Source organism: Mesorhizobium sp. Root695, from assembly GCF_001428185.1.
GTDB lineage: Bacteria > Pseudomonadota > Alphaproteobacteria > Rhizobiales > Rhizobiaceae > Mesorhizobium.
Genome location: NZ_LMHO01000034.1, coordinates 226,166 through 280,982, shown reverse-complemented (window position 1 = coordinate 280,982; position 54,817 = coordinate 226,166). Strand labels below are relative to the sequence as shown.

At 63.5% G+C, this 54,817-nt stretch carries 59 protein-coding genes (2 of these 59 cut by a window edge); 28 read left to right on the top strand and 31 right to left on the bottom strand.

Annotated features, from left to right (window positions below; genetic code table 11):
* The 5 genes from ffh to ASD99_RS24835 all read right to left on the bottom strand — a co-directional run.
* Window positions 1–1,154: the 5' portion of a signal recognition particle protein gene (ffh, locus tag ASD99_RS24855; RefSeq protein ID WP_056585657.1), read on the bottom strand. Its footprint begins 445 nt before the window's first position; the window shows 1,154 of its 1,599 coding nt (coding positions 1–1,154); its start codon is at window positions 1,152–1,154; its stop codon lies off the left edge, out of view.
* A 275-nt stretch (window positions 1,155–1,429) separates the two neighbouring features.
* Complete coding sequence (locus ASD99_RS24850) at window positions 1,430–2,392, bottom strand: CPBP family intramembrane glutamic endopeptidase (protein ID WP_057145212.1); 963 nt, start codon at window positions 2,390–2,392, stop codon at window positions 1,430–1,432.
* Between the two features lie 178 nt (window positions 2,393–2,570).
* Window positions 2,571–3,176, bottom strand: coding sequence for a DUF1236 domain-containing protein (locus ASD99_RS24845; RefSeq protein ID WP_057145211.1), 606 nt, complete (start codon window positions 3,174–3,176; stop codon window positions 2,571–2,573).
* A gap of 63 nt (window positions 3,177–3,239) precedes the next feature.
* Window positions 3,240–4,337, bottom strand: coding sequence for a putative zinc-binding metallopeptidase (locus tag ASD99_RS24840; RefSeq protein WP_057145210.1), 1,098 nt, complete (start codon window positions 4,335–4,337; stop codon window positions 3,240–3,242).
* An 86-nt stretch (window positions 4,338–4,423) separates the two neighbouring features.
* Window positions 4,424–5,671 (bottom strand): flavin monoamine oxidase family protein, encoded by a 1,248-nt coding sequence (locus tag ASD99_RS24835; protein WP_057145250.1) that lies wholly within the window; start codon window positions 5,669–5,671, stop codon window positions 4,424–4,426.
* Window positions 5,672–5,811: 140 nt separating this feature from the next.
* Between ASD99_RS24835 and ASD99_RS24830 the strand changes: the two genes are divergently transcribed.
* Window positions 5,812–6,609 (top strand): lytic transglycosylase domain-containing protein, encoded by a 798-nt coding sequence (locus ASD99_RS24830; protein WP_056585666.1) that lies wholly within the window; start codon window positions 5,812–5,814, stop codon window positions 6,607–6,609.
* 139 nt (window positions 6,610–6,748) lie between these two features.
* Here ASD99_RS24830 and ASD99_RS24825 read toward each other — a convergent pair whose 3' ends face one another.
* From ASD99_RS24825 to ASD99_RS24820, 3 genes are read right to left on the bottom strand one after another with little or no spacing between them, the layout of a single operon-like run.
* Window positions 6,749–7,132: a hypothetical protein gene (locus ASD99_RS24825; RefSeq protein ID WP_244497887.1), complete on the bottom strand. Its 384-nt coding sequence runs from the start codon at window positions 7,130–7,132 to the stop codon at window positions 6,749–6,751.
* Between the two features lie 10 nt (window positions 7,133–7,142).
* Window positions 7,143–7,277 (bottom strand): hypothetical protein, encoded by a 135-nt coding sequence (locus tag ASD99_RS35225; protein ID WP_274533723.1) that lies wholly within the window; start codon window positions 7,275–7,277, stop codon window positions 7,143–7,145.
* Between the two features lie 5 nt (window positions 7,278–7,282).
* Window positions 7,283–8,506, bottom strand: a complete 1,224-nt coding sequence (locus ASD99_RS24820; protein WP_056585670.1) for an argininosuccinate synthase — start codon at window positions 8,504–8,506, stop codon at window positions 7,283–7,285.
* A gap of 258 nt (window positions 8,507–8,764) precedes the next feature.
* Here ASD99_RS24820 and ASD99_RS24815 point away from each other — a divergent pair, with 258 nt between their 5' ends.
* Window positions 8,765–9,406, top strand: coding sequence for a LysE family translocator (locus tag ASD99_RS24815; RefSeq protein WP_057145209.1), 642 nt, complete (start codon window positions 8,765–8,767; stop codon window positions 9,404–9,406).
* 5 nt (window positions 9,407–9,411) lie between these two features.
* Here the strand turns inward: ASD99_RS24815 and ASD99_RS24810 are convergent, their stop codons facing one another.
* The 6 genes from ASD99_RS24810 to ASD99_RS24785 form a co-directional block, all read right to left on the bottom strand.
* Window positions 9,412–9,891 carry a hypothetical protein gene (locus tag ASD99_RS24810; RefSeq protein WP_057145208.1) on the bottom strand — a complete coding sequence of 160 codons (480 nt, stop codon included), beginning with the start codon at window positions 9,889–9,891 and terminating at the stop codon, window positions 9,412–9,414.
* Entirely contained in the window at window positions 9,888–10,343 is a 456-nt protein-coding gene (locus ASD99_RS24805; protein WP_057145207.1) for a hypothetical protein, read from the bottom strand. Before ASD99_RS24805 ends, ASD99_RS24810 begins: the two co-directional genes overlap by 4 nt.
* Entirely contained in the window at window positions 10,340–11,575 is a 1,236-nt protein-coding gene (rlmN, locus tag ASD99_RS24800; protein WP_056585676.1) for a 23S rRNA (adenine(2503)-C(2))-methyltransferase RlmN, read from the bottom strand. Before rlmN ends, ASD99_RS24805 begins: the two co-directional genes overlap by 4 nt.
* Before the next feature lie 192 nt (window positions 11,576–11,767).
* On the bottom strand, window positions 11,768–12,271 hold the full coding sequence (locus tag ASD99_RS24795; protein ID WP_056585679.1) for an invasion associated locus B family protein: 504 nt from the start codon (window positions 12,269–12,271) through the stop codon (window positions 11,768–11,770).
* A 268-nt stretch (window positions 12,272–12,539) separates the two neighbouring features.
* Window positions 12,540–12,902 (bottom strand): YkvA family protein, encoded by a 363-nt coding sequence (locus ASD99_RS24790; RefSeq protein ID WP_056585682.1) that lies wholly within the window; start codon window positions 12,900–12,902, stop codon window positions 12,540–12,542.
* 148 nt (window positions 12,903–13,050) lie between these two features.
* Window positions 13,051–13,347: a 4a-hydroxytetrahydrobiopterin dehydratase gene (locus ASD99_RS24785; protein WP_082583413.1), complete on the bottom strand. Its 297-nt coding sequence runs from the start codon at window positions 13,345–13,347 to the stop codon at window positions 13,051–13,053.
* 107 nt (window positions 13,348–13,454) lie between these two features.
* Between ASD99_RS24785 and ASD99_RS32740 the strand changes: the two genes are divergently transcribed.
* Window positions 13,455–13,973 (top strand): low molecular weight protein-tyrosine-phosphatase, encoded by a 519-nt coding sequence (locus tag ASD99_RS32740; RefSeq protein ID WP_056586794.1) that lies wholly within the window; start codon window positions 13,455–13,457, stop codon window positions 13,971–13,973.
* Here ASD99_RS32740 and thpR read toward each other — a convergent pair.
* Both thpR and ASD99_RS24770 read right to left on the bottom strand, forming a co-directional pair.
* On the bottom strand, window positions 13,877–14,473 hold the full coding sequence (gene thpR, locus ASD99_RS24775) for an RNA 2',3'-cyclic phosphodiesterase (protein WP_056585685.1): 597 nt from the start codon (window positions 14,471–14,473) through the stop codon (window positions 13,877–13,879). The genes ASD99_RS32740 and thpR overlap by 97 nt on opposite strands.
* Before the next feature lie 128 nt (window positions 14,474–14,601).
* Complete coding sequence (locus ASD99_RS24770) at window positions 14,602–15,246, bottom strand: arylesterase (protein ID WP_056585688.1); 645 nt, start codon at window positions 15,244–15,246, stop codon at window positions 14,602–14,604.
* An 89-nt stretch (window positions 15,247–15,335) separates the two neighbouring features.
* On the opposite strand from ASD99_RS24770, the gene ASD99_RS24765 reads away from it, so the two are divergent.
* The 4 genes from ASD99_RS24765 (at window position 15,336) to ASD99_RS24750 (ending at window position 20,286) form a co-directional block, all read left to right on the top strand.
* On the top strand, window positions 15,336–16,031 hold the full coding sequence (locus ASD99_RS24765) for an ABC transporter ATP-binding protein (protein ID WP_057145204.1): 696 nt from the start codon (window positions 15,336–15,338) through the stop codon (window positions 16,029–16,031).
* The gene (locus ASD99_RS24760; RefSeq protein WP_056585692.1) at window positions 16,031–18,580 is read left to right on the top strand and encodes an ABC transporter permease; all 2,550 of its coding nucleotides are present in this window, start codon (window positions 16,031–16,033) and stop codon (window positions 18,578–18,580) included. The genes ASD99_RS24765 and ASD99_RS24760 overlap by 1 nt, the downstream gene beginning before the upstream one ends.
* A 239-nt stretch (window positions 18,581–18,819) precedes the next feature.
* Window positions 18,820–19,599, top strand: coding sequence for a Bax inhibitor-1/YccA family protein (locus tag ASD99_RS24755; RefSeq protein ID WP_056585694.1), 780 nt, complete (start codon window positions 18,820–18,822; stop codon window positions 19,597–19,599).
* A gap of 108 nt (window positions 19,600–19,707) precedes the next feature.
* Window positions 19,708–20,286: a GNAT family N-acetyltransferase gene (locus ASD99_RS24750; protein ID WP_056585696.1), complete on the top strand. Its 579-nt coding sequence runs from the start codon at window positions 19,708–19,710 to the stop codon at window positions 20,284–20,286.
* A 125-nt stretch (window positions 20,287–20,411) separates the two neighbouring features.
* On the opposite strand, the gene ASD99_RS24745 is transcribed toward ASD99_RS24750, so the two are convergent.
* Window positions 20,412–20,798 (bottom strand): DUF2794 domain-containing protein, encoded by a 387-nt coding sequence (locus ASD99_RS24745; protein WP_056585698.1) that lies wholly within the window; start codon window positions 20,796–20,798, stop codon window positions 20,412–20,414.
* A gap of 442 nt (window positions 20,799–21,240) precedes the next feature.
* Window positions 21,241–22,011 (bottom strand): DUF1223 domain-containing protein, encoded by a 771-nt coding sequence (locus tag ASD99_RS24740; protein WP_056585700.1) that lies wholly within the window; start codon window positions 22,009–22,011, stop codon window positions 21,241–21,243.
* 174 nt (window positions 22,012–22,185) lie between these two features.
* Here ASD99_RS24740 and ASD99_RS24735 point away from each other — a divergent pair, with 174 nt between their 5' ends.
* Window positions 22,186–22,857 (top strand): ceramidase domain-containing protein, encoded by a 672-nt coding sequence (locus tag ASD99_RS24735; protein ID WP_057145203.1) that lies wholly within the window; start codon window positions 22,186–22,188, stop codon window positions 22,855–22,857.
* 66 nt (window positions 22,858–22,923) lie between these two features.
* Here ASD99_RS24735 and acnA read toward each other — a convergent pair whose 3' ends face one another.
* Entirely contained in the window at window positions 22,924–25,614 is a 2,691-nt protein-coding gene (gene acnA, locus ASD99_RS24730; protein ID WP_056585704.1) for an aconitate hydratase AcnA, read from the bottom strand.
* Between the two features lie 281 nt (window positions 25,615–25,895).
* On the opposite strand from acnA, the gene ccmA reads away from it, so the two are divergent.
* The 4 genes from ccmA to ASD99_RS24710 all read left to right on the top strand — a co-directional run bounded on the left by ccmA (window position 25,896) and on the right by ASD99_RS24710 (window position 28,066).
* Entirely contained in the window at window positions 25,896–26,525 is a 630-nt protein-coding gene (gene ccmA, locus ASD99_RS24725; RefSeq protein WP_057145202.1) for a heme ABC exporter ATP-binding protein CcmA, read from the top strand.
* The gene (gene ccmB / locus ASD99_RS24720) at window positions 26,525–27,190 is read left to right on the top strand and encodes a heme exporter protein CcmB (RefSeq protein WP_056585709.1); all 666 of its coding nucleotides are present in this window, start codon (window positions 26,525–26,527) and stop codon (window positions 27,188–27,190) included. Before ccmA ends, ccmB begins: the two co-directional genes overlap by 1 nt.
* Before the next feature lie 133 nt (window positions 27,191–27,323).
* Complete coding sequence (gene ccmD, locus ASD99_RS24715) at window positions 27,324–27,491, top strand: heme exporter protein CcmD (RefSeq protein WP_056585711.1); 168 nt, start codon at window positions 27,324–27,326, stop codon at window positions 27,489–27,491.
* Complete coding sequence (locus ASD99_RS24710; RefSeq protein WP_056585713.1) at window positions 27,488–28,066, top strand: DsbE family thiol:disulfide interchange protein; 579 nt, start codon at window positions 27,488–27,490, stop codon at window positions 28,064–28,066. The genes ccmD and ASD99_RS24710 overlap by 4 nt, the downstream gene beginning before the upstream one ends.
* A gap of 110 nt (window positions 28,067–28,176) precedes the next feature.
* Here the strand turns inward: ASD99_RS24710 and ASD99_RS34165 are convergent, their stop codons facing one another.
* Complete coding sequence (locus tag ASD99_RS34165; RefSeq protein WP_081738754.1) at window positions 28,177–28,344, bottom strand: hypothetical protein; 168 nt, start codon at window positions 28,342–28,344, stop codon at window positions 28,177–28,179.
* Window positions 28,345–28,618: 274 nt separating this feature from the next.
* Between ASD99_RS34165 and ASD99_RS24705 the strand changes: the two genes are divergently transcribed.
* Window positions 28,619–29,539, top strand: coding sequence for an SMP-30/gluconolactonase/LRE family protein (locus tag ASD99_RS24705; RefSeq protein WP_057145201.1), 921 nt, complete (start codon window positions 28,619–28,621; stop codon window positions 29,537–29,539).
* 72 nt (window positions 29,540–29,611) lie between these two features.
* Window positions 29,612–29,818 (top strand): tautomerase family protein, encoded by a 207-nt coding sequence (locus tag ASD99_RS24700; RefSeq protein ID WP_013892236.1) that lies wholly within the window; start codon window positions 29,612–29,614, stop codon window positions 29,816–29,818.
* A gap of 56 nt (window positions 29,819–29,874) precedes the next feature.
* On the opposite strand, the gene ASD99_RS24695 is transcribed toward ASD99_RS24700, so the two are convergent.
* The 9 genes from ASD99_RS24695 to ASD99_RS24660 form a co-directional block, all read right to left on the bottom strand.
* A complete protein-coding gene (locus tag ASD99_RS24695; protein WP_057145200.1) occupies window positions 29,875–30,405 on the bottom strand; it encodes an NADPH-dependent FMN reductase in 531 nt (176 codons plus the stop codon).
* A 39-nt stretch (window positions 30,406–30,444) separates the two neighbouring features.
* Entirely contained in the window at window positions 30,445–31,065 is a 621-nt protein-coding gene (locus tag ASD99_RS24690; protein WP_057145199.1) for a pyridoxamine 5'-phosphate oxidase family protein, read from the bottom strand.
* An 18-nt stretch (window positions 31,066–31,083) separates the two neighbouring features.
* Window positions 31,084–31,758 carry a septation protein A gene (locus tag ASD99_RS24685; protein ID WP_056585721.1) on the bottom strand — a complete coding sequence of 225 codons (675 nt, stop codon included), beginning with the start codon at window positions 31,756–31,758 and terminating at the stop codon, window positions 31,084–31,086.
* Between the two features lie 61 nt (window positions 31,759–31,819).
* Window positions 31,820–33,727, bottom strand: coding sequence for a signal recognition particle-docking protein FtsY (ftsY, locus tag ASD99_RS24680; RefSeq protein WP_057145198.1), 1,908 nt, complete (start codon window positions 33,725–33,727; stop codon window positions 31,820–31,822).
* Between the two features lie 11 nt (window positions 33,728–33,738).
* Window positions 33,739–35,052: a tRNA (N(6)-L-threonylcarbamoyladenosine(37)-C(2))-methylthiotransferase MtaB gene (mtaB, locus tag ASD99_RS24675; RefSeq protein WP_057145249.1), complete on the bottom strand. Its 1,314-nt coding sequence runs from the start codon at window positions 35,050–35,052 to the stop codon at window positions 33,739–33,741.
* Complete coding sequence (dapF, locus tag ASD99_RS24670; RefSeq protein WP_056585727.1) at window positions 35,052–35,936, bottom strand: diaminopimelate epimerase; 885 nt, start codon at window positions 35,934–35,936, stop codon at window positions 35,052–35,054. The genes mtaB and dapF overlap by 1 nt, the downstream gene beginning before the upstream one ends.
* Before the next feature lie 95 nt (window positions 35,937–36,031).
* Window positions 36,032–36,193, bottom strand: a complete 162-nt coding sequence (locus ASD99_RS32730; RefSeq protein ID WP_082525393.1) for a DUF1328 family protein — start codon at window positions 36,191–36,193, stop codon at window positions 36,032–36,034.
* A gap of 97 nt (window positions 36,194–36,290) precedes the next feature.
* Complete coding sequence (locus tag ASD99_RS24665; RefSeq protein WP_057145197.1) at window positions 36,291–36,857, bottom strand: hypothetical protein; 567 nt, start codon at window positions 36,855–36,857, stop codon at window positions 36,291–36,293.
* Window positions 36,858–36,929: 72 nt separating this feature from the next.
* Window positions 36,930–37,949, bottom strand: a complete 1,020-nt coding sequence (locus ASD99_RS24660; protein ID WP_082525394.1) for an MBL fold metallo-hydrolase — start codon at window positions 37,947–37,949, stop codon at window positions 36,930–36,932.
* Window positions 37,950–38,231: 282 nt separating this feature from the next.
* Between ASD99_RS24660 and ASD99_RS24655 the strand changes: the two genes are divergently transcribed.
* The 13 genes from ASD99_RS24655 to ASD99_RS35345 all read left to right on the top strand — a co-directional run bounded on the left by ASD99_RS24655 (window position 38,232) and on the right by ASD99_RS35345 (window position 52,584).
* A complete protein-coding gene (locus ASD99_RS24655) occupies window positions 38,232–38,771 on the top strand; it encodes a protease inhibitor Inh/omp19 family protein (RefSeq protein ID WP_056585733.1) in 540 nt (179 codons plus the stop codon).
* A gap of 85 nt (window positions 38,772–38,856) precedes the next feature.
* The gene (gene zapE / locus ASD99_RS24650) at window positions 38,857–40,056 is read left to right on the top strand and encodes a cell division protein ZapE (RefSeq protein WP_057145196.1); all 1,200 of its coding nucleotides are present in this window, start codon (window positions 38,857–38,859) and stop codon (window positions 40,054–40,056) included.
* A gap of 430 nt (window positions 40,057–40,486) precedes the next feature.
* Window positions 40,487–41,455: a malate dehydrogenase gene (gene mdh, locus ASD99_RS24645; protein ID WP_056585738.1), complete on the top strand. Its 969-nt coding sequence runs from the start codon at window positions 40,487–40,489 to the stop codon at window positions 41,453–41,455.
* Window positions 41,456–41,471: 16 nt separating this feature from the next.
* Window positions 41,472–42,665 (top strand): ADP-forming succinate--CoA ligase subunit beta, encoded by a 1,194-nt coding sequence (sucC, locus tag ASD99_RS24640; RefSeq protein WP_057145195.1) that lies wholly within the window; start codon window positions 41,472–41,474, stop codon window positions 42,663–42,665.
* A 4-nt stretch (window positions 42,666–42,669) separates the two neighbouring features.
* On the top strand, window positions 42,670–43,041 hold the full coding sequence (locus ASD99_RS24635) for a cupin domain-containing protein (protein WP_057145194.1): 372 nt from the start codon (window positions 42,670–42,672) through the stop codon (window positions 43,039–43,041).
* Between the two features lie 50 nt (window positions 43,042–43,091).
* Complete coding sequence (gene sucD, locus ASD99_RS24630) at window positions 43,092–43,994, top strand: succinate--CoA ligase subunit alpha (protein ID WP_057145193.1); 903 nt, start codon at window positions 43,092–43,094, stop codon at window positions 43,992–43,994.
* A gap of 126 nt (window positions 43,995–44,120) precedes the next feature.
* A complete protein-coding gene (locus ASD99_RS24625) occupies window positions 44,121–47,108 on the top strand; it encodes a 2-oxoglutarate dehydrogenase E1 component (RefSeq protein WP_056585746.1) in 2,988 nt (995 codons plus the stop codon).
* Window positions 47,109–47,157: 49 nt separating this feature from the next.
* A complete protein-coding gene (gene odhB / locus ASD99_RS24620; RefSeq protein ID WP_057145192.1) occupies window positions 47,158–48,444 on the top strand; it encodes a 2-oxoglutarate dehydrogenase complex dihydrolipoyllysine-residue succinyltransferase in 1,287 nt (428 codons plus the stop codon).
* 58 nt (window positions 48,445–48,502) lie between these two features.
* Window positions 48,503–49,021, top strand: coding sequence for a hypothetical protein (locus ASD99_RS24615; protein ID WP_057145191.1), 519 nt, complete (start codon window positions 48,503–48,505; stop codon window positions 49,019–49,021).
* On the top strand, window positions 49,018–49,773 hold the full coding sequence (locus tag ASD99_RS24610; RefSeq protein WP_057145190.1) for an SDR family oxidoreductase: 756 nt from the start codon (window positions 49,018–49,020) through the stop codon (window positions 49,771–49,773). Before ASD99_RS24615 ends, ASD99_RS24610 begins: the two co-directional genes overlap by 4 nt.
* Before the next feature lie 60 nt (window positions 49,774–49,833).
* Window positions 49,834–51,264 carry a dihydrolipoyl dehydrogenase gene (gene lpdA, locus ASD99_RS24605; protein WP_156389072.1) on the top strand — a complete coding sequence of 477 codons (1,431 nt, stop codon included), beginning with the start codon at window positions 49,834–49,836 and terminating at the stop codon, window positions 51,262–51,264.
* A gap of 616 nt (window positions 51,265–51,880) precedes the next feature.
* Window positions 51,881–52,306, top strand: a complete 426-nt coding sequence (locus ASD99_RS35350; RefSeq protein WP_320410785.1) for a hypothetical protein — start codon at window positions 51,881–51,883, stop codon at window positions 52,304–52,306.
* Window positions 52,307–52,326: 20 nt separating this feature from the next.
* A complete protein-coding gene (locus ASD99_RS35345) occupies window positions 52,327–52,584 on the top strand; it encodes a DUF2867 domain-containing protein (RefSeq protein ID WP_320410784.1) in 258 nt (85 codons plus the stop codon).
* Between the two features lie 10 nt (window positions 52,585–52,594).
* Here ASD99_RS35345 and ASD99_RS24595 read toward each other — a convergent pair whose 3' ends face one another.
* Window positions 52,595–53,665 carry a TraB/GumN family protein gene (locus tag ASD99_RS24595; RefSeq protein ID WP_057145189.1) on the bottom strand — a complete coding sequence of 357 codons (1,071 nt, stop codon included), beginning with the start codon at window positions 53,663–53,665 and terminating at the stop codon, window positions 52,595–52,597.
* A gap of 61 nt (window positions 53,666–53,726) precedes the next feature.
* Complete coding sequence (locus ASD99_RS24590) at window positions 53,727–54,665, bottom strand: tyrosine recombinase XerC (protein WP_057145188.1); 939 nt, start codon at window positions 54,663–54,665, stop codon at window positions 53,727–53,729.
* A gap of 129 nt (window positions 54,666–54,794) precedes the next feature.
* Between ASD99_RS24590 and rimM the strand changes: the two genes are divergently transcribed.
* Window positions 54,795–54,817: the beginning of a ribosome maturation factor RimM gene (gene rimM / locus ASD99_RS24585; RefSeq protein ID WP_056585762.1), read on the top strand. 577 nt of this gene lie beyond the right edge of the window; the window shows 23 of its 600 coding nt (coding positions 1–23); its start codon is at window positions 54,795–54,797; its stop codon lies beyond the right edge, outside the window.

Genomic DNA, 54,817 nt, shown 5'->3' with positions numbered 1-54,817 from the left:
TTGGTCATCGACGAGATGATGGCGAGCTGGCGGCCGAACATCTTGTCGTCGAGACCGGCGGCGGCCATCTGGTCCTTCATCTTGCCCATGCCGGGCATCATGCCCATGATGCCGCCCATGCCGCCCATCTTCGACATCTGCTGAAGCTGGCTGGCGAGGTCGTTCAGGTCGAACTTGCCCGACTGCATCTTCTTGGCCATCGCCGCCGCCTGTTCGGCGTCGATGTTTTCTGCAGCCTTTTCGACGAGCGAGACAATGTCGCCCATGCCAAGGATGCGGTCGGCGATGCGCTTGGGATGGAATTCCTCCAGCCCGTCCATCTTCTCGCCGGTGCCGATCAGCTTGATCGGCTTGCCGGTGACGGCGCGCATCGAAAGCGCGGCACCACCGCGGCCGTCGCCGTCCATGCGGGTCAGAACGAGACCGGTGATGCCGACGCGCTCGTCGAAGCTCTTGGCCAGGTTGACGGCGTCCTGGCCGGTCAGCGAATCGGCGACCAGCAGGATTTCGTGTGGGCTCGATACCTTCTTGATGTCGGCCATCTCGACCATCAGCGGCTCGTCGATATGGGTACGGCCGGCGGTGTCGAGGATGACGACGTCGTGGCCGCCGAGCTTGGCCGCCTGCACGGCGCGGCGCGCGATGTCGACCGGCGACTGGCCGTCGACGATCGGCAGCGTGGCGACCTTGACCTGTTCGCCGAGCTGGCGCAGCTGCTCCTGCGCGGCCGGGCGGCGCGTGTCGAGCGAGGCCATCAGAACCTTCTTGTTCTGACGCTCGGAAAGGCGCTTGGCGATCTTGGCCGAAGTGGTCGTCTTGCCGGAGCCCTGCAGGCCGACCATCATGATGACGACCGGGGCCGGGGCATTGAGATCGATGGCGACGCCTTCGGCGCCGAGCATCTCGACCAGTTCGTCATGGACGATCTTGACGACCATCTGGCCGGGCTTGATCGACTTGACCACGGCGGCGCCGACGGCCTTCTCGCGCACCTTGTCGGTGAACGAGCGCACCACTTCCAGCGCTACGTCTGCCTCGAGCAGCGCACGGCGCACCTCGCGCAGCGCCGCCGAGACATCAGCCTCGGACAGGGCACCGCGGCCGGTCAGGCCGTTCAGGATGGAGCCAAGGCGCTCCTGAAGCGATTCAAACATCGATCTTCCTTCAATCTCGGTTCATTCGACCCGAGAGGTAATGCGTTCGCGCCAAGTGTCCAAGCAAAAGCCCAAAACCAGAACGCACCCGGGGGCGCTCAGCGCTGCCGGGTGTTGGCCTCCAGGATCGATTTACAGCACTCCACCTCAAAGAGGTTTCGGCGTCCTGGTCGGCTTGCTCGGAGGGATACTCGTCGCGGAATTCGGGGCGTGTAGACAGGAAATCGGCCGCAGAGTCAAGACGAGGCCCATGTTGGGCCGTCTCCAGGCTGCATTCAGCCCGTGCTCGACTGGTCGGGCAACTCGGCGGCAACCCTGAGCGGCGAACGCGGATGCAAAAGCAGCACGATCGTCAGCAAGCTGCAGGCGATGCCGATAAAGGCGATGAGAACGGCATCATATGTCGTCCAGCCCGGCCCTTCGAGCGGCCTGGCGGTGAACAGAGCGAAGGAATTGTAGCTTTGCTGATGCGAGATCAGGAGAAACCCGGTCAGATTGTTGCCGAGATGAGCACCCAGGGCGGCGCCAAGATTGCCGGTGGCATAGACCACAAGCGTCAGCAGCAGCGCAAAAGCGGCGATCGAGGCGAGCACGCAGGCGTTGATGGCGGGCGCCGCGCTTGCACTCCAATGCAGCGAGGTGAACAACAGGGCCGGCAACAGCGCCCAGATGAACGGGCTCCTGAACCGGTTGGCCAGGCCGCGCAGCAGATAGCCGCGAAACAGCACCTCTTCCGACGAGGTCTGCAACAAAGTGAGCGCGGCGATCGGGATCAGGAACAGCAGCCAGGACGACAGGCTGATCGGGCCGCGCGCGATCTGTGGCTGCAAGAGATAGAGCAGGATCTCGGATATGAGCGAGGTGATCAGCACCGCGATCAGCCCCTTGAGGAAGTCCGACCGCGAAATACGACGGCTGTTGCCGATCAGCGCCGACAGCTTCTCGCCATGCACCCAGCGCATCGCGACCCACAGGCCGATCCAGATACCGGCAAAAGAGACGAGCGCGGTGAGGATGCCGATGGGCGAAGCTAGGAAGCCCTGCATCACTCCCTCGGGCGGCGGACCCGCTGGTGCCTGCCAGGCGAAGAAGACATAGGTGCCGCCGAACAGCACGGCCGCGGTCGTGGCGGCCCAGAACAGGACCACGATCGCCGTTCCGAGGAAAAGGCGCGGCAAGGTCGTCCTGGCGTTCGGTGACTGCCGGTAGCGCTCGAATGCGGCCGAATCGATCGTCACGCTGGCCCCTTTGCCGAATCCTTCAGCTGTTGATCTAGCCGATGGTCCGGAAAATCGGAATCGATTTTCACAAAGGATTCATGCCCACGCCCAGGATGCGCGGTGCCGCAGGACCGACCGCCTGCCAAGTCACCAGGCGGTCGCTGCTCTCGCGGCGGCCGCCTGTGCTAAATTTACGTTAGCGCACGACGTACATGATGCGCCGCGTCTGCGGATCGATCAGCGCCGGCTGGCCGTTCACATAGACATAGCGGTAGTTGTAGTCCGGAATTTCGCTCAGCTCGACGGTGTCGGGCAGGGTCGCGCCGGTCACCACCTCGCCGTCGAGATAGACGGGGTCGAGGCGATGCGTGTCGACATAGGTTCTGATTTCGGGCGGCGGTGGCGGAAAGGCGTCCTCCATCGGCTCGCCGGCAACGATCGCGCCGGTATAGTCGGTTGAGTAGTTAGCGATGTCCTCCGGCGGCGAGACGACCGCGATGCTGGAACCGTGCGGCCGCTGCGTCAGCACCACCCGGGTGCCGCTGAAATCAGCCGTCACATAATCGGAATAGACCCAACCCTGGCCGCCGGCCTCGGCGATGGTGCACCATTTGCTGTTTTCGATGCAGCCATTGAGCGTCGCCGACTGGCCGGCGGCAAGCACGCCGATGACAGGATATTGTGGGCCCGGCCCGGCGCGGACGTTGAGATCGGTGACGGCGGAGACGGCGGTGTCGGCAAACGCGGCGCCCGACATCACGGTCAGCATTCCGGCGACCGCCGGAAACAATAGGGATTTCATGGTTTCTCTCCGTTTTCTTGGTCCCTCGCCAGCGAAAACGGGTCAGTAACGTATGCGTTCCCGCTAAAACGCCCGCGCCAACTCACGATTTGTTCCCCGTTCTTTCGGCAAACCGGTCAGAAGTTCGTGAACGAAGGCCAATTTCCGCGCGGTGACGTCCGAAATGACAAAGGGGTAGAGGTCGGGCAGGCCCATGCAGCGGTTGATCGAATTGGAGGCTTCAGACAGCACCAGCCAGCGGGCAACGATCGTTTCGAAAGGCTCGGGCGCGGTCGCCGGCTCCGAGGGTGCGGCCTGCGCCCCGCCGCCGGTGTCGCCCCGCGGCAAGTCGTTGGCCTCCACCGTCTCCAGCCGGCCGAGCGGAAAGTTCAACGCGTGGACCATTTCCAGCGTGTCGGTGATGTGCAGGTGGTGCGCCCAGGTCTCGGCCCAGTCCTCCCACGGATGCGCGGTGGCATAGGCCGAGATGTGGCCTTGCTGCCAGTCGGGCGCGGCACCATTGGCGTAATAGGTCTTCAGCGCCTGCTCGTAGTCGGCGCGATCGTCGCCGAATAGCGCGCGGAAAGCCTCCAGCCTTCGCGGATCGTCACGGATCAGGCGGTCCCAGTAGTAATGGCCGAGCTCATGGCGGAAATGGCCGAGCAAGGTGCGATAGTTCTCGCCCATCTCGACGCGCCGCTTCTCGCGCTCCGCCGAGTCGGCCTCGGCGACGTTGAGCGTGATCAGGCCATTGTCGTGGCCGGTCAGGATGCGCTCGCCGCCGGGGCCGCCGCCGATCGGATCGGCGAGGAAGTCGAAGGCCAGGCCGATCTCGTCGGCAGGGCTCTGCTTGGGCGCCACCGGCAGCCCGAAGGCGAGCAGCGAATAGATGGCCCGCTTCTTCGCCGCCTCGACGCGGATCCAGCGGCGGCGGTTGCCGTCGACGGAGAGGTCAGGAATCAGCTGGTTCAGCACGCAGGCGCGGCAAAAAACCTGCCCCGGCTCGGCCATCCAGTTGCAGGCGCATTCGTCGGCATTGGTGCACTGGAAGATGCCGTCGGCGCCCGCCAGCGCAAAGCGGGCGTGCTCGGGATCGTAGAGCACGAGGCTCCTGCAGTTCAGGCACTGGGCGTTCTCGAAATAGATGCGGTGGCTGCAATGCGGGCAGTCGAAGAGTTTCATGTCGGTCTCTAACCTTCAGAGCCAGCATATGTGGGGCGGCACGTGCCCAACGCCAACCGCCCACCGCGTTTGCGCATTTCTCGAAGCTATTTCGCCGCCAGCTGGGCGACGACCTGTCTCGCCACCGCTTCGCCGGACAGTCGCGCGCCGCCGCAGGTCTGGATCAGTGGGCCGGCCAGGTGCTCGCCAGCAAAGAAGATCTTGTCGGCCACAGGCTGCATCAGGGCCGCACGCGCCTGCGAACGGCCGGGGCGGGCGGCCGCATAGGCGCCGCGCACGAAGCGCTCGCCGCCCCAGTTGGTCATCATGGCGCGCCCGACATGCTTGCGCGTATCGCCGCCGAAGATGCCGCACAGCCGATCGACGACGAAGTCGATGCCGGCCGCCTCGCCGGCCGCCGACATCTCCCAGGCGAAATCGCCGCCGACGAAACCAACCATCAGGTCGAGGTCGAATGGGAAACAGAGGAAATAGATGTCGTGCCGGGCCATCCGCTCGATCAGCAGATCGTCGAAGGGCTGCAACCCAAGCCTTGTGCCGGATATTTCGACCGGCAGTTTGGTCAGCATGCCCATCGGCAGGTCGAAGAACGCGCCGAAATGCGTGTCCGGCAGGACCGGCGAAAACGCGATCTCCTCGAAGGCGAGCACCGCCGGCGAAGCGGTGACGATCACCGCTCTGGCGCGGATGGTGCCGCGATCGGTGACGCACGCCACGCCTGGCACGTCCCAAAGGATCTTGCGCACCGGCGTCGACAGTTCGACCGGCACCCCGGCGCCGAAACGCGCGACCAGGGTGCCAAAGCCCTCCTTGCTGAAATAATTCGGGTCGAGATCGGCCGCGGCCTGAAAGTCGCGGATCGAAATCTCGTCCTCGTCGGCGCCGAAATCCATCGGGCCGGCGAAGGTGGCCGCCGCACGTGGCGCGTGGCCCTTGGCGAGCAGCGCCGACAGGCGATCATCACCACCGTCCTTCACCTCATGCCTGGCGAGCAGTTCGAACAACCGCGCGTCGGCGGCCTTCATCTCGGCTTCTTCCGCTTCGCTCGCCTTGCGCTCGCGATAATAGAGATGGTCGACATTCATGTCGTGATGATGCAGCGCCCAGCCAGCCGCCTGAGCTTCAGGAAAATACGGGTTGCGGTCGGAGGCATGCAGCCAGGCGCAGCCGATGTCGAAGGGCACGCCGAAATGCTGGTCGCTGGTCCAGGCACGGCCGCCGATGCGGTCCATCGCTTCGAGCAGGGTGAAGGAGAGGCCCGCCGCCTGCAAGGTCCTGGCCGCAGCGAGACCGGCCGAGCCGGCGCCGATGATGACGACGTCAACGTCTTGCATGGAGTCCCCTGCCACAATAATCACTTGATCGTAGGCAAATTCCACGGCATTCGCCAGCATTGCAGCAGCGACAGTGACAAGTGCGCGTTTCGCTGGCAAGTTCGTAATTGGGACGTGATTCAGGCAACCAGGAGAAAGACATGGCATTTCTTGCCAAGGGAAAGATGTTTGCAGCGACCGTGGTGGCGGTGCTTGCGCTGGTGACGGGCGCGCAGGCGGCGGCCAGCTGCGGCAAGACCGGCGCCGGCTTCGAGGCCTGGAAGCAGGATTTTGCCGCGCAGGCCCAGTCTGAAGGTGTAGGCCCCAAGGGTCTGGCCGCTCTGGCTGGGGCGAACTACGCGACAAAGACGATCTCCGTCGACCGCGGCATTCACAAGGCCTTCAGCGGCTCGGTGGATGATTTCATGAAGCGCCGTGGCGGGGCCGCGATCATTTCCAAGGGCCGGTCGCTGAAGAAGTCGAACGCGGCACTGTTCGCCAAGATCGAAGCGAACTACGGCGTGTCGCCGGGTGTGTTGCTCGCCATCTGGGGCATGGAAACCGGCTTCGGTTCCGCCATGGGCAACCAGAATACGGTCTCAGCCATTCTGACGCTTGCCTATGATTGCCGCCGCCCGGGATTCTTTTACCCGCATGCCATTGCAGCCCTGAAGCTGGTCGACCGCGGGGCGTTGACAGCCTCGTCGGTCGGGGCCGCGCATGGCGAGATTGGCCACACGCAGTTCCTGCCCGGAAATGTCTTGAAATATGGCGTCGGCGGCGGAAACCTGCGCGACAAGGGCACTGCGTTGGCTTCCACCGCCAACTTCCTCAAGGGGCATGGCTGGCGTGCGGGTGCGAGCGCCAGCGCGAATATGGGCGCAATTGCCGGCTGGAATTCCGCGAGCGTCTATCAGCAGGCCATCGCCCGCATCGCCACCGCGATCGACGGCGACTGATAGAAATCTCCAGACTATTCGACGGGAAGCCCGGCCATGCGCCGGGCTTTTTGTTGATGTCCTGAAAGCGGCGCGGATGCAGGGTTTTGGTTTTAGATGAGCAAGACTTGCCTCGCGCCAAGCTGTGCGAGGCCCCGTCTCAATTTACGGTCACATTGAGTGCATAGGAGCAGCCGGCCACCGTCTTGCCCGGATGTAAATCAACAGTTGTGACGTTGAGCGCTATGCGCGTTTCGATCTTAATGCCGTTGGCGTCCTCGGTGCTTTCGACGACGGCTTTCTCGCCCAGGAATTTCTCCGCAGTCGACACCGTTGGAACTATTCCCAATTCATGCCCCAGATCCGGTGCCGAAATCCCGTCAAGGACCGCCATCGGCCCGGTCGCGGTAAAGACGATCGAGCTTGCTTCGCGCCCGAAGGTACGAACCGGCTCCGGCAAGTCGTACTGCTTGAGAAAGAGGTTGCCGGACGTGGCTTCCTTCCAACCGAGCTTTTCCAGCGCAACCGGGCCGTCGCTGATCAAGAAGGCAAAATTATTGGTAGGCGGAGACGCTTGCCTTGCACTCGATCAGCGCGGCAAGGTCGAGAGAGGCGGGGTCGAACTCCTGGCCGGCCGTAGGCGTCGCCAGAAGAACCAGCGGCGCCAGGCAGCGACCGAGACCGCGCATCCGCGTTACTTGTTGCGGTTGCGCGCGGCCAGTGTCCTCAGCCTCAGCGCGTTGAGGCGGATGAAGCCGGCGGCGTCCTTCTGGTCGTAGGCGCCACGGTCGTCCTCGAAGGTGACCAGCGCGTCGGAATAGAGCGTCTTCTTCGACTTGCGGCCGGTGACGATGACGTTGCCCTTGTAGAGCTTCAGCCGCACCGTGCCCTCGACGTCTTCCTGGCTCTTGTCGATCATCGCCTGCAGCATCAGGCGCTCGGGCGCGAACCAGAAGCCGTTGTAGATCAGCTCGGCGTAGCGCGGCATGAACTCGTCCTTGAGGTGGGCGGCACCGCGGTCGAGCGTGATCGATTCGATCGCGCGGTGCGCGGCGATCAGGATGGTGCCGCCGGGCGTCTCGTAGACGCCGCGCGATTTCATGCCGACGAAGCGGTTCTCGACCAGGTCGAGCCGGCCGATGCCATTGTCGCGGCCGAGATCGTTGAGTGCCGCCAGCATGGTTGCCGGCGACAGTCTCTTGCCGTTGAGCGCGATCGGATCGCCCTTGAGGAAATCGATCTCGATCTCGGTGACGGTATCAGGCGCATCCATCGGCGAAACGGTGCGCTGGTGGACGAATTCCGGCGGCTCGCTCCACGGGTCTTCCAGCACCTTGCCCTCGGAGGACGAATGCAGAAGGTTGGCATCGACCGAGAACGGCGCGTCGCCCTTCTTGTCCTTCGGCACCGGGATCTGGTGCTGCTCGGCGAAATTGATCAGGTCGGTACGCGACTTGAACGACCAGTCGCGCCACGGCGCGATGACCTTGATGTCGGGGTTCAGCGCGTAAGCCGAAAGCTCGAAGCGAACCTGGTCGTTGCCCTTGCCGGTGGCGCCATGCGCAATCGCGTCGGCGCCCGTCTCCTTGGCGATCTCGACCAGATGCTTGGAGATCAGCGGCCGCGCGATCGAGGTGCCGAGCAGATAGGTGCCTTCATAGACGGCATTGGCACGGAACATCGGGAAGACGAAGTCGGAAACGAATTCCTCGCGCACGTCAACGACGCGGATGTCCTTGATGCCCATCATCTCCGCCTTGCGGCGCGCCGGCTCGAGTTCGCCGCCCTGGCCGAGATCGGCGGTGAAGGTCACGACTTCGGCGCCGAGCTCGGTCTGCAGCCATTTCAGGATGATGGATGTGTCGAGGCCGCCGGAATAGGCGAGCACGACTTTCTTGACGTCTTTGGCCTTGGACATTTCTGCTCCGTCGATGGCGGACGCCCCAGCCGAGGCGTCACGGATTGTCGGAGGGCCTTTTAGCAGGAACAGCAAAGCGAGCAAGCACGCGCGCGTGCAAGGCTTCTGGTCCAGCGCATGGCGAGCGGCGATTGCGGCGGTGGCCGCCCGCTGACGCCCTGGTTTGCGTGCCTGCTGGATCGACCATCGGATCGCTCCTGCGTCTGGCACCGTCGCGACGCATCCTGTATAGGCGCCTGCAATCCGCCGGGGCCGCCCATGTCGTTCATTCCAGACACCACCACGCTGATCCAGTTCGCCATCGCCACAATTATCCTGGCGATCACGCCCGGGCCGGACATGACCTTGTTCGTCTCGCGCACGCTGAGCCAGGGCCGCGCCACCGGCTTTGCCTCGATGGCCGGCGCGCTGTGCGGCACGCTGATCCACACCACGCTGGTGGTGGTCGGTGTCTCGGCGCTGATCGTCGCTTCGCCGATGGCCTTCTTCGTGCTGAAGATCTTTGGCGCCGGCTATCTCGTCTTCCTGGCCTGGCAGGCGATCGCCAGGGGCTCGGCCTTTTCGCCGGAGAAGAAAACCGGCCCCGAAATTTCGCTGTTGCGCAGCTGGGCGGCGGGGCTCGGCGTCAATCTGCTCAACCCGAAGATCATCCTGTTCTTCATGACCTTCCTGCCGCAGTTCGTGTCCGCGCATGATCCGAGCGCACCGGGAAAGCTGTTTTTCCTTGGGCTCATGTTCATCGTGCTGTCGATTCCAGTGACCGTGCCGATGGTGCTGGCGGCGGAAAAGTTCTCTGCGGCGATGAAGGCCAGCCCACGCGTCACGCGGGTGGTCGACTATCTCTTTGCCGGCGTGTTCTCCGCCTTCGCGCTCAAGATCCTGACCGCGCAGGCGAAGTAGGGGCGTCATCCTGTTCGGCCATCATCTTCGGATCCTGGCTCGCCCTGCCACCAGCTTCCGGCCCAGCGCCCGGCGCTGAGCCAGTAGAAGATGCCGCCGACCATGCCGCCGCCGATCACCGCCATGATGGCGCTGGTGTCCCTGACCGCGAAGGTCGTGTCACCATTGTGGTCGACAAGGCCGAGGAAGACGGCCGCAACCACCGCGCCTGCCAGCGCATAGAACAGCCAGTCGCGCCGGCCGAGGATTTCGGCAAGCAGGATGACGACGGAAGCCGGCATCAGGGCGAAATAAGCGACGAACAGGGCGACGAAGGGAATTGAGAAATACAGGGAAGCCGTCGCTGTCGGATGCGCGTGCTCCGGCGCGTAGCCAAGTGACGCCAGGAACAGGACGTTGAGGAAGGCGCTCGCCGCCAGCGAGGCGACGGCATAGCCGAACAGGATAACAGTGAAACGGACGAGGTAGCCGACGAGACGGGTCATCCCAAATCCCGGCCCAAATCCCGGCGCATGCCAGACCTGCGCCCTGCCAGAAGCCAGTAGACCGAACCGGCGGCAATGCCGGCCGTGGCCAGAAAACCGAGAAAGCCCGGGTTGAAAACAAAGCTGCCTGCCGAGCGCGGCATGGATACGCCAAAGGCGATAGACGTGATCGCACCCGTGGCGGCAAAGTAGAACCATCCCCGAAGCAAAAACCGTTCGGCGACAAAGAGTGCGGGGCCGACGATCAACAGCGCGCCGACCATCACGGTCAACACGGCGAGCGGGAAAGAACCCAGCCAGTCGAAGGCGAAAATGATGGACCAGTTGCCGTCTTCCAGACCTTCCAGAAGAGCGATCAGCAGCACGGGGACCAGGATCGAGGTCAGCACGGCGGCGACATAGCCTACTGCCATCATGGCGAGGCGCTTCAGCCAGGCGACGAGGCGGCTCACGCCTCGCCGTGCCCCGCAATCATCATCGCTTCAAGGGCCAGCCTGTCGACCTTGCGCATGCGCTCGGAATCCGACTTGAGCTGGCCGCAGGCGGCCAGGATGTCGCGGCCGCGCGGCGTGCGGATCGGCGAGGCATAGCCGGCATTGTTGATGTAGTCGGCGAATTTCTCGATCGTCTCCCAGTCCGAGCACTGGTAGTTGGTGCCTGGCCATGGGTTGAACGGGATCAGGTTGATCTTCGCCGGAATGCCCTTGAGCAGCTTGATCAGCCCCTTGGCGTCCTCGATGGAATCGTTGACGTCCTTCAGCATCACATATTCGAAGGTGATGCGCTTGGCGTTCGACAGGCCGGGATAGGCGCGGCAGGCGGCGATCAGCTCCTTGAGCGGATACTTCTTGTTGATCGGCACCAGCAAGTCGCGCAGATCGTCATTGGTTGCATGCAGCGAGATCGCCAGCATGACGCCGATCTCCTCGCCGGTGCGGAAGATCTCCGGCACGACGCCGGAGGTCGACAGCGTGATGCGCCGCTTCGACAAGGAAAGACCATCGCCGTCGGAGGCGATCAGCAGCGCCTTCTTCACGGCCTCGAAATTGTAGAGCGGCTCGCCCATGCCCATCATGACGATGTTGGAGACCTTGCGGCCTTCGGCTGGCACGATGGCGCCGTCGGGCGTGTCGCGGTCTGGGAAATCGCCGAGCCGGTCGCGGGCGGTGAGCAACTGGGCGAGGATTTCCTCGGCCGTCAGGTTGCGGACCAGCTTCTGCGTGCCGGTGTGGCAGAACGAGCAGGTCAGCGTGCAGCCGACCTGCGAGGAGATGCACAGCGTGCCGCGGCCTTCCTCGGGAATGTAGACGGTTTCGATCTCGACGGGCCGGCCGGCGCCGCGCGGCGGAAAACGGAACAGCCATTTGCGCGTGCCGTCGGAGGAGATCTGCTCCTCTACGATCTCCGGCCTGGCGACGGTGAAATGCTTGTCGAGTTCGGCGCGCAGGTCCTTGGAGATGTTGAACATGCCGGCGAAGTCGGAGACGCCGCGCACATACATCCAGTGCCAGAGTTGCTGGGCGCGCATCTTGGCCTGGCGCTCGGGTACGGTGCCTGATGCAACCAGAGCCTCGGCGAGTTCGACCCGCGTCAGGCCGATCAGCGACGGCTTTTCGGGCTGTGCCGCGCGGGCGCGCAACGCGTCACGGGCGCCGTCAATGGTGAGGTCGAATGAAAGGGTCATGGTTGCACTGATATAAGCGGTTTGCGGCTGATTTCACGCATCGTGCCGGAAAGGAAGCGCGGCGCATAGCACAGGTTGAGGGCAGAGTCATGCGGAGTGCGGTGACGCAGCCTCGTCAGAGATCCAACAACAGACCCAAAAACAGAAGGCCGGGCTTTGCGGCCCGGCCTGTTCCTCAAAACGAAGCTTCGCCTATTTGCACTTGGCGATCGATGTCAGCGCCGCCGAGATGCCCTTCAGCGAGAAGACATAGCTGGTCGGGTTGCCGCGACCGGACTTCGCCGTCACCTTCATGTCGGTGCCGGTCTTCATGGCGGCGATCAGCACCGGCTCCTCGGCGGCGTTCTCGACCCAGGCGGACTTGCCGCGCGTGAACATCGAGAAGGTCTTCTTGTCGATGGTGACAGTGGCCTTCGAGCCTTCCTGGAAATTGTAGCCGGCGATGAATTGCGGCTCATAGGACACTTGCTGGCCGGGCCGCTGGCTGACGAAGAAGAACATGTCGCCATGGTCGAGCGTCGGCGGCTGCTTGTCGGTCGGCACGGTCAGGACATAGCAGACCTTGCCGCCCGATGCCTGGTAGCTGTAGGTGCCCCAGGCATTGTGCTGGCCGATCTTGGTCGCCGACTGCGCCAGTGCCGGCGCTGCCACGGCCACCAGGACCAGGCTCGAAACTAGTGCAATCAATCCGCGCATCGCTTTTCCCGTATTCCAACTGGTGCGGAGGCAGGCCGGCTCGGCGTCCTGCCCGTCGCTTCATTTTGATTTAATCTGGGTTACCAAACGGTGAACTTCCTTTGAGAAAAGGACCCTCACCCGAGGAAACCGCCGCCATTCCCGCGCCGCCGCCTCTCAGCGGGCGGCGCGACGTCCCTTCGGCGACTTGGAGGCCACGAAAGCGGCAAGAGTTTGACTTTTTGCGCTGCCGCCGAAAGCCGGCTTGAACGGCGTTTCGCGTGCGTGTTCAGCCCTTGTCGGCGATGGCGTCCTTGGCGGCCTGCCGGTGCGCCGGGGTGATGTGGGCGCTGACGGCGGTGATCGCGGCGGTGAGCACGGCGATGTCGTCGGTGAAGCCAAGCCCGAGGACGAAGTCGGGGATGACATCCACAGGCAGCACGAAATAGCCGAGCGCGGCCAGCAGAATGCCCTTGGCGCGCAACGGCGTGTTCTTGTCCATGGCGCAGTAATAGGCGGCCACGACCTCTTCCATGAAGGGGATCTGCCGCGCGGCCTTCTTGGCCGTGCGCCAGAATTTCTCGCGCACTTCGTTCTCGTCGCCGAGCTTGCCGCCAAGGCCGAAGAAATCAAAACCGGATTGTCGCGCCATCAGTCTCTCCTTGCAGGGTTCATGCGTATCCCGGCGCGTGCCCGCGAGCGAAAATGTGGTGAAACCCGACCCCGGCTACAAGATGCCGGCGCCGATTTGGGTTTGCCGCCGTATCGTGGACGTTGCGATACCTGGGGCGACACCGACATCAGCCGCTAACGAAGCGGTTCATCTTCTTCGCCAGATCGATATCAAGCGCGGTGACGCCGCCGGCATCGTGGGTGTTGAGCGTCACGTCGACGGTCTTGTAGACATTCGACCAGTCGGGATGGTGGTCCATCTTCTCGGCTGCGAGTGCGACGCGGGTCATGAAGGCGAAAGCCTCGGAGAAATTCGCGAAGATGAAGGTGCGCTTGATGGAGGCACCGTCCGCCGCCGGTGCCCAGCCTTCGAGCCCGACCAGCGCGGCGGCGATTGCGTCCTTGCCCAGTTTCTCTCTCGTCATGTCAGCCTCCCGTGCTATTTCCAAAATGACTCTCACCATAGTGCATGTCGCCCAAAAGTGCGTTGTGGTTTTGGGACAACGATATGCACAAGAACAAATCCGGATCGATGAGCGCGAAGCCCATAAATTCCATTCTCTTCGTCTGCCTCGGCAACATCTGCCGGTCGCCGCTGGCGGAAGGCGTCTTTCGCGCCGTTTGGGCGGAGCGCGCGTCGGGCCGGAATATGCTGCTCGATTCAGCGGCAACCAGTGGCTGGGAGGTCGGCTCCGCCCCCGATCCACGCTCGATCGCTGTGGCGGTGCGCCACGGCGTCGACATCTCCAGGCAGAAGGCGCGCAAGATCACGCCGCTGGATTTTCACCGCTTCGACCTCATCCTCGGCATGGACCGGTCGAATGTCGCCGACCTGAAAGCGCTGGCGCCGGCAGCCATGCGCGAGCGGGTGCAACTGTTCCTGGAGTTCGCGCATGGCAAGACAGGCGACGTGCCGGACCCCTATTATGACGGGGCGGAAGCCTTCGCTTCGGTCTACCGCATGATCCGCGAGGCGTCGGAGGCGCTGGCGACAAGGCTGGAGGCACGGGCGTCCGTGCCTGACAGCGGCCAGGCTTCCTCGACGATGTAGGGGCCGCCGCCGACCGAATCGCGCGACGACATCAGCACGAAACGGCCGATGCGGAACGGCAGCGTCGAGAAATTGCCGCGTGCCGACAGATATTGGGCGACGTCCAGCGGGGTCGAATTGCGTAGCCTTGCAAGTGTGATATGCGGCATGAACTTGCGCGGGTCGGCGGGGATGCCGAGCCGCTGGCAGATGCGGTCGATTTCGCCCTGAAGGGCGGCAAGATCGGGCGAGGCGGAAGCGCCGGCCCACACCGCATGCGGCTTCTTCTGGCCGAAAGCACCGACGCCGGACAGCGCCAGCGAGAAAGAGGGGCGATGGACACGGTCGAGCGCGTTGGCGATCTCGTCGGCGACATGGCCTGGAACATCGCCGATGAAGCGCAGCGTCAGATGGTAGTTCTCGACGTCGATCCAGCGGGCTCCTGGCAGGCCGCCCCGCAGCAGGGACAGCGAAAGGGCGGCGTCACGCGGTATTTCGAGGGCGGTGAAAAGACGCGGCATGAAGAGCCTCCCTTCCTCGAATCGAACTGTACCCATAGCGAATCATCGATAGTCAAACGGGGCAAGATGTTTGTTGGTCACAGTCTTTGTTAAAAAGCTTCCCCAGCGGAAACAGCCGCAGTCCCGCCTCACGAACCGCCCGACACCGCCGCGATGGCCTTCTCGACGGTGGGCAGGATGCGTTCGACCATCTGGCTGACGCCCTGCGCGTTCGGATGCAGGCCGTCCTCGAGCTGCATGCCGGGCTGGCCGGCGACGCCGTCGAGAAAGAACGGGTAGAGCGCAACGCCATATTTCTTGGCAAGGTCCGGAAAGATGGCGTCGAAGGCGTTCTGATAATCGGGGCCGAGATTGGGTGCGGCGCGCATGCCGGCCAAAAGCACGGCAATCTTGCGCTCTTTCAGCTTGCCCAGCATCTCGTCGAGGTTCTTTTTGGTGATGTCGGGCGAGACGCCGCGCAGCATGTCGTTGGCGCCGAGTTCGAGGATGACCAGTTGCGTGCCGTCCGGCACCGACCAGTCGAGCCGCGCCAGGCCGCCGCTCGTCGTATCGCCGGAGACGCCGGCATTGGCGACGGTCACATCCCGGCCCTTGGCGCCAAGCGCTGCCTGCAACCTGTCGGTAAAGCCCTGGTCCGGCCCAAGGCCGAAGCCCGCCATCAGACTGTCACCGAAGCCGACGATCTTGAACGGCTCGGCACGCGCCGACGACATGGCGCCGCAAATGGCGAGGAAAACCATGAGGCCTGCGGCGATCAGGCGTTTGAAAGACATGCGGCAGGCCCCATATGAACAAGGAATTCTTCCGGCGACGGCTTCCAGACTAGCAGAGCCTTCATCCCTTGATATAGGACGCTTTCATTTTGACAGAAGCCGTCATCGCGCTGAAAGACGTTTCCCTGACCCTCGGCGAGAGGGCTTCATCGGTCCATGTGCTGAAGGGCGTCAGCCTCGACGTGGCGGCTGGCGAAGCGACCGGCATCGTGGGCCCCTCGGGCTCCGGCAAGTCGACATTGCTGATGGTTCTGGCAGGCCTGGAAAGGGTCGATTCGGGTACGGTTCGAATCGCCGGCGAGTTGCTCAACGGCAAGAGCGAGGATCAGACTGCTTCGTTTCGTGGCCGAAACATTGGCATCGTGTTCCAGTCCTTCCATCTCATTCCCAACATGACGGCGCTCGAAAATGTCGCGGTGCCGCTGGAACTGGCCGGCCATGCCGATCCGTTTTCGGTGGCGGCGCGCGAGCTGGCGGCGGTTGGCCTCAGCGACCGTGTCACCCACTATCCCGGCGAATTGTCGGGCGGCGAGCAGCAGCGCGTGGCGATCGCCCGGGCGCTGGCGCCGTCGCCGCGCATTTTGATCGCCGACGAGCCGACCGGCAATCTCGACCAGGCGACCGGGCGGCAGGTCGCCGACCTCCTGTTCGCCAAGGCGGCCGAGCGCGGCATGACGCTGGTGCTGGTCACCCATGATCCGGCCCTTGCGGCACGCTGTTCGCGCCAGGTTTCGATGCGGTCCGGCCGGATCGAAGCGCCGGCGCCCGTCAAGGTGACGGCCTGATGCCATTGTCGCAGACGCTGAAGCTCGCGGTTCGCTTTTCGCTGCGCGAGATGCGCGGCGGCCTGTCCGGCTTCCTGATCTTCCTCGCCTGTATCGCGCTCGGCGTCGCGGCCATTGGCGGCGTCAACTCGGTGGCGCGTTCGATCACCGCCGGTGTCGCCAATCAGGGCCAGACGCTGCTTGGCGGCGATCTTCGCTTCCAAATCAGCCAGCGTGACGCCAGCCAGACTGAACGCGCCTTCCTTGACGGGCTCGGCACAGTTTCGCGGACCGCCAGCATGCGCTCGATGGCGCGTCTGGCCGACGGAACCGACCAGGCGCTGGTCGAGGCAAAGGCGGTCGACCATGCCTACCCGCTCTATGGCACGCTGGAAACCGAGCCGGCGCTGTCGAAGCATGAACTGTTCGGCGAAGAGTTCGGTGTTTTCGGCGCCGCGGCCCCCGATCTGCTGTTCGAGCGGCTGCATCTTAAGCTCGGCGACCGGCTGAAGCTCGGTACCGCCACCTTCGAACTGCGCGCCAGGCTGGTCACCGAACCGGACGCTGTGTCCGACGGTTTCGGCTTCGCGCCAAGGCTGATGATTTCGACAGAAGGGCTGGCGGCCACCGGACTGATCCAGCCGGGCAGCCTGGTCGAGAATGCTTACAAGATCCGGCTGCCAGCAGACGCCGACGAGGCAAAGCTGAAGGCCATCCAGTATCAGGCGGCCAGGGATTTTCCCGAGGCCGGCTGGTCGATCCGTACGCGCAGCAATGCCGCCCCGGCGCTGTCGTCCAACATCGAACGTTTCTCGCAATTCCTGACCCTGGTCGGGCTGACGGCGCTGGTGGTCGGCGGCGTCGGCGTCGCCAATGCGGTGCGTGCCTATCTCGACGGCAAGCGCGGCGTCATCGCCACCTTCAAGAGTCTGGGCGCTTCGGGCGGCTTCGTCTTTGCCGTCTACCTCGTGCAGATCCTGATCATCGCAGCGCTCGGCATCGTCCTGGGGCTGGTGCTGGGCGCACTGATGCCGTTCGCGGCGAGTGCCGCACTTCAGTCCGTTATTCCGGTGCCGGCGGAAGGCGGCTTCTATCCCGGTGCACTCGGCATGGCGGCGCTGTTCGGCCTGCTGGTGACGCTGGCCTTCGCGCTGCTGCCGCTCGGCCGCGCCCGCGACGTGCCGGCCACCGCGCTGTTTCGCGAGATGGGGCTGGAAGGCCGCGGTTTCCCGCGTCCGGTCTATGTCGCGACGGCTGTCGGCATTGCGCTGTTGCTGGCGGCGCTGGCAATTCTGTTCTCGGGCGACCAGCGCATCGCCTCGATCTTCGTCGGCGCCACCATCTTCGCTTTCCTGGTGCTGCGCCTGGTTGGCGCGCTGGTGCAATGGGCGGCCAGGAAGAGCCCGCGTGTGCGCTTCGTGGCGCTGCGGCTCGCCGTCGGCAACATCCATCGGCCCGGCGCACTGACGCCGTCGGTGGTGCTGTCGCTGGGGCTCGGCCTGACGCTGCTGGTGACGCTGGCGCTGATCGACGGCAATCTCAGGCGCCAGATCTCCGGCAGCCTGCCGGAGCGGGCGCCGAACTTCTTCTTCGTCGACATCCAGAGCAGCGATGTCGATTCCTTCTCCGCGCTGATCGGCAAGGAGGCACCTCGGGGAACGCTGGCCAAGGTGCCGATGCTGCGCGGCCGGGTGATGGCGCTGAACGGCGTCGATGCCGACAAGGTGAAGGTACCGGCGGAAGGCGCCTGGGTCCTGAAGGGTGATCGTGGGCTGACCTATGACGCCAAGCAGCCGGAAAACACGACGCTGACGGAGGGCAGCTGGTGGCCAGATAAGTATAGCGGCGAGCCGCTGGTCTCGTTTTCGGCGCAAGAAGGCAAGGAGATCGGCCTGAAGCTCGGCGACACCATCACCGTCAATGTGCTCGGCCGCAATGTCACGGCCAGGATCGCCAATTTCCGCCAGGTCGAATGGGAGACGATGGGCATCAATTTCGTCATGGTGTTCTCGCCCAACACATTCGCCGGCGCCCCGCATGGCTGGATGGCGACGCTGACCGAAAAGAATGCCTCGACGGCGGACGATGCCCGCATCCTTAATGCCGTCACCCGAGCCTTCCCGGCGGTGACGTCGGTCCGGGTCAAAGATGCGCTCGATGTCGTCAACCGGCTGGTCGGGCAGCTCGGCACGGCTATCCGGGCGGCGGCCGGCGTGGCGCTGATCGCTTCGGTGCTGGTGCTGGCCGGTGCGCTTGCCGCCGGCAACCGGGCGCGCATCCATGACGCGGTGGTGCTGAAGACGCTGGGTGCGACGCGCAGGACGTTGATCACGGCCTTCTCGCTCGAATACATGCTGATCGGGCTCGCCACCGCGATCTTCGCGCTGGCGGCAGGCGGTGCAGCTGCCTGGTTCGTCGTTGCCCGCATCATGACATTGCCGTCGCATTTCATGCCCGAAGTGGCGGTGGCGACCATTCTGTTCTCGCTGGTGATCACGGTCGGCATCGGTCTCGCCGGCACCTGGCGGGTGCTTGGCCAGAAGGCAGCACCGGTGCTGCGCAACCTGTGATCTCAGGCCCGCAACGGCCATCCCGGATCTTGGCCTGGATTAAATCTTGGTAAGAATGCCGTCCGGAAAGCCGAGGAATCGGCATTTCGTTGTCTCACGAACCGTTACATCCGGTTACGGTCTTGTTCTTGACGCGAATAACCATCATATTTCGCCACAGGCATGCTGGAGCCCTGCCAGCGGCGCCTGGGTCCGGAAGGACCTGACACCGGACGGGGCAGAAGCAATAGAGGACTACAATGGCTGATCCCATTCGCAACTACCAGGCGCGCGCCGTGCCCGGCGTCAGCGTCGGTGCTGACATCGATCAGGGCCTGCGCGCCTACATGATCAAGGTTTACAATCTGATGGGGCTTGGCCTCCTCATCACCGGTCTTGCCGCTGTCGGTACGATCATGCTGGCCACCACCACCGATCCGGCTTCGGCTGTCGCGACGCTGCCAAGCGGCGAGATGCTGACCTCGTTCGGCTACGCGATCTTCGGCTCGCCGTTGCGCTGGGTGGTGATCTTTGCCCCGCTGGCCGCGGTGCTGTTCCTGTCGTTCCGTGTTCAGTCGATGAGTGTTGCGGCGGCGCAGACAACGTTCTGGGTCTATGCCGGCCTGGTCGGCCTGTCCCTGTCGTCGATCTTCCTGGTCTACACGACGGCCAGCATTTCGCAGACCTTCTTCGCCACCGCGGCGGCCTTCGGCGCTCTGTCGCTCTATGGCTACACGACCAAGCGCGACCTGACCGCGATGGGCTCGTTCCTGATCATGGGCGTATTCGGTCTGATCATCGCAATGGTGATCAACATCTTCCTGCAGTCATCGGCCCTGTCCTTCGCAGTTTCGGCGATCGGCGTGCTGATCTTCTCGGGGCTAACCGCCTATGACACGCAGAAGATCAAGGAGATGTATTTCGATGGCGACGCTTCGGATGTCGCCGGCCGCAAGGCGATCATGGGCGCCCTGAGGCTCTACCTCGACTTCATCAACCTGTTCATGTTCCTGCTGCAGTTCATGGGCGACCGTCGCTAATCTGGCAGCGTGGACCATCGAGTACCAGAAGGGCGGCCCAACGGCCGCCCTTTCCTTTTGCGCCGGGCTTTGCTGTTATCAGAGGCAGACAAAGGGCCTGCGTAAAGAATGAGCACTGTTACGATTCGACCCGCGACTGCGGCCGACCTCGACCGGATCACGAACATCTATGCCGACGCGGTGACGCAAGGCACGGCGAGCTATGAGCTGGAGCCGCCCAGCCGCGCCGAGATGGGCACTCGATTCGACAGTTTGATGGCCGGCGGATTTCCTTACCTGGTGGCGCAGAAGGATGGCGCCGTTCTCGGCTACGCCTATGCCGGCGCCTTCCGGCCGCGCCCGGCCTACCGCTTCATCGTCGAGGATTCGGTCTATGTTGCGCCCGAAGCGAAGGGCCAGGGCGTCGGGCTCAAACTGATGCAGAGACTGATCGAGACGGTGCGGACGGCGGGCTTTCGCCAGGTCATCGCGGTGATCGGCGATGGCCGTCCCGACAGCGCCTCGGTGCGGCTGCACGAAAAGCTCGGCTTTCGCCATTCAGGCCGCCTGGAAGGCTCCGGTTACAAGCACGGGCGCTGGCTGGACACGGTGTTCATGCAGCTGTCGCTGAATGGCGGGGCATCGGCGCCGCCCGATCCCGAATCGCTGCCGGAGCGGAAGTTCCGCGAGGGCCTTAGAGGGAACTGAATTGAGGAATTGGAGAATTGATGAACTGAAGAATAAAAGAAACAGCGGCTAAATTTGACGCTGAGGGCCTTTTCTTCAACCCATCAATTCTCCAGTTCTTCAATTCCCCTGCTCAAATTCCCAGCTCAGGCCTCGACCAGCTTCAATTTGCTGTCGAATATCCCAAGCACGCGGCCTAGCTCCTGACCGCGCTTCAAGATGCGGCCGCCGGCGGCAATGACGGCAAAGGCGCCCTGCTTGCGGGCCAGTTTCGGATCCTTGACGATCTGGAACAGCGGCACTTCGCTGGTGCGGCGGAACACGGAAAACACAGCGCGGTCCGTGAGATGATCGATGGCGTAGTCGCGCCATTCATTGGCGGCGACCATGCGTCCGTAGAGCCTTAGGATCTGATCCAGCTCGCGCCGGTCGAATCGCACCGGCTGATCAAGGCGCTCGCGTCGCGCCTCGTGCAGCGGGATCAATATTGCGGATGCGTCCCCATCCCCCGTCCCGCCGCTGTCATCGATCATGCCTCGATCCTTCAAATGAATCTTTGCCAACCAAAGTTGGCGTGTTCGCGGCTGAATTGCAAGACCCGGCGAAGCACGGCGGTGCCGCGCTGTTTCCGCCACGTCCAGTCACTTTTATGAAACGCCGTGTTGGAATTGGTGATGCTTTGCCACATTTCCGCCTTTTTTTATCCGCGCTCATGCCCCAATGTCCGACGAATTTACCGGCGTTGCCTGAGACGGTTCGGTCCGGCACCGGCTCGTAAACCCCAAGCCCCCCGCCCACGGGTCTGCGTCGGATCGAACCAACCTCGGCTCTTCCTCGGAAGAACCGGGTGCGACGATCCCAAAACCTAAATGACCGACGTCAGAAGCAAGCTGACGTCGGTTTTTTCATGTTTGGAGATTGGGTGGTTAGCGCGGTGCTTGCCTTCTCCCTCAGGGGGAAAAGGCAAGAGGGGCATTACGGCTTGCGAATGAAGGCAGCGCCAAGAATGGGACCGGGCATGCCGTCCTTGCCGACCGACTGCAACAGCACGGCGCAGCCGCCCTTCTTGGCAATCTCGCTCATCGGCAGTTCGTAGCGCTGCGCCTTGCCATGCCACATGCCGGCGGTCTGGATGCCGGTGACCGCATTCCAGTAGGTCATCTTGCGGCCGGTGTTCTCGCCCTCGCCGATCTTGACCGTCTGCGGCGGATCGAAATAGACGATGACGACATGGGCGTCGCTGGGGCCGTTACCGGCATCGCCGGCGTCGATCATCACCCGGTCGCTGGTGCGGCTGACCTTGATGGCGACGCGCATGCCTTCGCCGCTCTTGGCCATGCGGGCGAGCGCGCCATCGACCTCGCCGCGGCTGGCGCCGTTGACGTGGACGCGGCCGTTGATGACGGCCTGCGGCGTATAGACGGAGCGGCTGCCGAAGGCGCGCATATAGTCATATTGCCGCTCGGTGTTCTCCTTGCGGCTCAGCGTGTCCTGCCAGCCGAGATAGTCCCAGTAGTCGACATGGTAGGCGAGCGCGACGATGTCTTCCTTGGCGGCGAGTTCGGCGAACAACGCATCGGCCGGCGGACAGGAATTGCAGCCCTGGCTGGTGAACAGCTCGACCACGCCCAATGGTTTTTCGAGTTGTGGCTTGTCGGACTCGCCGGCATGGCCCGTGCCGGCAAACGCCGAGAAGGCCAGCACACAGGCTGCCAGCCACAATGATTTTCGCGAGGCCATGGCCATTCCGATTCCCGCCGGTGATGCCGGCTTTATCTTGATTGCTAAAATATGTGGCAGAAGCGGAAGTCAACGGGAAGTCACGTTGCGGTGAAATTGTGCCATTGCAGCCGACCGCAACGGCGCAATAGGAGGAGGGTCCGCGCTTCAGGATAGAAACCGATTCGGGCGGCAATCACGATGTGGCAAACTCTTTTGGCGCCGGTCGACCTCTATTGCGAGCGGACCGGGCCGGAATTCTGGTCCGAGCCGGTCAATGCCCTGACGAACCTCGCCTTCATCGCCGCCGGCCTGTGGGGCGTGCGCGAGGTGCGAAGGCTGGGCACCGGGACGTTCGCCGAGGTGCTGGCCTGGTGGGTGGTGGCGATCGGCATCGGCTCGACGATCTTCCACACCTTTGCCACCAAGGGTACGGTCTGGGCCGACGTGCTGCCGATCGCCGGCTTCACGCTGGCCTACACGCTGTTCAACCTGCGCCGCTTCCTCGGCCTGCGATGGGGCAAGACCATCGCCATCTTCCTTGTCTTCTATGTGATTGTGGGGACGCTAACCCTGGCCGTGCCGGACTGGCTGCGCCAGGCCTCGAACGGCACGACGGGCTACCTGCCGCCGTTCCTGGCGCTTGCCTTCTTTGGTGCGCTGGTAATGGCCAGCGGCAATCGCGCCGGCTGGTACAATCTGGCGGGTTCGGTGATCTTCATCATCTCCGTCATCTGCCGGATGATCGATCCGCTGGTCTGCGGCAGCTTCCCGCTCGGCACGCACTTCCTCTGGCACATCTTCAACGGCCTGATGCTCGGCGTGCTTCTGGCGGCGGCGGCGCGCTTTGGGGCGCCGAAGACAGGGCAGTAGGCGGTAGGCAGTAGGCAGTAGGCAGTAGGAGTATCTATTCCCTACTGCCTAGTCCCTATTCCCTTACTATGCTGCCAGATCGCGCAGCACGTATTGCAGGATGCCGCCGTTCTTGAAGTAGTCGAGCTCGTCCAGCGTATCGATGCGGCAGATGATCGGCACGTTCTTCACCGTGCCGTCGCCATAGGTGACCTTGGCGATCATCGTCTGGCGCGGCTTGATCGTGCTCAGTCCGTCGATCTCGACCAGCTCATCGCCCTTGAGATTGAGCGTGGCCCATGACGTGCCGTCCTCGAAGACGAAGGGGATGACGCCCATGCCGACCAGGTTCGAGCGGTGGATGCGCTCGAAGGACTGGGCGATGACCGCGCGGACGCCAAGGAGATTCGTTCCCTTGGCCGCCCAGTCGCGCGACGAGCCGTTGCCGTATTCGACGCCGGCGAAGATCACCAGCGGCACGCCTTCCTTCTTGTATTCCATCGCCGCGTCGTAGATCGATTCCTCTTCCTTCGACGGGTAGTGGATGGTGTAGCCACCCTCGCGGCCGTTCTCGCCCAGCATGTGGTTGCGGATGCGGATATTGGCGAAGGTGCCGCGCATCATCACCTCGTGATTGCCGCGCCGCGTGCCGTACTGGTTGAAGTCGGCGACGCCGACGCCGTGGTCGGTGAGGTATTGACCAGCCGGCGAGGCCGCCTTGATCGATCCGGCCGGCGAGATGTGGTCGGTGGTGATCTTGTCGCCGAACAGGCCGAGCACGCGGGCGCCCTTGATATCGCCGATCTTGCCGAAACCAGCGGTCATGCCGGCGAAATAGGGCGGGTTCTGCACATAGGTCGAATTGTCGTCCCAGGCATAGGTCTGGCCTTCCGGCGCCTGGACCTTCTGCCAGTGTTCGTCACCCTTGAAGACGTCGGCATATTTGCGGGCGAACAGCTCGCGGGTGACGTTCTTCTCGATGAACTCCTGGATCTCGGCCGAGCTTGGCCAGATATCCTTGAGGTAGACCGGATTGCCGTTCTTGTCCTCGCCGAGCGGCTCTGTCGTGAGGTCCTTGGTGACGGTGCCAGCCAGCGCGTGCGCGACGACCAGCGGCGGCGACGCCAGGTAGTTCGCCTGCACGTCTGGCGAGACACGGCCTTCGAAGTTGCGGTTGCCGGAGAGCACTGCGGCGGCAATCAAGCCCTTGTCGTTGATGGTCTTGGAGATCGGCGCCGGCAGCGGCCCGGAATTGCCGATGCAGGTGGTGCAGCCGAAGCCGACCAGGTTGAAGCCGATCTGATCGAGTTCTTTCTGCAGGCCGGATTTCTCCAGATATTCGGCCACCACCTGGCTGCCCGGTGCCAGCGAGGTCTTCACCCATGGCTTCTGCTTGAGGCCGAGGCGGTTGGCGTTGCGCGCCAGGAGGCCGGCGCCGATCAGCACGCTCGGGTTCGAGGTGTTGGTGCAGGAGGTGATGGCGGCAATGACGACATCGCCGTGACCGAGATCATGGTCGGTGCCTTCGACGGCGTAGCGCTGGTGAATTTCGGCGGCCTTCTTGTATTCGGTCTCCATCGCCTTGGCGAAGCCTTCCGGAATGCCTTCTAGGGCGACGCGGCCTTCGGGCCGTTTGGGGCCGGCCATCGAAGGCACGACGGAGCCCAGTTCCAGCTCGAGCAGATCGGTGAAGACAGGGTCGGCCGAGCCGGTGTCGCGCCACATGCCTTGCGCCTTGGCATAGGCCTCGACCAGCGCAATGCGGTCCTCGCTGCGACCGGACATTGTGAGGTAGCGGATGGTTTCCGAGTCGACCGGGAAGAAGCCGCAGGTGGCACCATATTCAGGCGCCATGTTGCCGATGGTGGCGCGATCGGCCAGCGTCATGTTGGAGAGGCCGGGTCCAAAGAACTCGACGAACTTGCCGACGACACCCTTCTTGCGCAGCATCTGGGTGACGGTGAGCACGAGGTCGGTGGCGGTGACTCCTTCCTTGAGCTTGCCGGTCAGGCGGAAGCCGATGACTTCCGGCAAAAGCATGGAGACGGGCTGGCCGAGCATGGCCGCCTCGGCCTCGATGCCGCCGACGCCCCAGCCGAGCACGCCAAGGCCGTTGATCATAGTGGTGTGCGAATCGGTGCCGACGCAGGTGTCGGGATAGGCGGTGGTTTCGCCGTCCTCGGTGTTGGTCCACACCACCTGGCCGAGATATTCGAGGTTGACCTGGTGGCAGATGCCGGTGCCGGGCGGCACGACGCGGAAGTTGCGGAACGCCTGCTGGCCCCATTTCAGGAATTTGTAGCGTTCCTCGTTGCGCTCGTATTCGAGTTCGACATTGCGGGCGAAGGCCATCGGCGTGCCGAATTCATCGACGATGACGGAATGGTCGATGACGAGGTCGACGGGCACCAGCGGGTTGATCTTCTGCGGGTCGCCGCCGAGCGAGGCCATGGCGTCGCGCATGGCGGCAAGGTCGACCACGGCAGGAACGCCGGTAAAATCCTGCATCAGCACGCGGGCCGGGCGATAGGCGATCTCGACGCCCGCGGTGCCCTTGTCGGTCAGCCAGCCGGCCACCGCCTGAATCGATTCCTTGGTGACGGAGCGGCCGTCCTCGTTGCGCAGCAGGTTCTCCAGGAGCACCTTCATCGAATAGGGCAGCTGGGCGATGCCGGTAAGGCCGTTCTTCTCGGCCTCGATGAGGTCGAAATAGGCATACTCGGTGCCGCTTGCGGTCAGCGTGCGGCGGCAATTGAAACTGTCGAGGGATTTTGACACGTGCGATCCTTGTCTGTTCAGCCTGAAAGGGAACGGACGCCGATGGCATGCAATCACGCGCAAAGGTGCGGGTACGGCCATTTCCGCTGTCCGTTCCCAAGCAACCCGAGCCGTTCTAGGCGGCGCGTGCGCTGGTTCGGCGCTAATTATGTTCCCGTGCCGACCGCTGGCACGGATGCACCGCATATAGAGAATTTTCTGGAATAGTTCTAGACAGTTGCAAAGCAATTTTGTGCGATGCGGCAGCTGCCGCGACACATGGTTTTCAGGGCAGGCGAGGGATGCGGCTGATCGCCGAAAATCTGGGCGGCGAACGCGGCGGCGACACGGTGTTTTCCGACATCGGCTTTGCCTTGGAGGAGGGTCAGGCGCTCGTCGTCACCGGGCCGAACGGATCAGGCAAGTCGACCTTGCTGCGGGTCATCGCCGGGCTGCTTCCGGTGGCGGAAGGCAGCGTGAAGATCGAAGGCGGCGGTGAAGCGTTTCCGTCGGTCGCGTCGGCCTGTCACTATCTCGGCCACCAGAACGCGATGAAGCCAGCGCTCAGCGTCGCGGAGAACCTGCGCTTCTGGCGAGACTTCAACGGTGATGGACAGCTCGGCGTCGAAGAGGGACTTGAAACGGTCGGGCTTGGCGGCATTGGCCACCTGCCGTTCGGCTATCTGTCGACCGGGCAGCGACGCCGCGCGGCGATCGCCAAGCTTCTGGTCAGCCACCGGCCATTATGGCTGGTCGACGAGCCGACGGCGGGGCTGGACAAGGCTTCGGTAGGGCGGTTCGCGGGGTTGATGGCGAGACATTGCGCGGAAGGCGGGATGATTGTCGCGGCGACGCATCTGCCGCTTGGGTTGGATGGGGCGAAGGGGTTGGTGATGGGGGAACTCCTGCCTCAACAAGGGACCGCATCCTAATGTGGGCCCTCTTCCTGCGCGACATCCGCCTCAACATCCGTGCCGGCGGCGGGGCGCTGACCGGCGTGATTTTCTTCCTCGCGGTCATTGCCACCATCCCGTTCGGTGTCGGGCCGGACCTGAAGCTGCTGGCTCGCATCGGGCCGGCAATCCTGTGGATCGGCGCGCTGCTGTCTTGTCTGCTTGGGCTCGACCGGCTGTTCCAGGCCGACCGCGAGGACGGCTCGCTCGACCTGCTGGTGCTCGGCAATGACCGCCATATGCTGGCGCTGACGGTGCTGACGAAATGCCTGGCGCATTGGGCGGGCAGCGTGCTGCCGCTGGTCATCGCGGCTCCCTTGCTCGGCCTGCTCATGAACATGGAGCCGCTCGGCATCGGCGCCACGGCGCTGACCCTTCTGGTCGGCACGCCGGCAATCACCTTCATCGGCGCCGCCGGTGCCGCGGTGGCGGTGGCCCTGCCGCGTGGCGGGCTGCTGATCTCGGTGCTGGTGCTGCCGCTGACCATCCCGGTGCTGATCTTCGGCGTTTCGGCGAGCTATGGCGCCACTGCCAATCCCGATCCGTTTCTGCAGCCCTTCCTCATTCTTGCCGCGCTGACCTTGTTTCTTGCCGTGCTGGGTCCGGTCTCGGCGGCGCTGGCGTTGCGTCATGGCACGGATTGAAGCGGCGGCATCAGCGCGAAGGCCGCGGCGCGGCGACCGATTGCGAAGCCGACGAGGCGAGGCTAAGGGAAGGCATGTTTAGACGGGGTGAAACGATCGGTTTGGAAGGCCGCACCTTGGCGGGGCCTGTCGCATGAGCGCGCACGCACTTTACGTGACCGCCGCCTATGGCATCACCGCCGTGGTGCTGATCGGGCTGATCGGCTGGATTCTGCTCGACCAGCGGGCGCGCAAGCGCGAACTCGCCGAACTGGAAGCGGCTGGCGTGCGACGACGCTCCGACAAGGCGGCCAAGCCATGAATGCCGAAACGGAAACGCCGACGCCACCCTCGCGTCGCCTGTTCGTGCTTTTGCCGCTGTTGATCTTCCTCGGCCTGGCCGGACTGTTCCTGTCGCAGCTGTTGTCGGGGCGCGATGTTTCGGAAGTGCCGTCGGCTCTGATCGGCCTGCCGGCGCCGCAAACCAACCTGCCGGCGCTGGAAGGCTCAAATCTGCCGGGACTCGATTCGAAATCCTTCGCCGGCAAGGTCACATTGGTCAACGTCTTCGCGTCGTGGTGCGCGCCCTGCCGCGAAGAGCACCCGGTGCTGCTGGCGCTGTCGCAGGACAAGCGTTTCTCCATGGCGGCGTTGAATTACAAGGACCGGCCGGAAAACGCCCGCCGATTCCTCGGCGATCTCGGCAATCCGTTCCAGGCGATAGGCGTCGACGAAGCCGGCCGCACGGCGATTGACTGGGGTGTTTATGGCGTGCCGGAAACCTTCGTCATCGGCAAGGACGGCAAGATCGCCTACAAGCATGTCGGTCCTCTGACGCCCGAGACGGCGAGAGATCTCTTGCTGCCACAGATCGATAAGGCACTGGCGGCACGTTGATATTCAGATGATGCCGAGCCTGCGAACGGCGGCTTCCTGCGCCACCGTTCTCGACTCGGCCTGACCTGAATCTCAACGCACCTTGGCGGCGCGTGTCACGAGATTTGAGATCAGCCGTAGATCTGCTTGTGGACCTGGTAGAGCATTTCCGAGCGGTCGGCGCGCATGTCGGCCAGATCGCGGCTGGAAAAGCTGTCGATTTCGGCGACAAGGCGGTTGTAGTGCTTGCGCTTGGCAATGCTGTTGCGAGCGCGGGTCATGAGACTGTCGAGGATCATAGCAAGGTTCCTTTTGACGCCGCATTTCGGCGGCCGTTTCTTCCTCCCTTGATCGATACGAAGCATGACATAGTAATGATGCGTCGCAAAAGAAGATGTTGCAATGCACCATTGCGCTGGACGCATAGCCGGTTAATGCGGCGCTGACATCATGCGCGGCGCCGGCAAGCGATCTGTCTTTGTTGTGCTTTTTGTATGACACTGTGCGGACCCACATTGCCTTCTGCCTCGCCGGCTGGCTTGATCCGGTGTCATTGATGCCGGGAGGAAAAGCATGGCAGCTGCAGACTACTATGAAATTCTCGATCCACGCTTCGCGCGCCTTTTCAACGGCAATGCGCAGGTCGAGAAGCTGTTCACCGGATGCCAGTGGGCGGAAGGCCCGGCCTGGTTCGCCGCCGGCCGCTATGTCGTCTGGTCTGATATCCCCAACAACCGCATGCTGCGCTACGACGAGACCGACGGCAATGTCAGCGTCTTCCGTCAGCCATCCGGCAACTCCAACGGCAACACTGTCGACCGCCAGGGCCGGCTGGTCACCTGCGAGCATTCCGGCCGCCGCGTCAGCCGCACCGAGTTCGACGGCTCGGTCACCACCATCGCCGCCAAATGGAAGGGCAAACGGCTGAATTCGCCCAACGACGCGGTGGTGAAGTCGGACGGCTCGATCTGGTTCACCGATCCGAGCTACGGCATCGATACCGACTATGAAGGCGACAAGGCCGAGAGCGAAATCGGCGCCTGCCATGTCTACCGGGTCGATCCCGGCACCGGCGAGGTCGAAGCCGTCATCACCGACATGGTCAGGCCCAACGGGCTCGCCTTCTCGCTCGACGAGAGCAAGCTCTATGTCGTCGACACCGGCCGCACGCATGGGGCGCAGAATCCGGCGCATATGCGGGTGTTCAATGTCGGCAAGGGCGGCAAGAAGGTCTCTGGCGAAAAAATCTTCGCCGACTGCATGGCGGGCCTGTTCGACGGCTTCCGGCTCGACGAGGACGGACGCATCTGGACCAGTGCGGCCGACGGCATCCATTGCTACGATCCGGACGGCACGCTGATCGGCAAGGTCAAGGTGCCGGAAGTGACCGCCAATTGCGTGTTCGGCGGCAACAAGCTGAATTGCCTCTACATCGCCGGCACCACGTCGCTCTACATGGTGCGGCTGATGGTCAACGGTGCCAAGACATACTGAGACCAGAGCACTGGCGACCGTTCGACAGCTTCGTCGAAGCGGGTCGCGAACGAATATATCCGGGAGGACATGATGCCATTCGTCAACATCCGCATCGTCAAGGAAGTGATCGCCGCCGATCCTGCGGGCAAGAAGGCGGATATCGCCAAAAAGGTCACGGCGGCCATCATGGACGCCACCGGCCTCGGCAATGACGATGTCTGGGTGGTTTTCGAGGAGGTCAATGCCCGCGACTGGTATGTCGGCAAGACCGATGTGGAGACGCTGAGAAAGGGGTAGGCGCTTCTTCCTTCTCCCACAAGCAAGGGAGAAAAGCAGAACGCCGATGCCCAGCCTCAGCGCGAGTGGATAAACCCGGCGAAGGCGGCCAGCGCATCATGCAGTGCCAGCCGGTTTTCCGGCTCGGCCAGGATGGCCTCCACATCAGGCGGCTTCTTGCCGAGCAGGGCGATCTCCAGCACATCGTCGCAAAGCGAGAACGACATGGTGCGCATGATCTCGGTCAGTGCGGCGCGGGCAAGCAGCGAGCGCGGCGAGGCGTGCACCAGCATGGCGGGCTTGGCGACAGCGGCGTCGCGCGAGACCAGCCAGTCGAGCCCGTTCTTCAGCCCGCCCGGCACGCCATGGGCATATTCCGGACAGGAGATGATCACGCCGTCGGCTTGGGTGACGGCATCGATCAGCGCGGAGGCTTCGAGCGGCGTCCGCTCGCCTTCATCGTCGGGATTGAAGATCGGCAGACGCCCGAGCCCGTCATAGACAGTGACGCGGCAGCCGGGCGGCGCGTTGCGCGCCAGTGCGGCGATCAGCGCCGAATTGGTGGAGGCCGCCCGCAGGCTACCGGAGATGGCAAGGATGTTCAGCAAGGTATGGAACCGGTCAGGACGAATCGACGCCCCGAAAGCCTACCACATCGTCTTCCTGTATTCGTCGTCGAGCCAGCGGTCGGTCGACTCGGCGGAATCGGCAACAACCAGCTGGTCACGCAGGATCTGGCCGAGCGTCGGCAGCGTCGCGCGGTCGCACCAGGTTTCCGGCTTCCACAGATCGGAACGCATGAAGGCCTTGGCGCAATGCATGTAGGCGGCCTTGACGCCGACCACGATAACGCTTTGCGGTTCCTTGCCGTCGACGGCGAGCCGCTCGCGTAAATTTGCATCGACGGTTATGCGGGCCTCGCCGTTGACACGCAGCGTCTCGTTCATGCCGGGAATGAGGAAGAGCAGCCCGATCGAGGGATTGACGAGGATATTTTCCAGCGTGTCGAGCCGGTTGTTGCCGGGCCGGTCTGGGATGGCGATGGTGGTGTCGTCGAGCACGGCGGCAAAGCCCGGTTTGTCGCCCTTCGGCGTCACGTCGGCATTGCCGGCGCCGTCGGACGAGCCGATCAGCACGAACGGGCTTTTGCCGATGAAGGAACGGCAATGGCCGTCGAGCGCCTTCAATTCCTTGCGGATCGAGCCGTCGGTCGGCCGCGGCGTCTTGTAGATCGTCCTCAGCTGATCGTGCGTGGTGACGAATTCCATGGCCCCCTCCCTACTTGCCTATTTCCCGGCCTTCTCTTCTTTCCCTGTCTTGTCGTCGAGCGAGTGGCGCAGGATCAGCGGCATCTGGCTGAAGGTGAACAGGAGCGTGATCGGCATGATGCCCCAGACCTTGAAGGTAACCCAGGCGTCGGTGGAAAAATTCCGCCACACCACTTCATTGGCAAGGGCCAAGAACAGGAAGAACAGGCCCCAGCGGAACGTCAGCTTGCGCCAGCCTTCGGCGTCGAGGCTGAAGGCCGAATCGAAGACATAGCCAAGCAGCGACTTGCCGAAGTAGAGGCCACCGAGCAGGACGCCGCCGAACAGCGTGTTGACGATGGTCGGCTTCATCTTGATGAAGATGTCGTCCTGCAGATAGAGCGTCAGCGCACCGAAGATGAAGACGACGACGCCCGACACCATCGGCATGATCGGCAAGGTGCGCATCAAAAGCCATGAAGCGATCAGCGCGATGGCCGTGGCGGCCATGAACAGGCCGGTGGCGACGAAGATCGGACCGCCGAATTCGGCCAGGGCGGGGAATTTCTGCACCAGCCATCCACCGCGCGCATTGGCGAAGAAGAACACCATCAACGGCCCCAGTTCCAGCACCAGCTTGAGCAGCGGATTGACGCCTTCCTTCTTCTGTTTTTGCGGGTCCGACGGATCGCGTTCGAGAATGGGTGGGTTCATGGAATCTCTTTCTTACGCATGATCCGATCCAAAAAGTCTGCAACTTTTTGGGACATGCTTGCTACGCCACTCCAGCGATCGCCCTGGCGAATTCGCTTGCTGAGAACGGTTCGAGGTCGTCGACCTGTTCGCCGACGCCGATGAAATAGACCGGCAGTTTGTGCTTTGCCGCGATCGCCACCAGAATACCGCCGCGCGCCGTGCCGTCCAGCTTGGTCATCACCAGGCCGTTGACGCCGGCAATATTGCGGAAGATCTCGACCTGGTTGAGCGCGTTCTGGCCGGTGGTGGCGTCGACCGTCTGCAGCACGGTGTGCGGTGCTTCCGGATCGAGCTTGCCGAGCACGCGAACGATCTTTTCGAGTTCGGCCATCAGTTCGGTCTTGTTTTGCAGGCGGCCGGCAGTGTCGATGATCAGCACGTCGGAGCCGGCTTCCCTGGCCTTCTCGAAGGCGTCATAGGCCAGCCCTGCGGCATCGGCGCCGATCTTGGAGGCGATCACAGGCGATTTCGTCCGCTCGCCCCAGATCTTCAGCTGCTCGATCGCGGCAGCGCGGAACGTATCGCCGGCGGCGAGCATCACCGACAGGCCGCCATCGGTGAGCTTGGCTGCCAGCTTGCCGATGGTGGTGGTCTTGCCGGTGCCGTTGACGCCGACCACCAGGATGACATGCGGCTTGTGCGAGAGATCGAGCTCCAGCGGCATGGCGACGTGGGTCAGCACCTTTTCCACCTCGGCCGCCATGATGGCGCGAACCTCGGTGTCCGAGACATCCTTGCCGTAGCGGCTGGCGGCCAGCGCATCGGTGACGCGCAAGGCGGTTTCCATGCCGAGATCGGCGCGGATCAGCACATCCTCGAGGTCCTGCAGCGTCTCCTCGTCCAACTTGCGCTTGGTGAAGACGCCGGCAATGTTGCCGGTGAGTTCCTTGGACGAACGGGCAAGCCCGTCCTTCATGCGCTGGAACCATGAACGCCTCGGCGCCGGTTCCGGCGCCTTCTGCGGCTCGGCTTTCTGCTCGACCTTCTTGGTGACGGTCACCTTACCGGGAGCGGGTTTCGGCGGAGGTTGAGGAACGGCCTGCGGTTCGGGCGCGATCTCGGCAATGACCGGCTGTGCTTCAACAGGCGACGGCTGGCGAATGGGCGCGAGGACTTCGGCTGGCGGGGCTTCGGGCCGCGTGGGCTCTACCTCCCCCTCGATGGGGGCGGTCTCGAGCGCAACTCGGCGGTGGGGGCGACTGGCGTCGGCGCTGTCACCCCACCCCGCCGCTTCGCGTCGACCCTCCCCATCGAGGGGATGATGGGGCGTCGGCGTGGCATGCGGTTCAGGCGCGATCTCGGCGAGGATCGGCTGCGGTTCTACCGGTGGAGGCTGGCGAATGGGAGCTGGGATTTCCGCCGGTGGAATCTCGGGTTCCGGCTTTGCCGGTGGAGCCTCGACCGGCGGCGCCGGCACTTCGACAGGCGCAGGTTCTGGCTGCTTTTCCGGGCGTGACGGGACGATCTCCGGCTCCGTCGGCGCAGGTGGCGGTACTTCTTGCGGCTGCGGTTCCGGAGCAGGCTCCGGAACAGCGGGTGGTATTGGTATCTCCTCGGGCGCCGGCGGCTCGGCAGGCGTCTCGGGTGCCGGCTCCTCTTTCGGCGTGGGCTCCGGCAGCGGTTCCGACGGAACAGCCGGCTCCGGTGCTGGCGGTATGGTCGGTGCCGGCTCTGGCGCTGGTTCCTCGACGGGCGCCGGTTCCGGCGCAGGAATTACCTCCGGCTCGACCACCGGCGTCGGCGTCGTTTCCGCCTCGGGCCGCGGCTCGTCGCGCTTCAAGAACTCCGGAACGACCTGCTCGGCCGCAGGCTTCAGCGCATCGAGCGCTTCCCATTTGATCGGCGGCAGCGGGGCGGTCTCGTCGATTCGCTCCTCGACCACCTCTTTCTTGCCGAACGAAAATATCTTCTTGAAAAAACCAGCCATGCTTTGCGTTCTCAGGCGGCGCGGGCGGCAAGGGGCGCCGCGATCAGCCTGCTGCCATCATGGCCGGATATATCAGCCTCGATGATCTCACCCGGTGCGCCCGTGCCGAGTGCGGCAAGCGTAAAACCCTCGGTGCGGCCAAGGCCGTCGCGTTCGATCAGGATCGACTGACGCGTACCGGTGAGCGACGACAGATGCCTGGTATACGCAGCCTCACCGGCGACGCGCAGCCGGGCGGCGCGCTGCTTGACCACCTCGCGGCGGAGCTGCGGCATGCGCGCGGCGGGCGTGCCTTCGCGTGGGCTGAACGGGAAGACGTGGAGATGGGTCAGGCCACACTCCTCGACGATTTTTTCCGAGTTCTCGAACATCTCGTCGGTTTCGGTCGGGAAGCCGGCGATGATGTCGGCGCCGAAGACGATGCCGGGGCGCAGCTTGCGAACATCCTCGCAGAAGCGGATCGACTGATCGCGCAGATGGCGGCGCTTCATCCGCTTCAGGATTATGTCGTCGCCCGATTGCAGCGACAGATGCAGATGCGGCATCAGCCGCGGCTCGGTGGCAATCGTGTCGAGCAGATCGTCGTCGGCCTCGATCGAATCGATGGAAGACAGCCGCAGGCGCTTCACATCGGGCACCTGCTTCAGGATCGTCTTTACCAGCCTGCCAAGCTTCGGCGTGCCGGGAAGGTCGGCCCCAAAACTGGTCATGTCGACGCCGGTCAGCACGATCTCGGCATAGCCGTTTCCGGCGAGCCGCTTGACCTGCTCGACCACGGCGCCCATCGGCACCGAACGCGAATTGCCGCGGCCATAGGGAATGATGCAGAAGGTGCAGCGGTGGTCGCAGCCGTTTTGCACCTGGACGAAGGCGCGTGCCCGGCCCTCGATGGCGTCGACCATATGGCCCGCCGTCTCACGCACGGAAAAGATGTCGTTGACGCGTGCCTTCTCGGTGTCGTTGACGCCGAAATCCGGCAGTGCGCGATAGGAGTTGGCCTTCAGCTTCTCCTCATTGCCAAGCACGAGATCGACCTCGTCCATGGCGGCGAATTCTTCAGGCTCGGTCTGCGCGGCGCAGCCGGTGACGATGATGCGCGCCCGCGGGTTGTCGCGGCGCGCCTTGCGGATCGCCTGTTTGGCCTGGCGCACCGCCTCGCCGGTGACGGCGCAGGTGTTGAAGATCACGGCGCCGCCTTCCAGCGCGCCGAGACCGGCGGTTTCAGCCTCGCGACGCATCACCTGCGATTCATAGGTGTTCAGCCGGCAGCCGAAGGTCACCACATCGATGCCCCCGGAGATTGGGCCCTTGGAGAGAGCGGACATCAGGCCGCGCTTTCGGTGTCGCGGGCCCATGTTCCGGTCGACGGATCGAATCTGCCGGAAAATTCCCATTCGGCGGCGCCGGTGAGGATGACGTGGTCATCGTCGCGCCATTCGACATGCAGCGTGCCGCCGCCGGGGGTCAACAGGCTGACGCTGCGGCCGGTCCGGTTGGTGCGAGCCGCGGCAACCACGGCGGCACAGGAGGCTGAGCCACAGGCCTTGGTCAGGCCGGCGCCACGCTCCCAGGTGCGGATGACCATGGTCTCGGGCGAGGTGACCTGAGCGATGGTTATGTTGGCGCGCTCGGGGAACATCGGGTGGTTCTCGAGCAGCGGGCCGAAGCGGTCGAGCTCATAGGACCAGACGTCGTTGTCGACCCAGAAGATGGCGTGCGGATTGCCCATCGAGACGACAGAGGGCGAATGCAGCACCGGCGCGTCGATCGGGCCTATCTGCAGTTCGATCATGCGGGTGTCGCGGAATTCCTCGGCCAGCGGAATGTCCCGCCAGCCGAAACGCGGCGTGCCCATGTCGATCGAGATCGACCCGTCGGCATGTTCGCGTGCGTTGAGGATGCCGGCAACGGTCTCGAAGGTGAAGGTCTTCTGGCCGGTCTCGGCGGCAAGCGCCTGGACGACGCAGCGCATGCCGTTGCCGCACGCTTGCGCGCCGGTTCCGTCGGAATTCAAGATGTCGATGAAAAAGGCGGTGCCCGGCGTCCTGGCATCGTGGATCGCCATGATCTGGTCGAAGCTGGTGGCGGCATCGGCGTTCAGCGCGATCGCCGCCGCCGCGGTCACCCGATCGGCACGGCTACGCATGTCGGCAACGATGATCTCATTGCCGATGCCGTTCATCTTGGCGAAAGGGGCAGTGCTGGCCATTGCTCCGAAAATTCCGTGTCCGTTTGGCGCTATATGGCGGAAACGGGCAGGAATTACCAGTGCGCAGCCGCGTAGTCACGGCGAAGGCGCCGGACTTACGTGACGGCGAAGATGCCCAGCACCACCAGCAGGAAGATGACCAGAACGATGCCGATGAGGATGCGCGCGCCGGTGGCGGCAGCGCCTGCCAGCGCCGGCATGCCGAGCAGGCTCGCCGCCGCGGCGACGATGAGGAGAATGATGATCCATTTGAGCATGGGAATGCCTCGCAAGCCGACTGATTCTGAAACCGCTTGAAAACGCGGCTGCCGCGCTTGGGTTCCCGTCGGGCTGCGAGGCCGATAGCGGGCATACCTAGCCGGCGATCTCGATGTCGGTGGTGAAGGGCGCCGTCTTGCTCGAATTCTCGTCATGCATGAGGAAGTCGCAGCGGTATTTGCCGGCCGGCAGGCCGTCGAGGGAGAGATCCAGCTTGAAGAACAGTTCGCGGTTGTGCGAGCGGGACGCGACCTGGACGCGTCCGACCTTCTCACTCGTACCGAGCGTCTCGCCGGCCGCGGAAACCACCGTGATGTCGACGGAAAGCGCGATCATGCTGTTACCGAGGCCGTCCGAGCCGTAGCCATAGCCAATGGGCTCCATGTACAGCACGATCTTCTCGCCGGGCTTGTAGATGTGATTGGCACGCTCGCTGTAGATGCCGAAACCGCTTGCGGAATCGACTTGTTTGACGTTCTGGACGGCCAGCGGCATCGCTTGCCAAAAGGCTTCCTCGGCGCCGCGGAATTTGTCCAGCGCGCCGGCGCCGTTGCCCGATTGCAGCAGCTTTTCGGCTTCCGCGGCGCGATCGCTGATTTCGCCTGCGAAAGCGCACGGCGTCGAGATCGCCAACGCCGTCAGAACTGCCATGATTGATTTCATCTGTATTCCCCTTTGCCTGCTGGGGGCGGACCATCTGCGAAAATGACCGGGCCGTAAATGGCCAATCAGACGTCAGCCGCGTCCGATCTCAGGCACGGTCCAGACCTCGCCGGGCCGCAAGGCGCGAAAGCGTTCGCGCGGGACACCTTGATCCTCGAGCGCCTCGGTCAATTTCCGCGCCGGCTCGTCGATCGGTTCGTCGGTGAGCTGGAAGGTGCCCCAGTGGCAGCCGGCGGCGAAAGCGGCGTTGCACAGCGTCATGCCTTGCACCGCTTCCTTCGGGTTTTGGTGCTGCGGCGCCATGAACCAGCGCGGTTCATAGGCGCCGATCGGCAGGATGGCGAAGCGGAAACCGCCATGTTTCTCAGCCATCAGCCGGTAGTTGATGCCATTGTGGAAGCCGGTGTCACCGGCGAAATAAAGCTTGCTATCACGCGTTTCGATGACGAAACCGGCCCACAGCGCCATGCGCCGGTCGCGGGTGCCACGCGCCGACCAGTGATGCACCGGTTCGACATGGACGGCGACTCCATTGCCCACCTCGATCCTGTCGCCCCAGTCATGTGCCGACAGCCGCATGCCGGGAACCGCATTGCCGATCAGGGCATCGTTGCCGAGCGGGGTGAGCACCAGCGGGTCGTGGCCGGCCTTCAGCCGCTTCAGCGTGGCGAGGTCGAGATGGTCGTAATGATTGTGGCTGACCAGCACGAGGTCGATCGGCGGCAGGTCGGCAAAGGCGATGCCTGGCGGATTGATGCGTTTTGGCCCAGTGAAGGAAAGCGGCGACGCGCGCAGCGACCACACTGGGTCGGTGAGAATGTTCAGACCGGCCGTCTGGATCAGCAAGGTGGAATGGCCGACCATCGTCACATCCAGCGCCGCGCCCTCGATCTTCGCGGCCGGTTTTGCCTGCGGAAAGGGGCTTGGATTGGTCGCCGGCCATTTCGAGCGCTTGCCATTCAACTGCCATTTCAGCAGGTCGGCGAAACGGCCTGGCGGCTGGCCGTCGGGATTGAAGAACAAGGTGCCGTCGAAATGGCCGCTGGGCGGGCCGCTGTAGTAGCGATTGGCGGCTTTCTTTCTCGCGGCCAATTTTGCGGCTCCAGGAGGGTTTCGTCTCCCTGACATAGGGGCTGTGCCGACGCACGCAAGCTTCTGACTGCGGGAATGCCAGGGCAGCACCGTGCCGACTGGGATCGGAGGGCGACGCGCGACGGGCGGCCCATGCCATCGCGATTGCGATAAATTTGCAACAAATCTTGCCGCAAACCGTATTTTAACCATATCGGGTTGAAATTTCGCCACCTTCTCCATCTTGGTGGAGGTGAGATTGTGCGGACGGCTTCCCCCCAGCCGGATCCGACGGAGGTTGGAATGACTTTTTCGAAAACCGGTCTGGTGGCCGTATCGCTGGCCGCGCTCGTTGCGAGCGGCTGTTCAACCTCACGTTTCTCGTCGATGGATGATCAGCAGCCTGCACCGCTGGAGGCCGCCCCCGCCGGCAAGGTGACCGCGAACCAGTTGCCGCCGCCGGCATCGCCCGGCACCACCGATCCGTCGCAATTCCCCACCGCGCCGGCGAACACGCAGGTCGCCTCGCTGCCGCCGGACGGCGCGGCGCCGGCCGGCGCTTCGGACGTGACCGCCGCCAGCGTCGCCGGTGTCTGGAACGTCAGCGTTTCCGGCCAGAGCTGCAAGGTGGCGACACCGCAGACCAAATTCGGCGCCGGCTTCCGTGCCGGGCCGCTGCATTGCCCGGCACCGATCGACGGCATCAAGTCATGGAACGTCGCCGGCAAGCAGTTGACGCTCTATGACGAGAGTGGCGGTGCGCTGGCGCGACTCTATTCCTCGGGCGGCTCGAAATTCGACGGCCAGACTTCCAACGGCCAGCCGATTTCGCTTACAAGGTAGGCCAGTCCTTCCGAATGCATGTCGCCTAGAAGAAGTGGCCCCGGTTGTGGGACAGCGACATGCATAAAAACAAATGACGTGACCGATGCATCTGCGTGACGGCCTCCAGACCCATGCGACCGTCAGGCAGCGCTACAACCATCTGGTGGAAACCGGCGCGATCGAACGCGATCCGGCGCAGGAGCGGATCGCGGCTGCGCTCGATCGGCTGATCGATGAGATCTCGGCCAAGCGGCTGGCGCACAAGTCGAGTGCGCTGGGCTGGCTGTTTGCCCGCAAGCGCGAGACGCATGAGGGCGTCAAGGGCCTTTACATCCATGGCGGCGTCGGCCGTGGCAAGACTATGCTGATGGACATGTTCTTCGACTTGCTGCCGGTGCGGCGCAAGCGCCGCGTCCACTTCAACGACTTCATGGCCGACGTGCAGGACCGTATCCAGAAGCACCGGCAGGCGCGCAAGAATGGCGACGTGAAGGAAGACGATCCGATTCCGCCGGTGGCCAAGGCGCTTGCCGAGGAGGCCTGGGTGCTGTGCTTCGACGAGTTCTCGGTCACCGACATTGCCGACGCGATGATCCTGTCGCGATTGTTTTCGGCGCTGTTTGCCGGCGGCGTGGTGCTGGTCGCCACCTCGAACGTGGCGCCGGAAAATCTTTACGGCGATGGGCTGAACCGCCAGCTTTTCCGGCCGTTCATTGGCATTCTGGAGCGGCATGCACAGGTGTTGGCGCTCGATGCCGACAAGGACTACCGGCTGGAGAAGCTCGCCCGCACGCCGGTCTATGTCACGCCGGCCGATGCGGCGGCCGACCAGGTGCTCGACGAGGCCTGGCAAGCCATGACGCGCGGGGCGCCAGAGGCGCAGACGTCGCTGGCGCTCAAAGGCCGGCACGTGATCGTGCCGCAAGCGGCCGGTGACGCGGCGCGGTTCTCCTTCGCCGATCTCTGCGAAAAGCCGCTCGGAGCCCGCGATTTCCTGGCGATCGCCGGGCGCTTTTCGACTGTCTTCATCGACCATATCCCGGTGCTCGGCGAAGGCAAGCGCAACGAGGCCAAGCGTTTCATCCTTCTGATCGACACGCTCTACGACCATCACGTTCGGCTGGTGGTGAGTGCCGAAGCGCCGCCACCGCAGCTTTATGTGGCCAAGCGCGGCGTCGAGGTCTTCGAATTCGAGCGCACGGCATCACGGCTGATCGAGATGCAGAGCCGCGACTGGCTGGAGGATTGGGCCGAGCGGCAGAAGGTGAAGGCGGCGCCAGAAGCGCAGCAGGCGCAGGCTTAGGCTCAGAGAGCACTCCGCTCCCACTTGCAACGTCAGCGATTGGCGAAAGCCGAGATGACGGCCGATCTCCCCCCTCGTGGGGAAGATGTCCGGCAGGACAGAGCGGGGCGCGAAGGGGGGGCGCTGTCCCGCTGACGTCTTCAACTCACATCCTCGGCCACCCACATCACAAGGACGTCATCGCCCGCTTCCAGCCTTACGATTTCCATCTTCATTGTGTAAATTCTCTCAATTCAACTTACGAACTTTGACGTTTACGTAAATCCCAATCACTCTAACCGATTGAAAATGCTGGCTTCGAAATAATCGTTTGAATTTATCCTGCACCAACGCTATTGGGTGCGGCGAAAATTCGCGGTTTCCCGCAGCATTCCGGCCTCTTCCTCGACGCCGTATGGCGCCGTTACCGACAAAGGGAAAACATCCTCACATGGCACGCAACAAGATAGCGCTCATCGGCTCTGGCATGATTGGCGGCACGCTCGCCCACATGATCGGCCTCAAGGACCTCGGCGACGTGGTGCTGTTCGATATTGCCGAGGGTACCCCGCAGGGCAAGGGGCTCGATATAGCGCAGTCGTCGCCGGTCGATGGCTTCGACAGCCGCCTCACCGGCGTCAACGACTATGCCGGCATCGAGGGTGCCGATGTCTGCATCGTCACCGCCGGCGTGCCGCGCAAGCCGGGCATGAGCCGCGACGACCTTTTGGGCATCAACCTCAAGGTCATGGAACAGGTAGGCGCCGGCCTGAAGAAATACGCGCCGAAGGCCTTCGTCATCTGCATCACCAATCCGCTCGACGCCATGGTTTGGGCGCTGCAGAAGTTTTCCGGCCTGCCCAAGAGCCATGTCGTCGGCATGGCCGGCGTGCTCGACAGCGCGCGCTTCCGCTATTTCCTGGCCGAGGAATTCAAGGTCTCGGTCGAGGATGTCACCGCCTTCGTGCTCGGCGGCCACGGCGATTCCATGGTGCCGATGATCCGTTATTCGACGGTTTCCGGCATTCCGCTGCCCGACCTCATCAAGATGGGCTGGACCTCGAAGGAAAAGCTCGACCAGATCGTGCAGCGCACCCGTGATGGCGGCGCCGAGATCGTCGGCCTGCTCAAGACCGGCTCGGCCTACTATGCGCCGGCCGCCTCGGCGATCCAGATGGCTGAAGCCTATCTCAAGGACAAGAAGCGCGTGCTGCCGTGCGCCGCGTATCTCTCCGGCCAGTATGGCGTCAAGAACACCTATGTCGGCGTTCCCGTGGTGATCGGCGCCGGCGGCGTCGAACGCATCATCGAGATCGACCTCAACAAGAGCGAGCAGAAGATGTTCGACAGTTCGGTGGCGACGGTGCAGGGCCTGACCGAGGCCTGCGTCAAGATCGCGCCGCAGCTGGCCTCGAAGTGAACCGGAGCAAATCCAGATGAACATCCATGAGTATCAGGGCAAGGCGCTGCTGAAGTCTTTCGGCGCGCCGGTGGCCGAAGGCGTGCCGGTGTTCAAGGCGAGCGAGGCGGAAGCCGCGGCACAAGCGCTGCCCGGCCCGCTCTATGTTGTGAAGAGCCAGATCCATGCCGGTGGCCGCGGCAAGGGCAAATTCAAGGAGCTTGGCCCGGACGCCAAGGGCGGTGTGCGGCTGGCCAAGTCGGTGGCCGATGTTGTCGCCAACGCCAACGAGATGCTTGGCAACACGCTGGTGACCAAGCAGACCGGCCCGGCCGGCAAGCAGGTCAACCGCCTCTACATCGAGGACGGTGCCGACATCGAACGCGAGCTCTATCTGTCGATCCTGGTCGATCGCTCGGTCGGCCGAGTTGCTTTCGTCGTCTCGACCGAGGGCGGTATGGATATCGAGGCGGTCGCTCATGACACGCCAGAAAAGATCATCACCGTCGCCATTGATCCGGAAAAGGGCGTCACCGCAGCCGATCTGAAGGCGCTCAACGGCGCTCTGAAGCTCGACGGCAATGCCGCCAAGGACGGCGATGTGCTGATCCCGATCCTCTACAAGGCGTTCGTCGAGAAGGACATGAGCCTGCTCGAGGTCAACCCGCTAATCGTCATGAAGAACGGCCGGCTGCGCGTGCTCGACGCAAAAGTGTCGTTCGATAACAACGCGCTGTTCCGCCACCCCGACGTGCTCGAACTGCGCGACACCACCGAAGAGGACGAGAAGGAGATTGAGGCGTCGAAATACGACCTCGCCTATGTCGCACTCGACGGCAATATCGGCTGCATGGTCAACGGCGCCGGCCTTGCCATGGCGACGATGGACATCATCAAGCTCTACGGCGCCGAGCCGGCCAACTTCCTCGACGTCGGCGGTGGTGCGTCCAAGGAGAAGGTGACGGCGGCATTCAAGATCATCACCAAGGATCCTGCGGTCAAGGGCATATTGATCAACATTTTTGGCGGCATCATGAAGTGCGACATCATTGCCGAGGGCGTCATTGCCGCGGTCAAGGAAGTCGGTCTGAAAGTGCCGCTGGTGGTGCGCCTGGAAGGCACCAATGCCGAGCTCGGCAGGAAGATCATCAACGATAGCGGCCTCAACGTGGTGTCGGCCGATGATCTCGACGACGCGGCCAAGAAGATCGTGGCGGCGGTGAAGGGCTGATCTGGTGCCTCCGCACAAGATAAACCTGGTCGAGGCGGCGGATCAGAAGATCAAGAAGGTCTTCGATCCGCATATCGCCGGCGACGTCAACGAGTCTCAGGTCAAGATCGCCAAGTTCGGCGACGTCTTCGACTGGCATGCGCATGACAATGAGGACGAAGCCTTCCTCGTGCTGCGCGGGCGCATCGCCATCGATTTTCGCGACGGCACGGTGGAACTCTCGAGCGGCGAGTTCATCGTCGTGCCGCGCGCCGTCGAGCATCGGCCGCGCTCGCTCAGCGAAGAGCCTGTCGTGCTGATGTTCGAGCCGGCGACGACGCTGAACACCGGCAACGCCAAGAGCGACCTCACCGTCGCCGATCTGAAGCGGCTCTGACCATGACCGCACAGCCTTCCTCGATCAACGGCTTTTAGAAAAGGGCTCACATGTCCATCCTCGTCGACAAGAACACCAAGGTGCTGGTGCAGGGCCTGACCGGCAAGACCGGCACGTTCCACACCGAACAGGCGCTGGCTTATCACGGCACGAAAATGGTCGGCGGCATCCACCCGAAGAAGGGTGGCGAGACGTGGACCGGCTCGAAGGGCGAGAGCCTGCCGATTTTCGCCACCGTCGCCGAGGGCAAGAAAAGGACCGGTGCCAACGCGTCCGTCGTCTACGTGCCGCCGGCGGGTGCCGCCGAAGCCATCCTCGAAGCGATCGAGGCCGAGATCCCGCTAATCATCTGCATCACCGAAGGCATACCGGTGATGGACATGATCAAGGTCAAGGCGCGGCTCGACCGCTCGACCTCGCGGCTGATCGGCCCTAACTGCCCGGGCGTGCTCACCCCCAATGAATGCAAGATCGGCATCATGCCCGGAAACATCTTCCGCAAGGGTTCGGTCGGCGTTGTTTCGCGCTCGGGAACACTTACCTATGAGGCCGTGTTCCAGACCACCAATGTCGGCCTCGGCCAGACCACCGCCGTCGGAATTGGCGGCGACCCCGTCAAAGGCACCGAGTTCATCGACGTGCTCGAGATGTTCCTCGCCGATGACGAGACCAAGTCGATCATCATGATCGGCGAGATCGGCGGTTCGGCCGAGGAAGACGCCGCGCAGTTCCTCAAGGACGAAGCCAAGCGTGGCCGCAAGAAGCCGATGGCCGGCTTCATCGCCGGGCGCACAGCGCCGGCCGGCCGTACCATGGGTCATGCGGGCGCGGTGATTTCGGGCGGCAAGGGCGGCGCGGAAGACAAGATCGCGGCGATGGAATCGGCTGGAATCAAGGTATCGCCCTCGCCGGCAAGGCTGGGCACGACCTTGGTCGAGGCGATCAAGGGTTAAAGTGAGTAGCGAGTAATGAATAGCGAATAGGGAAAAAAGAGTAGCGGCGCGACCACAGGGAAAATTCCTATTCGCTACTCACTATTCGCTCTGACAAGGAGACGGAGCCAGGCTCCGCGGACAAAAATGGCAAGACAAGATCAGGCCAACGACCAGTTTTCGCTCACCTCTTTCCTTTATGGCGGCAACGCCGATTACATCGATGCGCTCTACGCCGCCTATGAGGACGATCCAGCCTCGGTCAATCCCGAATGGCAGGAGTTCTTCGCCGGGCTGAAGGACGACGCCGGCGATGTGCGCAAGAACGCCAAGGGCGCCTCCTGGGCGAAGCCCTCCTGGCCGCTGCAGGCCAATGGCGAACTGGTGTCGGCGCTCGACGGCAATTGGGGCATCGTCGAGAAGCATCTGGAAAAGAAGGTCAAGGACAAGGCGGTCACCAACGGCATCGTCCTCTCCGATGCCGACGTGCACCAGGCGACGCGCGATTCCGTGCGCGCCATCATGATGATCCGCGCCTACCGCATGCGCGGCCATCTGCACGCCAATCTCGACCCGCTCGGCATCGCCAAGCCGCTCGAGGACTACAACGAGCTATCGCCGGAAAACTACGGCTTCACCGAAGCCGATTACGATCGGCCGATCTTCCTCGACAATGTGCTCGGGCTCGAATTCGGCAGCATCCGGCAGATGCTGGAAATCCTGACGCGCACCTATTGCTCGACGCTCGGCGTCGAGTTCATGCATATTTCCGATCCCGAGGAAAAGGCCTGGATCCAGGCGCGCATCGAGGGCGCCGACAAGGAGATCACCTTCACCGCCACCGGCAAGAAGGCGATCCTGCAGAAGCTGGTCGAGGCCGAAGGCTTCGAGCAGTTCATCGACGTCAAGTACAAGGGCACCAAGCGCTTCGGCCTCGATGGCAGTGAAGCGCTGATCCCGGCGCTGGAGCAGATCGTCAAGCGCGGCGGCCAGCTCGGCATGAAGGAGATCGTGCTCGGCATGGCGCATCGCGGCCGGCTGAACGTGCTCTCCCAGGTGATGGCCAAGCCGCACCGCGCCATCTTCCACGAGTTCAAGGGCGGCTCGGCTGCTCCGGACGAGGTCGAGGGCTCGGGCGACGTCAAGTACCATCTCGGCGCCTCGTCGGACCGCGAATTCGACGGCAACAAGGTGCATCTGTCCTTGACCGCAAATCCCTCGCATCTGGAAATCGTCGATCCGGTGGTGATGGGCAAGGCGCGCGCCAAGCAGGATTACCTGTTCGGCCGCAGCCGCGAGGAAATCGTGCCGCTGGAAGAGCGCGCCAAGGTGCTGCCGCTGCTGTTGCACGGCGACGCCGCCTTCGCCGGCCAGGGCGTGATTGCCGAGATCCTCGGCCTGTCCGGCCTGCGCGGCCACCGCGTCGCCGGCACGCTGCATTTCATCATCAACAACCAGATCGGCTTCACCACCAATCCGCGCTTCTCGCGCTCGTCGCCATATCCGTCCGACGTCGCCAAGATGATCGAGGCGCCGATCTTCCACGTCAATGGCGACGATCCGGAAGCCGTGGTGCACGCCACCAAGGTGGCGATCGAATTCCGCATGAAGTTCCACAAGCCTGTTGTGGTCGACATGTTCTGCTACCGCCGCTTCGGCCACAATGAGGGCGACGAACCAGCCTTCACCCAGCCGATCATGTATCGCAACATCCGCACCCACAAGACGACGGTGCAGATCTATGCCGACCGCCTGATTGCCGAAGGCCACATCACCCAGGCCGAGTTCGACCAGATGAAGGCCGACTGGCGCGCGCATCTCGAATCCGAATGGGAAGTCGGCCAGCACTACAAGCCCAACAAGGCCGACTGGCTCGACGGCGCCTGGTCGGGCCTGCGCACGGCCGACAATCAGGACGAACAGCGACGCGGCAAGACCGCCGTGCCGGTCAAGACGCTGAAGGAAATCGGCAAGAAGCTGACCGAGGTGCCGAAGGATTTCGAGGCGCACAAGACGATCATCCGCTTCCTCGAGAACCGCCGCCAGGCGATCGAGTCGGGCGAAGGCATCGACTGGTCGACGGCCGAGGCGCTGGCCTTCGGCGCCATCCTGCTCGACGGCAATCCGATCCGCCTGTCGGGGCAGGATTCCGAACGCGGCACCTTCTCGCAGCGCCATTCCGTGCTCTACGACCAGCGCGACGAGACCCGCTACATCCCGCTCAACAATCTCTCGGCCGCTCAGGCCGGCTATGAAGTCATCAACTCGATGCTGTCGGAAGAGGCGGTGCTCGGCTTCGAGTATGGCTACAGCCTGGCCGAGCCGAAGGCACTGACACTGTGGGAAGCGCAGTTCGGCGACTTCGCCAACGGCGCCCAGGTGGTGTTCGACCAGTTCATCTCCAGCGGAGAACGCAAGTGGCTCAGAATGTCGGGCCTCGTCTGTCTCTTGCCGCATGGCTATGAAGGCCAGGGTCCGGAACATTCCTCGGCCCGGCTCGAACGCTTCCTGCAGCTTTGCGCCGAAGACAACATGCAAGTGGCCAACTGCACGACGCCGGCCAACTACTTCCACATCCTGCGCCGGCAGCTGAAGCGAGACTTCCGCAAGCCGCTGATCCTGATGACGCCGAAGTCGTTGCTGCGCCACAAGCGGGCGGTGTCGACGCTGCCGGAAATTTCGGGCGAAAGCTCGTTCCACCGTCTGCTGTGGGACGACGCCCAGCTGCTCCCCAACCAGGCGATCAAGCTCACCAAGGATTCGAAGATCCGCCGCGTCGTGCTGTGCTCGGGCAAGGTCTATTACGACCTTTACGAGGAGCGCGAGAAGCGCGGCATCAACGACATCTATCTGCTGCGCGTCGAACAGCTCTATCCGTTCCCGGCCAAGGCGCTGATCACCGAACTGTCGCGCTTCCGCAATGCCGAGATGGTCTGGTGCCAGGAGGAGCCCAAGAACATGGGCGCCTGGTCGTTCATCGACCCCTATCTGGAATGGGTGCTGGCGCATATCGACGCCAAGCATCAGCGGGTGCGCTACACTGGCCGTCCGGCGGCCGCCTCGCCGGCGACCGGACTGATGTCGAAGCATCTCGCCCAACTCGCCGCCTTGCTTGAAGACGCGCTTGGTGAATAGAACAGAACTCGGCTGACAAAACAGAACCGACAAGAAACGGACAGGCACAATGGCTACCGAAATCCGCGTTCCCACTCTCGGCGAATCCGTCACCGAAGCGACCATCGGCAAATGGTTCAAGAAGGTTGGCGACGCGATCGCCGCTGACGAGCCACTGGTCGAACTCGAGACCGACAAGGTGACGGTTGAAGTGCCCGCCGCCGCCGCCGGCATCCTTTCGGAGATCGCGGTCAAGGAAGGCGAGACTGTCGGCGTCGGCGCTTTGCTGGGGTCGATTTCGGCAGGTGGCGCGGCCGCCGCTCCCGCGACCAAGCCGCAAGCGGTATCGCAGGCCTCGTCGCCGGATGCGGCATCGACGGGCAAGCAGGCCGCGGCCGAGACCGCCAAGATTGCCGGCGACGCCGGCGCGGTCGAGCCGCGCAGCATGCCGCCGGCGCCAGCCGCGGCCAAGCTGATCGCCGAAAGCAATCTCTCGGTCGACCAGGTTTCCGGTTCCGGCAAGCGCGGCCAGGTGCTGAAGGGCGACGTGCTCGACGCCATCTCCAAGGGCGCGCCGTCGCAGCCGGCCGAGACGCCCAAAGCCGCGCCGGCACCTGCACCGGTTGCCGTCCGCGCACCGTCCTCGGGCGACGATGCGTCGCGCGAGGAGCGTGTGCGCATGACCAAATTGCGCCAGACCATCGCGCGTCGCCTCAAGGAAGCGCAGTCGACCGCCGCCATGCTGACCACCTTCAACGAGGTCGACATGTCAGCGGTGATGGCGCTGCGCACCAAGTACAAGGACGTGTTCGAGAAGAAGCACGGCGTGAAGCTCGGCTTCATGGGCTTCTTCACCAAGGCCGTGACCCACGCGCTGAAGGAAATCCCCTCGGTCAATGCCGAGATCGACGGCACCGACATCATCTTCAAGAACTACGCCCATATCGGCGTCGCCGTCGGTACCGAAAAGGGCCTCGTCGTGCCGGTCGTGCGCGATGCCGACCAGATGTCGATCGCCGAGATCGAGAAGGACATCGGCCGGCTGGGCATCGCCGCGCGTGACGGCAAGCTGTCGGTCGCCGACATGCAGGGCGGGACGTTCACGATTTCCAACGGCGGCGTTTACGGCTCGCTGATGTCGACGCCGATCCTCAATGCGCCGCAGTCGGGCATTCTGGGCATGCACAAGATCCAGGACCGGCCTGTGGTGGTCGGCGGGCAGATCGTGATCCGGCCGATGATGTATCTGGCGCTCAGCTACGATCACCGCATCGTCGACGGCAAGGAAGCGGTGACCTTCCTGGTCCGCGTCAAGGAAAGCCTGGAGGATCCGGAGCGGCTGGTGCTCGATCTCTAAGGTTGGTGCTGATCCGGCTGTTGGAATGCGTGCCGGAAGAAGGGATCTGTGCGGCAGGATGACGACCCGTTCCCTTGGCTTTTCCAGGCTGCTTTCGACGGCATCGATCGTTGTTGGCGCGATGCTGGCCGCGACCGGCGCCTTTGCTGCCTGCCCGATCGAGCTTGCCGTCTATGGCGACGCCCAGAGCGGCAGCGAGATCGATTTCACGCCGACCGGCACCTCGGCGACCGTCACCAACACCTTCCGCATGATCCTCGACAACAATGTGGTGCTCAACGGCATCGTCATGTGGAACGAGGGCGTGTCGCGGCCGAACGGCGCGCTGATGTCCAAATGCCCCGAGGGCGACGTCACCGGCGAGGAGCTTGCCGCCTGTACGCCCTGGCACGGCGTCATCTACACGTCGGATGACAAGGGCAACATCGGGCTGCTGCCGGCCGAAGGCGTCGAGGCGCCGAAGATGCTGATCCTGCCGGACCTCGGCCCGTCGCTGCGGCAGTCCAGCGCCTATGGCGGCAGTGGATTTTCGAAAGTGCCGTGGGATGTCTTTGCCTTGAAGGGATGCCAGGAATGAGCGGGACGCAAAAGGTGTTGCTGGTCACCGGCGGCAGCCGCGGCATCGGCGCCGCGATCTGCCGGTTCGGGTCGAAGGCAGGCTATCGCGTCGCGGTAAACTACGCTTCGAACCAGGACGCCGCCAATGCACTGGTCGCCGAGATCAAGGCCGCCGGGGGCGAGGCCTTTGCCGTCAAGGGCGATGTCGGCGCTGAGTCCGATGTCGTGGCCATGTTCGAGGCTGTCGACAGCGCCTATGGCCGGCTCGACGCCTTCGTCAACAATGCCGGCATCGTCGACGTCAAGGCGCGCGTCGACGAAATGGATGTCGCGCGGCTGGAGCGCATGATGCGCATCAATGTGGTCGGCTCGTTCCTCTGCGCCCGTGAGGCGGTGAAGCGCATGTCGACCCGTCATGGCGGGTCGGGCGGATCGATCGTCAACATCTCGTCGGCGGCAGCGACATTGGGCTCGCCGGGCGAGTATGTCGACTATGCCGCCTCCAAGGGCGCCATCGATACGTTCACCATCGGGCTCGCCCGCGAGGTGGCGCTGGAAGGCATCCGCGTCAATGCGGTGCGGCCGGGCATCATCGACACGGACATCCACGCTTCCGGCGGGCAGCCGGACCGGGTAGAGCGGTTTCGCGACCTGCTGCCGATGAAAAGAGCGGGCAAGGCTGATGAAGTTGCGGGCGCGGTTCTCTATCTTCTCTCCGACGCCGCGTCCTATACGACGGGCGCAATCCTGAATGTAAGCGGCGGCCGCTGAGCGCTCTCAAGCAGATCGAGCATGATGTTATCCGAAAACCGCGTCACACTTTTCGGCACCATGCTCAAACAGAAGGACAGTATCATGGCTTACGACGTCGTTATCATCGGATCGGGACCGGGCGGCTATGTCTGCGCCATCAAGGCGGCGCAGCTCGGGCTGAAGGTTGCGGTGGTCGAGAAGAACGCGACCTTCGGCGGCACCTGCCTCAACATCGGCTGTATTCCGTCCAAGGCACTGCTCTATGCCTCCGAAATGTTCGCCGAGGCCGGCCATTCCTTCGATACGCTCGGCGTCGAGATATCTGCGCCGAAGCTGAACTTGAAGAAGATGATGGCGCACAAGGACGCGACGGTGTCGTCGAACGTCAACGGCGTCGCCTTCCTGTTCAAGAAGAATAAGATCGATAGTTTCCGCGGCACCGGCAAGGTGATCGCGGCCGGCAAGGTCTCGGTGACCGGCGATGACGGCAAGGTCGAGGAGATCGAGACCAAGAACATCGTCATCGCCACCGGCTCGCATGTCGGCGGCATTCCCGGCGTCAAGGTCGATATCGACGAGAAGGTGATCGTGTCGTCGACCGGCGCATTGTCGCTGGACAAGGTGCCTGGCCACCTGGTGGTGGTCGGCGGCGGTGTCATCGGGCTTGAACTCGGCTCGGTGTGGGCGCGGCTCGGCGCCAAGGTCACCGTGGTCGAGTTCCTCGACACCATCCTGGGCGGCATGGACGGCGAGGTCTCCAAGCAGTTCCAGCGGCTTTTGGGCAAACAGGGTTTCGAGTTCAAGCTCGGTGCCAAGGTCACCGGCGTCGCCAAGGCCAAGAAAGGTGCCGCCGTCACCTTCGAACCGGTCAAGGGCGGTGCCGCCGAAACGATCGAGGCCGATGCCGTGCTGATCGCGACCGGCCGCCGCGCCTATGCGGACAGTCTTGGCCTGAAGGAAGCCGGCGTCGAGGTCGACGAGCGCGGCCGGGTGAAGACCGACGGTCATCTCAGAACCAACGTCCCCGGCATCTTTGCCATCGGCGATGTCATCGCCGGGCCGATGCTGGCGCACAAGGCCGAGGATGAGGGCGTGGCGGTGGCGGAAACCATTGCCGGCCAGGCCGGCCATGTGAACTATGACGTCATTCCCAGCGTCGTCTACACCAGCCCGGAAATCGCCTCGGTGGGCAAGACCGAGGAAGAGCTGAAGAAGGCCGGCATCGACTACAAGGCGGGAAAGTTCCCGTTCAGCGCCAATGGCCGGGCGCGCGCCATGCTGCACACCGACGGCTTTGTGAAGATCCTCGCCGACAAGACGAGCGACCGCGTGCTCGGCGTGCATATCGTCGGCTTCGGTGCCGGCGAGATGATCCACGAGGCGGCGGTGCTGATGGAGTTCGGCGGTTCGTCCGAGGATCTCGCCCGCACCTGCCACGCGCATCCGACGATGTCGGAAGCGGTGAAGGAGGCGGCGCTGGCGACGTTCTTCAAGCCAATCCACATCTAAAGCCCTTTCATAAACTCCGGCGGCCATCTGGCGAGGTTTTGCCCGCTTTCACAGCGCCGCGCGTCCCTCTTGGACGCGCGGCGCTGTGACACTTTTTGATTGGCGCATGATCCTTTCCGAAAATCGGACTGATTTTCGGGGTCATGCGCTGCTCACGGACCCAAATTTCCGCTGCGCTCCGGTTCTCGAAAACCACACCAGCTGACTCACCGGAGCGAGTTTCTGGAAGGCCTTTCAGGGGACATTGCCCAAAACAAAACGGCCCGCTTTTCGGCGGGCCGTTCGTATTTGATATCGAGCCGATCAGTTAGCCGGTGCGGGTGCCGGCGCAGGGGCCGGTGCGGGCGCAGGTGCAGGGGCCGGTGCGGGCGCAGGTGCAGGGGCCGGTGCGGGCGCCGGTTCTGCAGGTGCAGGTTCGGCGGGCTTCATCGGTTCTGCCGGTGCGGGCGCGGGGGCCGGTGTGCTGGCCGCCGGCGGCTCGGCAGGTGCCGGATGCTCACCACTTCTTCCAAAAACATAATACGCGACAACCGCCAGAATAACGACGACCAGTGCAATCAGCCAGCCACTACCGCCGCCGCCACTCTGCTTGATGGTGGTGTTGGTGGTGTTGGGATTGAACGGATCGTTTGGATTCGGTGCGTTCGCCATAAAAGTGTCCTCCGTGGATGAAAAATATCAATCAACACCATTCAACGCGCAATCATTGAACTGGTTTCACGCTAGGGTTGGAAAACGCCAAAAACAAGGAAAATCCTGCCTTTCCGTAGCCGGAATGGCGTCGTTTCGCCATGCAGCGCGCCAGATGCGCGCCTGCTATGCCGATTCAGAGGATTTTGCCGTTATGAACTCCACAGCGCAGATTGTCCCCAACCCTCACGACGCTCTTGCCGGCGCCCAGTTCGCCGACAGCTATGTGCTGGTCACCGAAGGTCTTTCGTTGACCGCACTCGGCGCGGCAGAACGGGCTTTGGGGCGAACGCCGCGCTGGGTCGGCAGGCTCGTGGCGCTGCCAACCTTGCCGTCAGGCCATTCCGGCTGAAGACGGGCCTGGAACCTGCGGTGTTGCCGGCTGGACGGTTCGGGATATTTCCGCTCATCAGCCAGTTTCCCGGCAAGGTCGTGCTTGGCCTCGATGACCGGCATCTCGATTTCCGGGTCTTGGTCGAAGTCAGGGATCTCGGCATGGGCCGGCAGGAAGTGGCCGCGTCGACGATCGTAAAAACGCACAATTGGCTCGGACGCGCCTATCTCGCGATCGTCATACCGTTTCACCGGATCGTCGTTCCGGCGATGCTGGCTCAGATCCTGGCGAAGTAAGCTGAAGTAGCTAAAGCCCAACAGGCGTGACGGTGTAACCTGCCTTGCGAAAATCCTCGACCAGGCCTTCGGGGCCGGGAAGGTGGAGGGCGCCGACCGCCATGAAGGCATTGCCCCTGGCAAGGATCGGCCCGGCATGCTCAACCATCACCTTGTTGCGGCTGGTGATCATGGTTTCCTCGAACGCCGCATAGCCCGCGGGGTCGTCCTGCCCTTCCGGCATAGCCGCACGAAACAGCGGCCAGAACATGCCGGTGTCGCCGCGCTGGTAGAGTACGATCATGGTTTCGTTGATGTCGTTGACCTTGTCGCCGAGCTTCAGCGTGTCGACGAGGCCCTTCATGTGAAAGGCCAGCGGCAGCGAGGCCATCGCGCGCAGCTGGCTTTCGGCCGTCTCCAATCCTTCCACCGGCTTGCCGGCAGCCTTTGCACCCTCCGCCAGCTTGACGTCGAGCACCGGTGCGCCACCGGACTGACGGGCCAGTTCGCAGGCCGGCAGTGCCATCATGGCCGACAGCATCCACGGCTTCATCTTGGCAACGGTCGCCGGCGGGATGCCGCGCGCGTCGAGCGCTGTGTTCATGGCCGCCGCATCGTCGGGCGACAGCAACGACGCCAGCGTCGTGCTATCGGTGAACATCATCAGGTCCGGCTCCTTGAGCATCGCGACCATCATCTTCTGCTTGTCGAGCACGTCGGTGGTTTCGATGACAATGGTGCCGGCAGCGTCATAGGCCTTCTGCGCGTCCGGCGGCAGCGTGGTGACGCGCGGGTCGGTCATGTGCATGGTGCCGAACAGGAAGGATGGCTTTTCGCCTGGCTTTTCCAGCTTCCACAACAGGCCCTTGCCGTTCGGTGTTGCGGCCGCTTCCGTCTCGATCTTGCGGTAGGCCGCCGGGTCGTCCTTCTGCAAGGCTGACAGCATGTCGGCGCCGGTGCAGGTCGGCATTTCGGCATGCGCCCTGCCGGCCGCGAACAGCAAGACGGCGAGGAACGACAGGAAAAACAGGACGTTGAGCGCAACAAGCAGCTTCAGCGATACGGACGCTGCGCGGTCGGCGATGGCAATGATGCGCTTCATGACCCTTTCTTAGGACCGAAAAGCGGCAAAACGGTTAACCGGCACTGCGAAATTGAAGGCTTCATGCCCGCGGATGGGCGGATTCGTAGATTTCGAGCAGCCTCGCGGTGTCGACGCCGGTGTAGATCTGGGTCGTCGACAGGCTGGCATGGCCGAGCAGCTCCTGGATGGTGCGCAAATCGCCGCCGCGGCCGAGCAGATGCGTGGCGAAGGAATGGCGCAACGCATGCGGCGTCGCGGTATTGGGCAGGTTGAGCGCCGAGCGCAGCTTGGCCATGTCGCGCTGGACGATGGCCGGGTTGAGCGGGCCGCCGCGCGCGCCACGAAACAACAGGCCCTTCGGCTCGAGATGATAGGGGCAGAGCCGGCGGTATTCGGCAATTGCCCGCAGCGCCACTGGCAGCACCGGCACCAGCCGCGTCTTGCCGCCCTTGCCGGTGACGCGTAGCACGGTATCGGCCGCCGATGCCAGATCGGCGCCGGCCAGACCAAGTGCTTCGGAAATGCGCAGGCCCGATCCGTAGAGCAGCGTCAGCACGGCGGCGTTGCGGGCCGCGATCCAGGGTTCTTCCGCCAGTTGGCCCTCGATCGAAACGACATGTTTTGCATCGCTCGCCGTCAGCGGCTTGGGCAGCGATTTGGGCTGGCGCGGCGCGCGAAGGGCTGCCGCACCCGCCGCATTGGCAAGGCCGCGCCGCTCGAGGAAACGCAGCAGCGAGCGGATGCCGGCCAGGCCGCGGCCGAGCGTGCGGGCGCCGGCACCGGCGTTGCGCCGCGCCGCGAGGAAGCCGCGCAGGTCGGCCGGGCGCAGATTGGCGATGTCCGAAATGCCGGGCGAGCCGCCGCAATGGCCGGTGAGGAAATGCAGGAACTGGCGCGTGTCCCGCTCGTAGGCCTCGACGGTTTCCGGCGACAGCCGGCGCTCGCGGGCGAGCATCTTCAGCCAGCTTTCGCGTGCCGCCTGCAGATCGGGTTTGGCCGGGATGAGGAATTCCTGCATGGCGTGCCTCCGATCTTCGTTTCCTGCATGCCCGGCCATTTTCCGGCAGCCGGGTTAGGAAGCGGTGAAGAGCGCGTCATTGAAATGACAATCGGGGAGCGTTAGAGCAAAGCCAAAGGATGTCCCGCCATGAGCAAGCCCCAGAACCCTGT

Bases quoted from the DNA above. Each gene is read 5' to 3' on its own strand.
- ASD99_RS24845 (WP_057145211.1), bottom strand. From the start codon at position 3,176: ATGAAATCCCTATTGTTTCCGGCGGTCGCCGGAATGCTGACCGTGATG.
- ASD99_RS24840 (WP_057145210.1), bottom strand. From the start codon at position 4,337: ATGAAACTCTTCGACTGCCCGCATTGCAGCCACCGCATCTATTTCGAG.
- ASD99_RS24835 (WP_057145250.1), bottom strand. From the start codon at position 5,671: ATGCAAGACGTTGACGTCGTCATCATCGGCGCCGGCTCGGCCGGTCTC.
- ASD99_RS24830 (WP_056585666.1), top strand. From the start codon at position 5,812: ATGGCATTTCTTGCCAAGGGAAAGATGTTTGCAGCGACCGTGGTGGCG.
- ASD99_RS35225 (WP_274533723.1), bottom strand. From the start codon at position 7,277: ATGCGCGGTCTCGGTCGCTGCCTGGCGCCGCTGGTTCTTCTGGCGACG.
- ASD99_RS24820 (WP_056585670.1), bottom strand. From the start codon at position 8,506: ATGTCCAAGGCCAAAGACGTCAAGAAAGTCGTGCTCGCCTATTCCGGC.
- ASD99_RS24815 (WP_057145209.1), top strand. From the start codon at position 8,765: ATGTCGTTCATTCCAGACACCACCACGCTGATCCAGTTCGCCATCGCC.
- ASD99_RS24810 (WP_057145208.1), bottom strand. From the start codon at position 9,891: ATGACCCGTCTCGTCGGCTACCTCGTCCGTTTCACTGTTATCCTGTTC.
- rlmN (WP_056585676.1), bottom strand. From the start codon at position 11,575: ATGACCCTTTCATTCGACCTCACCATTGACGGCGCCCGTGACGCGTTG.
- ASD99_RS24795 (WP_056585679.1), bottom strand. From the start codon at position 12,271: ATGCGCGGATTGATTGCACTAGTTTCGAGCCTGGTCCTGGTGGCCGTG.
- ASD99_RS24790 (WP_056585682.1), bottom strand. From the start codon at position 12,902: ATGGCGCGACAATCCGGTTTTGATTTCTTCGGCCTTGGCGGCAAGCTC.
- ASD99_RS24785 (WP_082583413.1), bottom strand. From the start codon at position 13,347: ATGACGAGAGAGAAACTGGGCAAGGACGCAATCGCCGCCGCGCTGGTC.
- ASD99_RS32740 (WP_056586794.1), top strand. From the start codon at position 13,455: ATGAGCGCGAAGCCCATAAATTCCATTCTCTTCGTCTGCCTCGGCAAC.
- thpR (WP_056585685.1), bottom strand. From the start codon at position 14,473: ATGCCGCGTCTTTTCACCGCCCTCGAAATACCGCGTGACGCCGCCCTT.
- ASD99_RS24770 (WP_056585688.1), bottom strand. From the start codon at position 15,246: ATGTCTTTCAAACGCCTGATCGCCGCAGGCCTCATGGTTTTCCTCGCC.
- ASD99_RS24760 (WP_056585692.1), top strand. From the start codon at position 16,031: ATGCCATTGTCGCAGACGCTGAAGCTCGCGGTTCGCTTTTCGCTGCGC.
- ASD99_RS24755 (WP_056585694.1), top strand. From the start codon at position 18,820: ATGGCTGATCCCATTCGCAACTACCAGGCGCGCGCCGTGCCCGGCGTC.
- ASD99_RS24750 (WP_056585696.1), top strand. From the start codon at position 19,708: ATGAGCACTGTTACGATTCGACCCGCGACTGCGGCCGACCTCGACCGG.
- ASD99_RS24745 (WP_056585698.1), bottom strand. From the start codon at position 20,798: ATGATCGATGACAGCGGCGGGACGGGGGATGGGGACGCATCCGCAATA.
- ASD99_RS24740 (WP_056585700.1), bottom strand. From the start codon at position 22,011: ATGGCCATGGCCTCGCGAAAATCATTGTGGCTGGCAGCCTGTGTGCTG.
- ASD99_RS24735 (WP_057145203.1), top strand. From the start codon at position 22,186: ATGTGGCAAACTCTTTTGGCGCCGGTCGACCTCTATTGCGAGCGGACC.
- ccmA (WP_057145202.1), top strand. From the start codon at position 25,896: ATGCGGCTGATCGCCGAAAATCTGGGCGGCGAACGCGGCGGCGACACG.
- ccmB (WP_056585709.1), top strand. From the start codon at position 26,525: ATGTGGGCCCTCTTCCTGCGCGACATCCGCCTCAACATCCGTGCCGGC.
- ccmD (WP_056585711.1), top strand. From the start codon at position 27,324: ATGAGCGCGCACGCACTTTACGTGACCGCCGCCTATGGCATCACCGCC.
- ASD99_RS24710 (WP_056585713.1), top strand. From the start codon at position 27,488: ATGAATGCCGAAACGGAAACGCCGACGCCACCCTCGCGTCGCCTGTTC.
- ASD99_RS34165 (WP_081738754.1), bottom strand. From the start codon at position 28,344: ATGATCCTCGACAGTCTCATGACCCGCGCTCGCAACAGCATTGCCAAG.
- ASD99_RS24705 (WP_057145201.1), top strand. From the start codon at position 28,619: ATGGCAGCTGCAGACTACTATGAAATTCTCGATCCACGCTTCGCGCGC.
- ASD99_RS24700 (WP_013892236.1), top strand. From the start codon at position 29,612: ATGCCATTCGTCAACATCCGCATCGTCAAGGAAGTGATCGCCGCCGAT.
- ASD99_RS24690 (WP_057145199.1), bottom strand. From the start codon at position 31,065: ATGGAATTCGTCACCACGCACGATCAGCTGAGGACGATCTACAAGACG.
- ASD99_RS24685 (WP_056585721.1), bottom strand. From the start codon at position 31,758: ATGAACCCACCCATTCTCGAACGCGATCCGTCGGACCCGCAAAAACAG.
- ftsY (WP_057145198.1), bottom strand. From the start codon at position 33,727: ATGGCTGGTTTTTTCAAGAAGATATTTTCGTTCGGCAAGAAAGAGGTG.
- mtaB (WP_057145249.1), bottom strand. From the start codon at position 35,052: ATGTCCGCTCTCTCCAAGGGCCCAATCTCCGGGGGCATCGATGTGGTG.
- dapF (WP_056585727.1), bottom strand. From the start codon at position 35,936: ATGGCCAGCACTGCCCCTTTCGCCAAGATGAACGGCATCGGCAATGAG.
- ASD99_RS32730 (WP_082525393.1), bottom strand. From the start codon at position 36,193: ATGCTCAAATGGATCATCATTCTCCTCATCGTCGCCGCGGCGGCGAGC.
- ASD99_RS24665 (WP_057145197.1), bottom strand. From the start codon at position 36,857: ATGAAATCAATCATGGCAGTTCTGACGGCGTTGGCGATCTCGACGCCG.
- ASD99_RS24655 (WP_056585733.1), top strand. From the start codon at position 38,232: ATGACTTTTTCGAAAACCGGTCTGGTGGCCGTATCGCTGGCCGCGCTC.
- zapE (WP_057145196.1), top strand. From the start codon at position 38,857: ATGCATCTGCGTGACGGCCTCCAGACCCATGCGACCGTCAGGCAGCGC.
- mdh (WP_056585738.1), top strand. From the start codon at position 40,487: ATGGCACGCAACAAGATAGCGCTCATCGGCTCTGGCATGATTGGCGGC.
- sucC (WP_057145195.1), top strand. From the start codon at position 41,472: ATGAACATCCATGAGTATCAGGGCAAGGCGCTGCTGAAGTCTTTCGGC.
- sucD (WP_057145193.1), top strand. From the start codon at position 43,092: ATGTCCATCCTCGTCGACAAGAACACCAAGGTGCTGGTGCAGGGCCTG.
- ASD99_RS24625 (WP_056585746.1), top strand. From the start codon at position 44,121: ATGGCAAGACAAGATCAGGCCAACGACCAGTTTTCGCTCACCTCTTTC.
- odhB (WP_057145192.1), top strand. From the start codon at position 47,158: ATGGCTACCGAAATCCGCGTTCCCACTCTCGGCGAATCCGTCACCGAA.
- ASD99_RS24615 (WP_057145191.1), top strand. From the start codon at position 48,503: ATGACGACCCGTTCCCTTGGCTTTTCCAGGCTGCTTTCGACGGCATCG.
- ASD99_RS24610 (WP_057145190.1), top strand. From the start codon at position 49,018: ATGAGCGGGACGCAAAAGGTGTTGCTGGTCACCGGCGGCAGCCGCGGC.
- lpdA (WP_156389072.1), top strand. From the start codon at position 49,834: ATGCTCAAACAGAAGGACAGTATCATGGCTTACGACGTCGTTATCATC.
- ASD99_RS24595 (WP_057145189.1), bottom strand. From the start codon at position 53,665: ATGAAGCGCATCATTGCCATCGCCGACCGCGCAGCGTCCGTATCGCTG.
- ASD99_RS24590 (WP_057145188.1), bottom strand. From the start codon at position 54,665: ATGCAGGAATTCCTCATCCCGGCCAAACCCGATCTGCAGGCGGCACGC.